Here is a 48,960-nt window from a genome sequence, read left to right on the forward strand (position 1 = left end):
GGCGCCGAGCCGGTCGGCGACCACCGCCACGCTCGCCCGCGCCCGGGACCGCAGCGCGGCGGCGACGGTTGTGGCGTCCGGCAGCTCGACCGCCACCACGACGGAGAGCGCCGCAGCGACCAGCGCCAGCGCGGTGATCGTCGAGAGCGCCACCGGCAACCCGGCGTGTGCCGCGAGGAAGCCGACGGCGGGCGGGCCGCCGAGCAGCCCGCTGTACCCGACGGTCGACGCCAGCGCGACGCCGCGCGCTCCACCGACGAGCCCGGCCCGCCCGATTACGAGCGGGAACACGTTCGCGAGACCGAGTCCCACCAGGACGAAGCCACCGATCGCGATCGCCGGTGTGGGCGTGTAGGCAGCCGCCGTCGCACCGATCGCAGCGAGGAGCGACCCGGCGACGAGTACCCGGGTGTCGCCGTACCGGACGACCCACCGCGCGCCGGCCAGCCGCCCGCACCCCATCGCGAGGCAGAACGCGGCGTACCCGCCTGCCGCCAGCACGGGGCCGGTGTGCAGCGTCTCGCGGAGGTGCAGCGCTCCCCAGTCGGACAGCGCGCCCTCGGCGAACGCGGTGCTGCCCGCGATCGCGCCGAGCAGGACGAGCAGCACGGCCGGTCCGCGCGACGTGACCGCGGCGCTTTCGCCGGACGGCTCGGGCTCGGCGGGCGGTTCGGATGCGCTCTGGGGTGCGTCGACGCTGACAAGGAGCGGCGCCAGCCGGACGACCAACGTGAGACCGGCGGCCGCGACCAGGACGAAGTGGACCGGCACCGACAGCACGGCGGACGCCAGCCCGCCCAGCAGTGCCCCGGCGAGCCCGCCGAAGCTGAATCCCGCGTGCAGCGCGGACATCACCGGGCGGCGCTGGGCCTGTCCCAGGTGGACCCCGAGACTGTTCGCGGCCACGTTCGCCGCGCCGGTGGCCGCACCGAACACGGTCAACGCGACGCAGAGCGTCAGCAGCGTGGTGGAGAGCCCCGGCAGCACCAGCGTGCACGCGGTGAGAGCCGCCGCGACGGCGCTCACCCGACCGGCGCCGTACCGGGCGCACCAGCCACCGGCCAGCCGCATGCTGACCAGCGCGCCGAGCGAGACGCAGAAGAGCGCGGAGCCCAGCGCGGCGTGGGTGGTGCCCACCTGGTCACTGACGTCCGGGATCCGGGCGGCCCAGGTGCCGAAGACGGCGCCGTCGAGGGCGAAGAGCGTACCCACGGCGGCGTACTGCCGACGTGGAGTCGGCGTGCGGAGTCGCGGCGTGGGCACGCGGAACCGCACTGCCTGCACGGCAGCGGTCACGGTCGGAACTACCTTTCGGACGTGGTGCGCCGCGCGGTGCTGAGCGGCGCGGGCCCCGGGCAGGGCGTCCGCGGTCCGGTGGAGGACGTCGGGCGGATCGCGCCGGCGCTCACCCGTCGGTGGCGGCTCGGCTCCCTGGCTCGGCGGGGCGGGTCAGTCGGACGTCTGCGTCCGGACTCTGGCAGGTGTCTGGCTTGCTTCTGACACGATCAAGACTGCGGTGGTAACCGGGAGCAGTCAAATCCCTGCGGTGTGTACTGAATCACGCATCGAAACGCTCAGATGTCGCGATCGCCCGACGCCTCGACGCCGGGCCCCGATGCAAGACGTAGACAGCCCGGCCCAGCCCGGCCGCCTGCTTGCCCCTAGTCAGCTGGCGCCCGGTTGTCGGCGGTAGCTGACGCCCGGCGCCCCGGCCACGCGGCAGTTGACGCGTGGCCGTCGGCGATTGCGGGGCACCGCTAGGTGGGTATCCGTCCAACGACATCGGTGGTGCTGCGAGCCCTCGGCTCACACGCTGTCGAACGGGGCTGGTTGTCGCCGATTCCGGGTGCCGCTGAGATGGTTGTCGCGCCTCGCGTGCCATGGTCCGGAATTCGCGACAACCACCGCGAGCGCCGCCCCGACGGCGCGACAACCACTGTGTGCACCGCCCGGAAGGCGCGACAACCACTGGGCGTGCTGCCCGGAAGGCGCGACAACCACTGGGCGTGCTGCCCGGAAGGCGCGACAACCACTGTGTGCACTGCCCGGAAGGCGCGACAACCACTGGGCGTGCCACCCGGACGGCGCGACAACCACGGCGTGCACCGCCCGGAATTGTGCCAACCTTCAGCGGCGCCACCCGACGACTACCTCTGCGTGGGCGCGGCCAGCGGCGCGGGTGGACGAGCGGCCACGCAGATAGGCGGGTGCGCGGCGCGGCGGGTGGGCGAGCGGCGCGGCCGGACACGCGAGCGGCGTGCGCGGGTAGGTGTGCGGCGTGCCCGGCGAGCTACGCCGCGCCGGCGCCGAGCGAACGGTGCCGATCGGGGTACGCCGCGTCCAGTTCGGCGCGGGTCGGGCAGGTCGCCGACCCGACCCTCCGCACCGAGAGCGCCGCCGCGTGTACGGCGTCCACCAGCACCGCGTCCACGAGCACGTCGTCCACCGGAATACGGGACACCAGGCCGGCGAGCAGCACCCCGGTGTGGGTGTCGCCCGCGCCGGTCGTGTCGACGGCCGACACGGCTGGCGCGGGAACCGCGACGACCCGGTCGCCGAGCAGCCCACCGGACGCCACACATCCGCGCGCACCCTCGCGGACGATCACCAGCGCGGCGGGCGCGATTGGACGGACGGCCGCCAACAGGTCCGCGCCACTCGCCTCGGTACCGCTGAGCAGCCGCGCCTCGCGCTGGTTCAGCGTGAGCACGTCGAGCCGGGTCAGCACGCGGGACAGCCGGTCGGACGGGATCTCGAGCACGAGCGGCCCCGGATCCAGCGCGACGAGTACTCCGGCGGGCAGCCCGACGAGCCACGAGACCAGGACCGGCCCGCTCCCGGGGTAGAGCAGGTCGTACCCGGACACCACGACCGCGTCGCCGGGCGCCGGGGCGATCGCAGCCAGATCGTCCGGCGTCACCGCGGCCTCGACCCCGGCGTTCGTGACGAACGTCCGCTCACCGTCCGGCTCGACCAGCGCGACGCAGAACCCGGAGTCGCCCGGCCGGGGCGCCGCCGTCCACTGGACGCCCTCGGCGGTCAGCGCCTCCCGGATGACCTCGCCGTACCGTCCGGCGCCGTGCGGTGCCGCGTAGACGCAGCGGACGCCCTGCCGCGCGATCGCGGCCGCGATGTTGAACCCACCCCCGGCGTTCGTCCGGCTCCCGGTGGCCAGCACGTCACCGCCCCGCGACGGTAGCTGCGGCACGTCGATCGCGACGTCGACCAGGATGCTTTCCAGCGAGTACACCGTGGGCACGCGGCCCAACCTACGCTGCCGCGCGCACCGGCCGGGCGCCGAGCCGGACGGGTACCCGCTCACCGGTACGGACGGCTTCGACCCCGGCCTCGCAGACCGCGACCGCGGCGTACCCGTCCCAGGTCCCCGGCCCGTCGATCGTGCCCTGTCGCGCGGCCTGCACCCAGCGATGCAGCTCGGTGTCGTAGGCCGCGGCGAACCGCTCGATGAACCCACGGGCCAGCAATCCGGTCCGGGCGCCGCCGGTGCGATGCACGACCATGTGCTGATCGAGCCCGATCATCGCGGTCCCGTGCTCGGCGACCAGCTCGGTGCGCACCTCGTACGCGACCCGGCTGCGGGCGAAGATCTCGACGTCGACCAGGCGTCCGGACTCGGTTTCCATCAGCACCAGCATCGGGTCGCTCACCCCGGCCGGCGCCTCCCGGGTGGGCTGCGGACGCTTCACCGTGACCGCGGTGATCTCCTCGCCGAGCAGGAACCGGGCGACGTCCGCCTCGTGCACCACCGAGTCGCGGATCATCATCTCGGAGTCGAACACCGTGGACTGCGCCGGATTGCGGTGGACGCAGTGCAGCAGCAGCGGCGCACCCAGCTCCCCGGACGTCACCAGCTCCCGCAGCGCCGCGTACTCGGGGTCGAACCGGCGCATGAAGCCCAGCTGCACCAACGGCGACTCCAGCTCGGCCTCCCGCTGCACGACCCGGTACGCGGTGTTGATGTCGGTGGTCAGCGGCTTTTCGCAGAGCACCGGGATCCGCCGGTCGAGGCAGGCCAGCACCTGCTCCTCGTGTGCGGGGCCCGGCGACGCGATCACGACCGCGTCCACGTCGTCGGCGCCGATCGCCGCGAACGGATCGGCCTCCACCCGGGCGTCCACGGTCTTCGCGACCCGCTCGGCGCGGGTCTGGTCCGCGTCGGTCACGACCGTCACCCGGGCGTGCGCGATCCGCGACGCCAACGCCTCGGCGTGGTAACTGCCCATCACTCCGACGCCGAGCACGGCGACGCGCAGCGCGTTCACGCGGGGGTCCCGAGGTGGATGGATGCTCCGCTGCACCCGGCCAGGTAGGTGTGGGTCCGGCGGGCGATCGGCAGCGGGCGCTCCGGCTCGCAGGGGTACATGTCCTGCTCGACGATCGCGTACAGGTCGCGGTCGAGCCTTCCGGCCGCGTCGAGCACCGCACCCAAATCGGGGACGCCGTTCGGCGGCTCGCACATCACACCGCGCCGTACCGCCTCCGGGAACACCAGGTCCTCGGCCTCCATCTGCTTGACGATCTCCGGGTCGACCTGTTTGAGGTGCAGGTAGCCGATCCGGTCCGGGTAGCGCCGGATCAGTTCCAGACTGTCGCCGCCGTAGTAGGCCACGTGGCCGGTGTCCAGGCAGAGGTTGACGTACCGGGGGTCGGTGTCGGCGAGGAACCGCTCGATGTCCCGCTGGTATCCGACGTGGCTGTCGGCGTGCGAGTGGAACTGGACGCGCAGGCCGTACTCCTCCAGGATCCGTCGACCGAGCTCGTTCGTGTCCCGGGTGAGCTTCGACCACTGCTCGTCGGTGAGCGTCGGGCTCTCCAGGTTCTCGCCGGTCTTGTGGTGCCGGTAGAGATCGGGGATGACGACGATGTGCTGGCCGCCGACCGCCCTGGTCAGCGACGCGACGTCGGTGACCTGCCGCCACACCGCGTCCCAGGAGTCGGGGCGGTGGAGCGCGGAGAACACGGTGCCGGCCGAGACCCGCAGCCCGTTGGCCGCCAGCGCTTCCTGCAGCGCGACCGGGTCCTTCGGCAGGTATCCGTACGGTCCTAACTCGATCCAGTCGTAGCCGGCGGCGCGCACCTCGGCGAGGAAGCGGTCGGCAGGGGTCTGCGCCGGGTCGTCGGCGAACCAGACGCCCCAGGAGTCAGGGGCGGAACCGATGGTGATCATGAGAGGTCCTTCGAGGGCCGCAGGTACGGGCGCTGAGTGGCCTTGTGTTCGACGTACGTGGCGTAGGCGGTACGGGTGGACTCCAGCTCGGAGACCTCGCTGACCGGCACGTCCCACCAGGCGCCGTTCTCCGGCGAACCCGCGAACGGGTCGGTCTCCACGTGGATCACGGTGCTGGTCGGGGACGCCTTCGCCGCGGTGATCGCCGCGGCCAGGCCGTCGGAGTCGGTGACGCGTACGACCGGCATCCCGAGGCTCTCCGCGTTGGCGGCGAGGTCGACCGGGAGCAGGTCGCCGTCGAGGCGGCCGGTCTTCGAGCGGTAGCGGTAGCGGGTGCCGAAGCGCTGGGAGCCCAGCGACTCCGAGAGCGCGCCGATCGACGCGAAACCGTGGTTCTGCACCAGGACGACGACGAGCTTCAGGCCCTCTTGGAGTGCGGTGACCAGTTCGGTCGCCATCATCAAGTAGGACCCGTCCCCGACGAGCACGAACACGTCCCGGTCCGGGCAGGCCAGCGCGACCCCCAGTCCGCCGGCGATCTCGTAGCCCATGCAGGAGTAGCCGTACTCGACGTGGTAGCCCTTCGGGTCCCGCACCTGCCACAGCTTGTGCAGGTCACCGGGCATCGAGCCGGCGGCGCACACCACGACGTCGCGGGGGTCGGACAGGTCGTTGACGGCGCCGAGCACCGCGCTCTGGGTGAGCTCGTCAGCGTCGTAGGCCCGGCGGACGCGCGCGTTCCACTCGGCGTCCAGCCGGACGTACTCCGCCCGGTACGCCGGGTCGACGGTGTACCCGTCGATCAGCGGTAACAGCGCGTCGAGCGTCTCCCGCGCGTCCGCGCGGACCGCGACGCCTGCGTGCTTCACCGCGTCGATCGGTGCGACGTTGACGTTCACGAATCGGACGCCGTCCGCGGCGAACGCGGTGCGGCTGGCCGTCGTGAAGTCGGAGTACCGGGTACCGATGCCGATCACCAGGTCGGCGTCGCGCGCCACGGCGTTGGCGGCGGTCGTGCCGGTGGATCCGATCGCGCCGAGGCACTGCGGATGGTCGAACGGCAGCGCGCCCTTCCCGGCCTGCGTCAGCCCGACCGGGACGCCGGTGGCCGCACAGAACCGGGCCAGCGCGTCGTGAGCCCCGGAGTACCCGACGCCACCGCCCGCGACGATCAGCGGACGCTCGGCGCTCGCGATCAGCGCGGCGACGTCGTCGAGGTCCGCGCGTTCGGGCAGTGGCCGGGCCACCCGCCACACGCGACGGGAGAACAGCTCGACCGGCCAGTCGTACGCCTGCGCCTGGACGTCCTGCGGGAAGCAGACCGTGACCGCGCCGGTCTCCGCCGGGTCGGTGAGCACGCGCATCGCCGACAGCAGCGCGGACGACAGCTGCTCCGGACGCTGTACCCGGTCGAAGTACTTCGAGACTGGGCGGAACGCGTCGTTGACCGTGACGTCGCCGGACCAGGGCACCTCCAGTTCCTGGAGCAGCGGCGCGGCGGCGCGGTCGGCGAACGTGTCGGCCGGGAGCAGCAGCACCGGCAGCCGGTTGACGGTCGCGAGCGCCGCGCCGGTGACCATGTTCGTCGCGCCCGGCCCGATGCTCGTCGTCACCGCGTAGGTCTGCAGCCGGTCCTTCATCCGGGCGTAGGCGACCGCGCTGTGCACCATCGCCTGCTCGTTGCGCCCGAGGACGTACGGCAGTTGCTCCGGGTCTTCCAGCTCGGCCTGGAGCAGCGCCTGCCCGAGTCCGGCGACGTTGCCGTGGCCGAAGATGCCGAAGCAGCCGGCGATCAGCCGTTGCTGGACGCCGTCGCGTTCGGAGTACTGGACGCTGAGGAACCGCACGGTCGCCTGGGCCACCGTGAGTCGAATCGTCTCCGTCATCGCCTGCCCTCCAGCCGGGGGTCGATGGTCTGGTCGGTCCAGGTGCCGCGCACCCAGGCGTGGTCCGGATGGTCGGAGATCAGCCAGGCCCGCTCGGCGCCGGGCCCGGCCATGACGTTGAGGTAGTACATGTCGAATCCGGGTGCCGCGATGCACGGGCCGTGCCAGCCGTACGGCACCAACGCCACGTCGCGGTCGCGGACCTCGGCCAGGACGTCGATCTCCCCGCGATCCGAACTGCTGGTGCGGTGGTAACCGAAGCCCGGTTCGCCCGCTGGCCCGGACCCGATCTCGAAGTAGTAGATCTCCTCGAGCTCGGACTCGGTCGGCGTCGCCTCGTCGTGCTTGTGCGCGGGGTAGCTCGACCAGTTGCCGGCCGGAGTGAGCACCTCGCAGGCGATCAGCGCGCCGGTCTCGAAGGCGTCGACCGTGCCGAAGTTGCGCACCAGGCGGCTGGCGGATCCGGCGCCGCGTAGCTCGACCGGCACGTCCTCGGCCGGTCCGTACCGGAACGGCAGCACCCGATCCGTCCGCGCCCCGCAGAGCGCGACCCGCACCGCGCCGACGCCCCCCGCTGGGGCGGCCCCGCTAGCGGCGGCCCCGTCTGCGGCGGCCCCGTCTGCGGCGGCGCGCGGCAGGGCGTCCGCCGAGAGGACGGCGGAGGTGCCGACGGGGAGGTAGGCGAAGTCGGTCGGGCCGGCGAAGACGGATTCGCGGCCGGAGAGCCGGAACGACTCGTCGCCGACCGTGACGGCGAGCCCGCCCTCGAGTGGGACGACGAGCATCTCTTCCGGTCCGGTCGCGATCGTGCGCGAGGTGCCCGGTGGCAGCGTGAGCACCCGCAGCGACGAGTAGCCCCAGCCGGCGTTCTCCGGCGTCACGACCACGTCGAACCCGTCGGCGGACGCCAACCCGGCCGGGCGGAACCAGGTACTCATGCGGCGGCCCGCACCAGCGAGACCGCGGTGTCGACCGCGGCGACCACGTCGTCGTCGGGCGGGTAGAGCAGCGCTCGCCCCACCACCAGCCCGCGCACGGACGGCAACGCCAGCGCCTTCGCCCACTCCGCGTACGTCTCGTCCGGGTGACCGGTCGGATCACCGCCGAGCAGCAGCGTCGGCAGCGTCGTGGCGGTCATCACCCGGGCCATGTCCTTGACCACCGGCAGCTTCATCCAGGTGTAGGCACTGGACGCGCCGAGGCCCTGAGCGATGTGGATCGCGCGGATCACGGCGTCGGGGGAGAGGTCGTTGACGACGGCGCCGTCGACCCGGCGGGCCAGGAACGGTTCGACCATCGCGAGCAGTCCGGCGCGGCTCAGCTCGGTGATCGCCCGAGCGCAGGCCTCCAGCGTGGCCACCGAGGCAGCGTCGTCCAGGTCGACGCGGAGCAGCATCTTCGCGCCGTTGAACCCGGCTTCGATCGTGCCGCGGACGTCGTAGGCGGTCATCCGGTCGTCGAGCTCGAACGAGCTGCCGGCCAGTCCGCCGCGGTTCATCGACGCGACGACGACCTTGTCCTCCAACGCACCCAGCAGCAGCAGGTCCTCCAGGACGTCGGCGGTGGCGAGCAACCCGTCGACGCCGGGCCGGTCGATCGCGGTGCGTAACCGGGCCAGCATGTCGCCGCGGTCGGCCATCGCGTCCGTCCGTCCACGTACCGCCAGCGCACCCCGCGCCGGATGGTCACAGGCCACCAGCATGAGCCTGCCGTCGGCGGGGAGCGTGGGGCGCTTGCGGCGAGCGGCCAGCAGGGCGGCGATCCGGCCCGGCTCGCGGGCGCGGATCTCGGTCACCTCGGCGAGGCTGTCGGCGAAAGCGCTTCGGGCCATGCTGCCTCCGTCGCGGGTCGGCGGCACCGCGCGGGAGCGGCACCGGTGCCGCTCGAAACGCTAGGCGGGGACCCTGAATCGCGTCAAGACTTTGTCAGGACATTAGGACGAGGTGCGAGGGCTCAGCGGTCGACCAGCGTCGACTCGAACGCGTAGCGGTCCGGCCGGTAGGCGTGGGTCCCGTACTCCACCGCCCGGCCTGCATCGTCGTACGTCGTCCGCTCCATCGTCAGCAGCGGCGCACCCTCCGACTCGGCGAGCATCCGCCCCTCGGCGGCGTCCGCCCGGCGGGCGCTGATCCGTTGCCGGGCGACCCGCATCACCACGCCGGCCCGGCGCATCGCCTCGTACAGGCCGGTCTCGCCGAGGTCGACGGCGCTCAGGTCGACGACGTCGATCGGCAGGTAGTTGGTCATGTGCGCGAGCGGGTCGGAGCCGACCGAGCGCAGCCGTTCCAGGTACCAGGCCTCGTCGCCCTCGGCGAGCCGCAGCTCGGCACGGACGTGCTCGTCCGGCTGGATTCTCGCGAGCTTCAGCACGACTGTCCTGGGCTTCTGCCCGGCCTTGGTCAGGTCGTCGAAGAGGCTGGTCAGACCGAGTGGCCGGTGTACGCGTCCGGCGACGACCTGGGTGCCGACGCCTCGTTTGCGGACGAGCAGTCCCTTGTCGACCAGGACCTGGATGGCCTGGCGCATGGTAGGACGGGACAGCCCGAGGTCGGCGGCGAGCGCGATCTCGTTGCCGATCCGCTCGCCGGCTCCGAGCGTGCCGGTGAGAATCGCCTGCTCGAGCTGCTCGGCGACCTGGAAGTAGAGCGGGACCGGGCTGCTTCGATCGAGCGTGATGTGCGTGTGCGGGTGCATCGCGCCTCTCCCGTACTCACCGGCCACACGACCGAGGGTAACCGCTTGTCAATATGTCCGGACAAAGTCTTGACACGGTCTGTGGTGTCTACCACACTCAGCCCACGATCGGCCCCTGCGCCCGCACGGGGGCCGCTGTAGCGCCAAAGAAGACACGCGCCCCCCGTCAGCGCCCCAGGAGAACTCAATGAAGAAGTTCGCCGTAGCCGGAGTGATCGTCGGCCTGTTCCTCGCCGTCACCGGGTGCAGTGGCACCGGTCAGGACGAGGGCCCCGACGAAGCGAGCGATTTAGATCTGACGTACGCGGTCGTCACCCACGGCGCCCCCGGCGACGCGTTCTGGGATCGGGTGAAATCCGGCGCCGAACGAGCCGGTAAGGACTACGGAGTGAAGGTCGAGTACTCCTCCGACGCCGACCCGGCCAAGCAGTCCCAGCTCGTCGACGGCGCGGTCGCGGACAAGGTCGACGGCATCATCGTCTCGATGGCCAATCCGGACGGGCTCGAGCAGTCGGTGAAGAACGCGGTCGCCGCCGGGATCCCGGTGGTCACGATCAACTCCGGCATCGACAAGTGGCAGGAATTCGGCGCGATGACCCACATCGGTCAGAGCGAGGAGATCGCCGGGAAGGCGGTCGGCACCCGCCTGAAGGCGGCCGGCTGGAAGAACGCGCTCTGCGTGATCCAGGAAGCCGGCAACGTCGGCCTGGAGGAGCGCTGTGCGGCGGTCACCTCCACGATGGGCGGCAAGGTCACGAACCTCCAGGTCGACGGCACCGACGACAACGCCGTCCAGGCGACGATCACGTCGAAGCTGCAGGCCGACAAGACCATCGATGGTGTCCTTACGCTGGGTGGCCAGTACGGGATCGACGCGGTCAGCGCGGTCGAGCAGGCGGGCAGCTCGGCGAAGGTCGCGACGTTCGATCTGTCGCAGGACGTCATCACGAACATCAAGTCCGGCAAGATCGAGTTCGCGGTCGACCAGCAGCCGTACGTGCAGGGCTACGCGGCGGTCACCGCGCTCTACCTGAAGAGCATCAACGGCAACGACTTCGGTGGCGGCCAGCCGGTCTACTCCGGTCCGGCGTTCATCACGAAGGAGAACGCCGACGCAGTGGGTGAGTACGCGGCCAAGGGAACTCGCTGACATGGCGACGGCCACAGCCACGGCCGCCGACGAACGGGTCAGCGGTAGTTCGGCGCTCGGCAAGGTCTTCAAACGGCCCGAGGTCGGCGCACTGGTCGCCGCGATCGCGGTGTTCGTGTTCTTCGCGGTCACCACGGACACGTTCGCGACCGCGAGCGGCGCCAGCACCTGGTTACGGTCCGCGTCGACGATCGGCATCATGGCGGTGGCCGTCGCGCTGCTGATGATCGGCGGTGAGTTCGACCTCTCCGCCGGGGCGATGACCGGCTTCACCGGGCTGGCGGTCGGCGTGATGACCACCGAGTGGGGCCTGAACATCTGGGCCGCGATGCTGGTCTCGCTCGTGCTCGCGCTGGGCATCGGTCTGCTCAACGGCGTCCTGGTGATGCGCACCGGGCTGCCGAGCTTCATCGTTACGCTCGGCACGTTCTTCGTCCTGCAGGGGATCAACCTGGCCGCGGTCAAGGCGATCATCGGCCAGGTCGCGATCCAGGGCATGACGAACGTGCCGTTCTACGACCAGCCGCACGCGCTGTTCGGCTCGAACGTGGAGATCGCCGGTGGGCGGGTCTACGCGTCGGTGTTCTGGTGGATCCTGGTCACCGCGGTGGCGACGTGGGTGCTGCTGAAGACCCGGGTCGGTAACTGGATCTTCGCGGTCGGCGGTGCGCAGATCTCGGCCCGCCAGGTCGGGGTGCCGGTCGCGAGGACGAAGATCGGGCTGTTCATGACCACCGCCGGTGCTGGCTGGCTGGTGGGCATGCTGCTGCTGTTCACCACCTCCACCGTGCAAAGCAACACCGGCGTCGGCCAGGAGTTCATCTACATCATCTGCGCGGTCGTGGGCGGGTGCCTGCTCACCGGCGGCTACGGCTCGGCGGTCGGCGCCGCCCTCGGCGCGCTGATCTACGGCATGACCAACCAGGGCATCGTGTACGCGGGCTGGGACAACAACTGGCTCAAAGCGTTCCTCGGCGTGATGCTGCTGGGCGCGGTGCTCCTCAACGAAGCGGTACGCCGACGAGCGGAGCGCAGCCGATGACGCAGGACGGCGAAACGACGATGAGTGACTCCGTGCCGGAACCGTCGGCGACGACCAGTACGGCGATTATCGAGACCGACGCGCTGGGCAAGCGCTACGGCAACATCATCGCGCTGGCCGACGTCACCACGTCGGTGCGCCCCGGCCAGGTGACCTGTGTGCTCGGCGACAACGGCGCGGGCAAGTCGACGTTCATCAAGATCCTCGCCGGTGCGCACGAGCACAGCGACGGACGGCTGACCGTGGACGGCGTCGAACGCCACTTCGCCAGCCCGCGGGAGGCGCTCGCGCTCGGCATCGCGACCGTCTACCAGGACTTGGCGGTCGTGCCGTTGATGCCGGTCTGGCGGAACTTCTTCCTCGGGTCCGAGCCGACCAAGGGCTGGGGACCCCTCCGCCGGATGGACGTCGACTTCATGCGGCGCACGACGAAGTCGGAGCTGGCCGCGATGGGCATCGACCTGCGCGACGTCGACCAGCCGATCGGCACGCTCTCGGGCGGAGAGCGGCAGTGCGTCGCGATCGCCCGTGCCGTCTACTTCGGAGCGCGCGTGCTGATCCTGGACGAGCCCACCGCGGCGCTCGGCGTCAAGCAGTCCGGGGTCGTGCTCCGCTACATCGCCCGGGCGCGCGACCGAGGGCTGGGCGTCGTCTTCATCACCCACAACCCGCACCACGCGTATCCGGTCGGTGACCGGTTCATGCTGCTGCGCCGCGGCCGCAGCATGGGCGACTTCCCGAAGAGCGAGATCTCGCTGCACGAGCTCACCGCCCGGATGGCCGGCGGCACCGAGCTGGAGGCACTCAGCCACGAGCTGGCTGCCGAGCTCGGCAGCGACTCCGAGGTCGCGAAGACGCTGGAGTCGGAGGTCAAGGAGCTCCGCACGTGACCACTGAGTCTCCCGGCAGACTTCGTGCTTCGTCGGGGCTGCGCGTCGCGGTGGTCGGCCTGGGCTGGATGGGGCAGGTGCACGCCCGGTCCTGGGCCCGGCTGCCGCAGCACTACCCGGACCTCGGCCTGCGGCCTCGGCTGGTCGCGGCCGCCGACCCGGTTCCGTCGCTGCGGTCGATCGCCGACGCCTACGGCTTCGAGACTTTTGTTGGCGACTGGCGCGCACTGGTCGCTCGGGACGACATCGACGTCGTCTCGGTGACCGGCCCCAACCACGTCCATCGGGACGTCGGGGTCGCGGTCGCACAGGCCGGTAAGCATCTCTGGATCGAGAAGCCCGCTGGGCGGAACGCGGGGGAGACCGCCCAGATCGCGGCGGCCGTGCAGGCCGCCGGAGTGTGCTCGGCGGCGGGCTTCAACTACCGGAACGCCCCTGCGGTGGGCCTGGCCCGGGACCTGGTCGCCGAGGGGCGGCTCGGGCGGCTGGAGCAGGTGGACGTCCGGTTCCTCGCGGACTACGCCGCCCACCCCGAGGGGGCGCTGTCCTGGCGGTTCGCGAACGCGACCGCGGGGAGCGGCGTTCTCGGCGACCTGGTGTGCCACGCCACCGACCTGGCTCGGTACGTGGCGGGGGAGATCGTCGAACTCGTCGTGGACGAGGGGCGATTCATCGCGTCGCGGCCGGAGCCGGCGGCGGCGGGGTCGCACTTCGCCCGTGGGGCGGGGCCGCTCGGGCCGGTGGAGAACGAGGACTACGTGGGGGCGCTGCTGCGGTTCTCCAGCGGCGCCCGGGGGACGCTGACCGCCTCGCGCGTGGCGGTCGGCGAGCAATGTGCGTACGAGATCGTCGTACACGGCGACCGCGGCGCACTCGCCTGGGACTTCCGGCGGATGGGCGAGCTGCGGACGTGCCTGGACCAGGACTACCAGGACGCGTCCTGGAGCACCGTGCTGGTCGGGCGCGACGCCGGGGAGCTGGCGCGGTTCCAGCCGGCGCCGGGCATCCCGCTGGGATACGACGACCTCAAGGTGATAGAGGCGTACCGGCTCGCGTCGTCGATCGTCGGCGTCGTCTCGACCGGCGCCACGATCGACGACGCCCTGACCGCGGCCCGCACCGTCGAGGCGATGGCGCTCTCGATCGCCGAGCGCCGCTGGGTGACGCTGTGACCGCGGCCCCTCCGCCCGTCGGTGGAAGCCGGCCGCGGGGCATCCAGAGCGGCGGTTCGGCACTGCGGGAGCCGGTCCGCATCGGGCTGATCGGCGCCGGACGGATCGGCTCCGCGCACGCCGGAACACTCGCGCGGCGGGTGCCGGGCGCGGAGCTGGTGGGGGTGGCCGACGCGGTGCCCGCAGCGGCGTCGCGGCTCGCGGGGCAGCTCGGAGTGACGGCGTTCGGATCACCCGACGAGCTGATCACCGCCGACGAGGTCGAGGCGGTGGTGATCGCGGCCTCCAGCGAGGCGCACTGCGCGCTGATCGTCGCCGCGGCCGCGGCCGGGAAAGCGATCTTCTGCGAGAAGCCGATGTCCCAGACGCTCGCCGAGGCCGACCGCGCGCTGGCCGCAGCCGCCGACGTCCCGCTGCAGGTCGGTTTCAACCGCCGGTTCGACGCCGGGTTCGCAGCCGCGCACGAGGTGGTGGCCTCCGGCGGGGTGGGCACGCCGCAGCTGCTGCGCTCGCTGACCCGCGATCCGGGACTGGCGAACCCGGGTGCGGTGCCGCCCTGGACGATCTTCACCCAGACCCTGATCCACGACTTCGACACGCTGCTCTGGCTCAACCCCGGCGCGAGCGTCGTGGAGGTGTACGCGACGGCGGACGCGCTGGTGGCGCCGGAGTACAAGCCGGCCGGTCTGCTCGACACCGCGGTCACCGTCCTGACGTTCGACAACGGCGCCCGGGCGATCGCGGAGGCCAGCTTCTCCGCGACCTACGGGTACGACGTCCGGGCGGAGGTGTTCGGGTCGGCGGGCATGGTGACCGTCGGTGACCAGGCCAGCAGCAGCCTGACCCACTACGGACCGGACGGGCGTCGAGTGACCACCGTCCGGGGCGACGTCGAGCTGTTCCGCGACGCCTACGCGGGCGAGTTCGCCGAGTTCGCCGACGCCGTCCGGGCCGGTCGGGAGCCCGCGGTCACCGGCCGGGACGCCCGGCGTGCGCTGGGGGTCGCGCTGGCATGCATCGAGTCGGTGACGACGAACCGCCCGGTGCCGCTGTGACGTTCACGCTCGCGGTCTGCGCCGAGATGGTCTTCCTCGACCGTCCGATCGTCGACCGGGCGGCGGAGTTGCACGCTCGCGGCTTCGCGGTGGAGATCTGGGACTGGACGACGAAGGATCTGGGTGCGCTGGCCGCCACCGGCGCGCGCTTCACGTCGATGACCGGGTACGTGCGGGGCGAGCTGGTCGACCCGGACGGCGCGGAGGAGCTGCTCCGGACCGCGCGGGAGTCGATCGACGCGAGCCGTCGCTTGGGTGCGCCCAACCTCAACCTGCACGGCACCGGGCTGGACCCGGACGGGTTGCCGGTGCGGCCGGTGGACGAACCGACCGGGCCCGACTGGGTGGCGGCGGTCGACACGTTGCGCCGGGTGGCCGACCTGGGCGCCGAGCACGACGTGGTGTTCACGCTGGAGAACCTGAACACGGCCGTCGACCATCCAGGGACGCCGTTCGCCAGGGCGGCGGACACGCTCGCGTTGGTGCGGGCCGTGGACAGTCCATGCCTGCGGCTGAACCTGGACCTGTACCACGCGCAGATCGGCGAGGGGAACCTCGTCGAGCTGACCAGGCGGTGCCTGCCGTGGGTGGGGGAGATCCAGGTCGCGGACGTGCCCGGGCGGCGCCAGCCGGGCACCGGGGAGATCCACTACCCGGCCGTCGCTCGCGCGCTCGCCGAGGCGGGGTACGACGGCGTCGTCGGCATGGAGGCGTTCGCTGCGGGCGACCCCGTCGCCGCCGTCGACGCTTTCCGGGCGGCGTTCACGGTCTGACGCGGCCCGGCCCGGCCCTCGGGTTCTCCGAGTGATTTGTGCTCAACTTATGGCACCGGGTGCCTTAATGGCCGTACGGTGTAGCGCATCACCCCGGCGTGCGCAGCGATGTCACGTCACCGAGTCGAGGGCCGAAGAGACATGGCGAGTACCAGGGATTGGTTCGAGACCGTCGCGGAAGCACAGCGACGGGCCAAGAAACGGCTGCCGAAGCCCGTCTACCTTGCGCTGTTAGGCGGATCCGAAGCCGGCGCGACGATGGACGACAACGTCAAGGCGTTCCGTGAGCTCGGCTTCCGCCCGCGCATCGCCGACCTGCCGGCCAGCCGCGAACTCTCCACCACGGTGATGGGCCAGGAGGTCGCGTTCCCGGTCCTCATCTCGCCGACCGGGGTCCAGGCCGTCGACCCGGACGGCGAGGTCGCGGTCGCCAAGGCGGCCAGCCAACTCGGCACCGCGATGGGCTTATCGTCCTTCGCGTCGAAGCCGATCGAGGACGTCATCAAGGAGAACGAGAAGCTCTTCTTCCAGTCCTACTGGTTGGGCGACCGCGACGCGATGCTCGCCCGCGCCGAGCGTGCCCGCTCCGCCGGCGCCAAGGGCCTGATCGTCACGCTCGACTGGATCTTCGACTCCCGCCGCGACTGGGGCAGCCCGTTCATCCCGGAGCGGATCAACGCCGAGGCCGTGCGGAAGTACGCGTTCCCGGTGGCTGCGAAGCCGGGTTACCTCTACCGGTGGATCAAGAGCGGCCACCTGCCCGACCTCGGCGTCCCGAACCTGGTCGCGCCGGGTGAGGACGTGCCGACGTTCTTCGGCGCCTACGGGCAGTGGATCCAGACCCCGTCGCCGACCTGGGAAGACCTCGCCTGGCTGCGGGAGCAGTGGGGCGGCCCGTTCATGATCAAGGGCATCACCCACCCGGACGACGCCCGCCGCGCCGTGGACATCGGCGCCACCGCGATCTCGGTCTCCAACCACGGCGGCAACAACCTCGACTCGACGCCGGCCACGATCCGGCTGCTGCCGGCCATCGTCGACGCGGTCGGCGACCAGGTCGAGGTGCTGCTCGACGGTGGTATCCGGCGGGGCAGCGACGTCGTGAAGGCGCTCGCGCTCGGTGCCCGGGCCGTGATGATCGGCCGTGCCTACCTCTGGGGCATGGGTGCGAACGGCGAGAAGGGCGTGAACAACGTCCTGGTGATCATCCGCGACGGGATCAGCGAGACGCTCTACGGCTTGGGCAAGAGCTCCATCCACCAGCTAACCCCCGACGACCTCCTGATCCCCGCCGACTTCGCCCGCAACGGCGCGAAGGCGTAAGACCGCCGGAGGCGTTGCACGTTTCCGTCCGCGCGAGCGGCCGCAAACGTGCAACGCATCGGCCGATCAGCGGGCGGCCACCAGTCCGTGGGGGTCGAGGACGTATTTGCGGGCTACGCCGCTGTCGAACTCGGCGTAGCCGCGTGGTGCCTCGGACAGCGGGATCACCGTCGCGTTGACTGCGTCCGCGATGTGGGCACGGTCGGCCAGGATCGCGCCCATCAGCCTCCGGTGGTACCGCATCACCGGGCACTGACCGGTCGTGAACGTGTGCGACTTCGCCCAGCCGAGCCCGATCCGGATCGACAGCGACCCCATCTTCGCCGCGTCGTCGACCGCGCCGGGATCACCGGTCACGTACAGGCCGGGGATGCCGAGCCGCCCGGCCGCCCTGGTCACCTCCATGACCGAGTTCAGCACGGTCGCCGGCGCCTCGGCGGCGTTCGCGCCGTGCCCGCGCGCCTCGAATCCGACCGCGTCGATGGCGGCGTCCACCTCGGGCTCGCCGAGGATCTGCTCGAGCCGCTCCGGCAGCGTGCCCTGCTCGGTGAGGTCAACCGTCTCGCAACCGAAGCTGCGGGCCTGCTCCAGTCGCTCGGCGACCATGTCCCCGACGACGACCACGGCGGCGCCCAGCAACAGTGAGGAGTAGGCCGCCGCGAGCCCGACCGGGCCGGCGCCGGCCACGTAGACCGTCGAGCCGGTGGTGACCCCGGCGGTGACCGCACCGTGGTACCCGGTCGGGAAGATGTCCGACAACATCGTCAGGTCGAGGATCTTCTCCATCGCCTGGTCCTTGTCGGGGAACCGGAGCAGGTTCCAGTCCGCGTACGGAACCATCACGTACTCCGCCTGGCCGCCGACCCAGCCGCCCATGTCCACGTACCCGTACGCCGAGCCCGGTCGTTCCGGGTTGACGTTGAGGCAGACGCCGGTATGGCCTTCCTTGCACATCCGGCAGCGGCCGCACGCGATGTTGAACGGAACCGAGCACAGGTCGCCGACCTTGATGTACTCGACGTCCCGGCCGGCCTCGACGACCTCGCCGGTGATCTCGTGACCGAGCACCAGGCCGGACGGTGCAGTGGTGCGACCGCGCACCATGTGCTGGTCGGAGCCGCAGATGTTGGTCGAGACCACTTTGAGGATCACGCCGTGGTCGCATTTCCGGCCGACGTTGGCGGGGTGGACGCCGGGGCCGTCTTTCAGAACGAGCTCGGGATAGTCGATGGTTTCGACCGTTACCTTTCCCGGTCCGAGATAGGCCACGGCCTGGTTACCAGCGTTGCCAGCCACGGTGCTGACTCCCTTCCTCCGGTGTTCCGGTGGCATACCGTCGCCGATCGTGTCGACAAGGTTGCCTTCCGCGATCATGCGCCTCGTGAGGCAGGGGCGGGCCATTCCCACACGAACCCGCATCGAGTTGCCCGAACGGGCACGAGACCCCGACTTTCCACACAGGACCGCTCACGTCGGTTGACCCGGCGTCCTATCCTGGTGACCCACGGTGATCAGGGAGGACTACCGTGACGACGAACGTCTCCGGCCCGCCGCCGGCTGACGATTCGGGTGGCCCCGAATCGGTCTCCTCCGATTCGGAAAGTTCTGCATCGAACACCCCCGCCGCGGGCGCGGGGCCCTCGCGCACCGACGCACCGGGCGCCGAGTGGTACTCGTACCTCCTGGCGTTCCTGCTCGCGGCCTGCGCGATCGGTGGGCCCGCAGCGGCGACCGATCGTCCGGACTCGGCCGTGGCGTGGCTGGTGCTCATCGCTACCGCGATGCTGGGCGGCGCAGCCGCGACCGGGGCCATGCACGAGGCGCTGCGCCAACTCGCCAAGCGGCTGGAGACCGGGGTAAAGCTCCCGAAGCTGCCGCAGCCGAACGTACTGAGGCCGTGGGTGTGGCAGATCGCCCTGCCGGCGCTCGGGGTCGTGATCGCGCTCGGCGTCGCGGTCTCGATCCCGTCGGTGCGGGCCTTCGTCGACTTCCAGCTGTACGGGTGCCGGCCACCACCGACGCTGCGGGCGCTGACCACGCCGGAGAGCCTGGAGGCGACGTCGGCACTGGCCACCGCGTACGAGCGGGCGAGTGCGGCGAAGCGGAGGGGCTGCCGGGCCGCGGACCTCTACGTCTACGCGGCCGACCCGGCGGCCGTCCGGAAGACTCTGCTGTCCGGCTGGAGCCTCGGCGACATCGGCGACCTCGGCCCGCGGCCGGACGTGTGGCTACCCGACTCCACGGTGGAGCCGGCCCGCGTCCAGGCGGAGGCGGAACGAACCGGCAGCGAGTCGCCGGTGGAGAGCATGTGGCGGATGGCGACCACACCGGTAGTGCTCGGCGTGCCGGCCGAGGTAGCCGAAGCCGCCGAGGACCAGACCTCCCGGTGGGTCGACCGGACCTGGGTCGACCTGCTGGCCGCGACCGAAGACGCGAAGTTGCCGATCGTCCGGCCGGACCCGACGCGCTCCGCGACCGGGGAGATCGCGACCGAACTGATCTACCGCAGCGTGGCGAAAGCGAAGACCGACCTCGACCTCGGGACGCTGGAGGGCCAGCTCGGCCGCGATCTGGACGAGGGCAGCTATCCACTCGGGGACGCGTCCGCGTTGCTCTGCCAGCGCCGCACCGCGCTACCGACCGATGACAGCGCGGTCATCGTCACCGAGCAGCAACTCGTCCGGTACAACCAGGGCATGCCGCTCGGTGACCGCTGCCCGACCGCGGCGAAGCCCGAGGACATCCAGAAGTTGGTGGCCGCCTACCCGAGTGACACGGCCGGGCTGGACCATCCGTTCGTGCCGCTCCGCTGGCCGGACGGCACCGACCGGCAGCGAGACGCCGTGCGGGCGTGGGGCGACTGGCTCGGTACGACCGAGGGCCGGGACGCACTGGCCGACCTGGGGTTGCGTCCGGAGTCCGGTGCGGACGGCCCGGTTCCGGTCGTCGAACCGTTGGTCACGGAGTGGGGTGCCAGGTCCGACGCGGTGTTCGTCCGCAAGAGCCCGCCGATCGGGCAGGTCGAGGACGCCCGGGCGAAGTACGCCCAGGCGAGCCGACCGGCCCGGACGCTGGTGCTGCTGGACGCGTCCGGGTCGATGGACACCCTGGACAGCACGGCGCGGTGGACGCGGTTCCAAGCGGCGTCGAACGCGCTGCCGATCGCGTTCGGGCAGGTGGCACAGCAGGACGAGGTCGGGCTCTGGACGTTCTCGTCGAATCGGAAGTCGCCCGAGCTGATACTGGACATCGCCCAGCCGGCACGAGGTACCACCGCGGTCGTCAAGAAAGGGCTGAAGGACATCCGTCCGGTCGGCGGCACGCCGCTCTACCGGGCCGTTGACGACGGCCTGACCGCGCTGGACACCTCGGGCTCGGAGCAACTGACCTCGCTGATCGTGATCACCGACGGCGAAGACACCGAGGGTGGACCCCCACCGAGCAGGCTGAAGACCCAGGCGGTCGCGTCGCACATCCGCGTCTCGGTGGTCGCGCTGGGCGACGCCGACTGCGCTGGGCCGGCGCTCCACACGCTGACGGACGAGACCGGCGGTCAGTGCGTCGACGCCGATCCGCAGACTCTCGCCCGGACGTTGGTCGGCCTGTTCGACGCGGTGGGGGGTGGCACCGATGGGAACTGAACCGCCTGACGAGTCCGGCCGACCCCCGGACCCGGGACGGCCGGCCGGGTTCGTGTCCCGGCGGACCGTGGTGGTCGTGATCACGATCGCCGCGCTGCTCGTCACCACCGGCCTGGTCGTGCTGGCGCAGCGGGGAGACCGATCGTGGGAGCCGGGACAGCTGGTCATCCTCAGCGGGCGCGACGACAGCGCCGGCGCGCAGCGCAAAGAACTCATCGAGGAGTGGAACGCGCTGCACCCGTCGAACCAGGCTCGGATCGAGGAGGTGCGGTCGATCGCCGACGCCGAACGCAGCGAAATGCTCGCCCGCGCCGCCGGCGACGGCGACGACGTCGACATCCTCAACCTGGACGTGGCCTACCTTCCCGAGTTCGCCGAAGCGGACCTCCTCCGGCCGCTCTCCGAGGACGAGGTCGACCGGGACGCGTTCCTGCCCGGTCCGCTGTCCACCTGCGAGTACGGCGGCACGCTCTGGGCGCTGCCGTTCAACACCGATGCCGCGCTGCTCTACCGCCACCTCGCGTTCGCCCCGGACGCACCGTCGTCGTGGGCCGACATGGAAGCCAAGATCACCCAGCATTTGGAGCCGAACCGCGAGAAGGCGGCGGGCCCGAAAGCCGGATTCGTGACGCAGCTCAGCAATTACGAGGCGCTGACGGTCAACGCGCTGGAGGCGGTCTGGGCCGCCGGTGGGGAGATCGTCGATGACGACGGAGAGGTCCGCGTCGACTCGCGCGCGGCCGCCGAAGGGCTGCGGAATCTGGTCGACGGACTGGTCAACGAGCACATCGACGGCGAGTCCCCCAGCTACACCGAGGACGCGAGCACGGCGGCGTTCCGGGGGGAGCGGGCCCTGTTCCTCCGGAACTGGCCGCTGGCCTACCGGTCGCTGATCGGATCCGCGGGGGACCGGCCGGCCCCGTTCGACATCCGGGTGTCGCGGCTGCCGTGGCCCAGCGTCCTGGGCGGGCAGAACCTGGCGATCGCCGAGCGCAGCGAACACCCCCGGGCGGCTCGCGCGCTGATCGACTTCCTCACCAACGCGCGCAGCCAGGAGATCCTGTTCGAGCGGGGCGGCTTCGCGGCGACCAGGAAGGCCGTCTACGCCGACAGCAAGGTCCCGTACGCCGACGTGCTCCTCGACGCGGTCCAGCGGGCTCAGCTCCGGCCGCGGTCACCGCATTACGCGCTGTTCAGCGAGGTGCTGCGGGAAGCGGTCCACACGATGCTGGTGACCCACGACCGGGAACAACCGCCCGAACTGGCCCACGATCTGCGCGCGGCCCTGCGCGGCCAACGCACGTAGGCCCGGCTGCGAGGCCCGGAGACGCGGCTGCACGGCGGAGAACCGGCTGCACGGCTCGGGCCGCTCGGCGCGGGAAACCGACCGTTCGGCGCCGAACCGGGATGAGCGGCGCCCGGACGGGGCAGTGTCGCCCAGCGAAACGAACGGGTGTTGCTTCCGCCACACCCCGCCTAGCATCGGCCACTCGCAGCCGCTGACCCTCGCTGAGGAGGGCGCCTTGCCTCTGTTCTCCGCACTCGACCGTCGGCATACGGTGGCGCCCCCGGGGTTCAGCCGCTGGCTGATCCCACCGGCCGCGCTCGCCGTCCACCTCTGTATCGGGCAGGCCTACGCCACCAGCGTCTACAAGAACTCGCTGATCGCACACTTCGACGTCAGCCAGACCGCGATCGGCATCATCTTCAGCATCGCGATCGTCATGCTCGGCCTCTCCGCCGCGATCGGCGGCACCTGGGTCGAGACGAACGGGCCGCGGAAGGCGATGTTCGTCTCGGCCTGTTTCTGGAGCACCGGCTTCCTGGTCGGCGCGCTCGGCATCGCGACCGAACAGCTCTGGCTGCTCTACCTGGGTTACGGCTTCCTCGGCGGGATCGGTCTCGGCATCGGCTACATCTCGCCGGTGTCGACGCTGATCAAGTGGTTCCCGGATCGGCCCGGCCTCGCCACCGGCCTGGCGATCATGGGCTTCGGCGGTGGGGCGCTGATCGCCAGCCCGCTCTCCCGCCAGCTGCTTTCGTTCTACGACCCCGGCTACGACCCGTCGGTCGCGTCGTCGATCGCCGACGGGCGCGCGCTGGTGCTGCTCTTCGTGACGCTCGGCATCGGCTACTTCGCGATCATGATGTTCGGGGTGTTCAACGTCCGGGTGCCCCCGGAGGGCTGGCGGCCGCACGGGTTCGACCCGGCGACGGTCGCCGCGAAGCCGCTGGTGACCACCGCGAGCGTGTCGGCCGCGAACGCGATCAAGACCCGGTCGTTCTGGCTGCTGTGGATCGTGCTGTTCTGCAACGTCACGGCCGGGATCGGCATCCTGGAGCAGGCCAGCCCGATGATCCAGGACTTCTTCCGGGACGGGGACACCTCCGCGGTCGGCGTCTCCGCGGCCGCTGGGTTCGTCGGCGTCCTGTCGCTCTTCAACATGGCGGGCCGCTTCGTCTGGTCGTCCACCTCCGACGTCGTCGGGCGCCGCAACATCTACCTGATGTACCTGGGCGTCGGCATGGTTCTGTACGCGTTGCTGGCGTCGGTCGGGGACAGCGCGACCTGGCTGTTCGTGCTGCTCGCCGGCCTCATTCTCTCGTTCTACGGCGGCGGCTTCGCGACCGTGCCCGCGTACCTGCGTGACTTGTTCGGCACCTACCAGGTGGGCGCGATCCACGGCCGGTTGCTCACCGCGTGGTCGGCGGCGGGCGTCGCCGGTCCGCTGATCGTCAACGGCTTCCTGGACGCCCAGGGCGAGCCGGGTTCGCTCACGTCGTCGGCGTACCGGCCGGCGCTGTTCACGATGGTGGCCGTCCTCGCCGTCGGCTTCGTCGCCAACCTGCTGATCCGGCCGGTGCCCGAGCGGTACCACGAGGAGGAAGCCCCGCCCGAGCCGACGGCGGAGGCCCGAACCGAACCGGCGACGAAGGAGGCCACCACATGAACAAGCAAACGCAGACGATCCGCCTGGTGATCTCCTGGGCGCTGGTGACCGTGCTGCTGGGCTACGGAGTCATTCAGACCCTCATCACCGCCGCGAAACTGTTCCAGTAGGGCACGCACAGAATCGGTCTCCTCCCGCGTCTTACTGGGGACACGGGAGGAGATGCGTGCCGATGCAATCCGACGGGGAGTCGTTCGACTCCTACGTGGCCGCCGACGGCGCCGCGCTGATGAGGTTCGCGTACGCCCTGACCGGCGACCATCACCTCGCCGAGGACCTGGTGCAGGAGGGGCTGGTCAAGGCGCATCGACGCTGGCCCCGCATCGACCAGCCGAGCGCCTACGTCCGCAAGGCGGTGCTGCGGCACTACCTGTCCTGGCGGCGGAGACGGTCGTCCAGCGAGGTCCCGGCGATGGACGCCGTCGGGCGGGAACCCGCGGCGGGCGACCACGCGGACGTGCTGGCCGACCGCCACGCGCTCGGCGCGCTGCTGGCGACGCTGCCCCGGCGGCAGCACGCCGTGCTGTTCCTCCGGTTCTACGAGGACCTGGACGACGCCGCGATCGGTGAGCTGCTCGGCTGCTCACCGGTCACCGTCCGCGGCCACGCGAGTCGCGGGCTGGCCCGGTTACGTGCCTCCGCCCAGGCGAACAACGTCCACACGGGGAGGCCGTCGTGAACGATCTGGACACCGCACTCCGCACGTTCTACGCCGACCGCGCCGCGGACGCACGGTCGCCGCAGGGCCTCCTCGACGCCGTACACCGCCGCGGCCGCGAGCTCCGCCGACGCCGAATGCTCACCGGTGTGGCCGCGGTGCTCGTGCTGGTGGTGCTCGGTGGGTCCTCCGCGGTCGCGCTGGTCGGCAGGGACGACGCGCCCCAGCGGCTGCAGGTCGCGACGCCGGCAGGCAGCAGCTCCACCGCACCGCCCTGCCCGATCGACGTCGGCTGGCTCCCGGAAGGCTTCCCGAAGTCGACGGTCCGGATGCTCGGTGCGGACGCCTGGGCGCTGGACACCCGGCGGGAGCAAGGGCTGGCCGCACTGCAGGTGCAGGTCATGGCCGCGCGCCCGCAGGAGCGCGACGGACCGGGCACGCTCTCCCAGGTCGACCTGAACGGCCGGTCCGGATCCCTGTACTGGGTGCCGGCCCACCCCGCGGGCGAGCCGAAGTGGGGCAACGAGCCGCCGGAGGCCGAGGGCCCGTACGCCGAGCTGATCTTCGAGCGGAAGGCCGGCCAGTGGATCCGAATCATCGTGCAGAACTCGGCCGGTGACGTGGACCTCGGCATCACCCAGCAGGACCTGAAGCGCATCGCCACCAGCCTGGTCGACCGTCCGCGGCTGGTGGCGGACGCGATCCGTCTCGGGCTGCTGCCCGGCGACGTCGTCTGGGGTCAGGTCGCCAACGACGAACACCGGACCATGGCCGGCTTCGTCGACGCCGACGCGCCCGCCCAGCCGGTCAGCCAGCAGGAGCAGCCCAACGGGCACAACGCATCCGCGGACACCCAGGTCGACGTGACCGTCTACTCCGCGGACGCTCCGGAGATCATGTTCTTCTACCGGCCGCGGACCCGCGAGGAGGGCCTCGAGTTCCGTCGGACCCACAAGGCCCCCCCGGTCCCCGTCGACGGGTGGGTGCTGCGCAACGAGGGCCGGACGAGCCTCGCCGTACCTCTCCGCGGCAACCCGAGATTCGTCGTGGTGGTCAGCGCCAAAGACGGTTTCGTCATGCCGGTCGACGAGATGCGAAAGGTAGCCGCCAGCGTCGAACTCGGCCCCGCCGCAGCGGTCCGCCCACCACCCTGACCGCCCGAGGAGGCGTTGCACGGAAATCGTCCCTGTGAGGGACGCCTCCGAGCAACGCCTCCTCGCGGGAGTCAGCCGCGGCGGGCCGCGCGGTAGCGGCGGATGAGCGCGTTCGTGGACGCGTCGTGGCTCAGCTCCGGCTCGGTGTCGGACTCCAGCTCCGGCACGATCCGCTGCGCCAGCGCCTTACCCAGCTCGACGCCCCACTGGTCGAACGAGTTGATCTGCCAGATCGCGCCCTGCACGAACACCTTGTGCTCGTAGAGCGCCACCAGCGCGCCGAGCGTCCGCGGCGTGAGCTTCTCGACCACCAGCGTCGTCGACGGGTGGTTGCCGGGGAACGTCCGGTGCGGGACGAGCTCGGCTCCGATGCCCTCGGCGGCCACCTGCTCGGCGGTCTTGCCGAACGCCAGCGCCTCGGCCTGCGCGAGCACGTTCGCGGTCAGCAGGTCGTGCTGGTTGCCGACCTCGTGCGCGGGGTGCAGGAACGCGATGAAGTCCACCGGGATCAGCGTCGTGCCCTGGTGGATCAGCTGGTAGTAGGCGTGCTGACCGTTCGTGCCCGGCGTCCCCCAGACCACCGGCCCGGTCTCGTACCCGACCGGGCTGCCGTCCCGGCGAACCCGCTTGCCGTTGGACTCCATGTCCAGCTGCTGCAGGTAGTCGGTGAAGCGGGACAGGTAGTGCGCGTACGGCAGCACCGCGTGGCTCTGCGCGTCGAAGAACTCGCGGTACCAGATGCCGAGCACCGCCAGGATTGCCGGCAGGTTCTGCTCCAGCGGGGCCGACGCGAAGTGCTCGTCGACCGCCCGCATGCCGGCCAGCAGCTCGCGGAATCCATCCGGCCCGATCGCGACCATCAGCGAGAGCCCGATCGCGGAGTCGAACGAGTACCGGCCGCCGACCCAGTCCCAGAACCCGAACGTGTTCGCCGGGTCGATGCCGAACTTCTCGACCTCGGAGAGGTTCGTCGAGACCGCGACGAAGTGCTTGGCGACGTCCGCCTCGTCGCCGAGCTGCCCGACCAGCCAGTCGCGGGCCGCGCGGGCGTTGGTCATCGTCTCCAGCGTCGTGAACGTCTTCGAGGCGACGATGAACAGCGTCTGCTCGGCGTCCAGGCCGACGAGGTTGGCGGCGAGGTCGTCGCCGTCGACGTTGGAGACGAACCGGCAGGCGATCTCCGGGTGGGAGTACGGCTTGAGCGCCTCGTACGCCATCCGCGGGCCGAGGTCGGAGCCGCCGATGCCGATGTTGACGACCGTCCGGATCCGCCGCCCGGTGGAGCCGACCCACTCGCCTCTGCGGACCCGGTCGGAGAAGCCCGCCATCCGGTCGAGGACCTCGTGCACCTGCGGGACGACGTTCTGTCCGTCCACGGTGATCTCGGCGTCGCGCGGAGCCCGGAGTGCGGTGTGCAGTACTGCGCGGTCCTCAGTGGTGTTGATCTTCTCGCCGCGCAGCATCGCGTCCCGGTGCCCTTCGACGTCCGCGGCCCGGGCGAGCGCGAAGAGCGACTCGAGCGCCGCAGCGTCGACGCGGTGCTTGGAATAATCGGCGACCAGCCCCGCGGCCTCGACGGTCAGCCGGTCCGCGCGGTCGGCCTCGGCGGCGAACAGGTCCCGCAGGTGGGTGTCGCGGAGCCGGTCGGCGTGCTCCCGGACCGCGGCCCACTCGGGCGTCGCATCGATCTCGACCGTCTTCGGGGACATGGCCCGTCCTCCCAGTATCAGCATCGTCCGGACTACGTCAGTGCCCGTTTGAACGTATCCGACACGGGTGGCCGGGCCGTGAACGCCTCACCGAACTCCGGTGTGCTGCTCGAACGTCACCGCGGAGCGGCGGGCCTGTGCGGCCAGCGCGGCGTGGATCAGCGCGGGCGCGTCCGGTCGTCCGTGCAGCCAGCCCTGATTCTCGTCGCAGCCGTGGCGCGCCAGGACGTCGGCCTGGTAGCGGTGCTCGACGCCCTCGGCGACGGTGGTCAGTCCGAGGGCGTGCGCCAGCCCAGTGATCGCCGCGATCAGCGGTGCGCCTGCGTCGTGCGGCCCGATCGAGGCGGTGAACGACCGGTCGATCTTCAGGATGTCCGCCGGGAGGTGGTGGAGCCGGCTCAGCGACGAGTAGCCGGTGCCGAAGTCGTCGATCGCGATCCGGACACCGTCCGCGCGGAGCCGCCGCAGGGCGTCCAGTGCGACCGGCGAGTCGGCCTCCATCGTGCTCTCGGTGACCTCCAGCACCAGGCGCTGGGGCGGCAGGCCGGTCCGGATCAGCACGTCGACGACCTGCTGGTAGTAGTCCGGCTGGTGCAGCTCGCGGCCGGAGACGTTCACCGTGACCTTCGCCGGAACGTTGCGTGGCCAGGTCGCCGCCTCCCGGCACGCGGTCTCCAGTACCCAGTGGTCCAGTGTGCTGATGAACCCGGTGCTCTCCGCGAGCGGAATGAACTCCACCGGTGAGACCGGCCCGCTGCCGGGCCGATTCCAGCGCAACAGCGCCTCCGCGCCGGTGACCGCGCCGGTGACGCTCTGGACGATCGGCTGGTAAGCGACCGTGAACTCACCGTTGGCCAGCGCAGAGCTCAGCATCAGCCAGCTCTCGCCGCTGGCGTCCCCGCTGCTGAACGTGCGGCCTCCGCCGCTGCACTTGGCTTCGTACAGCGCGATCTCGGCGCGGCTGCCCAGCAGCGACGGGGTGTCGCCGACCTGCCACGCCGCGACGCCTGCGGAGAACTCCGGCTGCGTCTCCCGGAACGCCTCCAACTGGGCGGTGAGTTCGCTGCAGGTCGTGCCGGGGCAGAGGAGCGCGAAGTCGTCCGAGCCGTGCCGGGCCATCACCGCGCCCGGACCGGCCTGCACCACCCAGTCGCGCGCGAACGTCCGCAGCCAGCGGTCACCCTCCGGCCGTCCCTGCCGCTCGTTGACCCGGGTGAACCCGTCGAGGTCGACGACCGCGACACTGAGCGGGCCGCCGGTGCGTTCCGCGTCGGTCAGCGCTTCCTGCAGCAGGTGGTCGAACCCGCGCCGGTTGGGGAGGCCGGTGAGCCCGTCGACGTCCGCCTCGGCGGCCGCCCGCACCAGCGAGCCGGTGATGAGGGCGATCAGGAGGTTCAGCCCGATCAGCACGACGACGACGCCCCAGGGCAGCGTGTCCCAGCCGAGCTTGGCCACAACGATCAGGCCCACGATGAGAGCCTCGGCGACGAGGCCGGCGGCCCAGTCGAAGAAGAAGAACGCGTACATCGAGACCGCGACCAGCAACGAGGCGATGGCGATCGCCTCGGGGTGGCCGCGCTGGAGCCAGACCTCGAACCCGATCAGCCCGATCGAGAGCAGGACGAGCCCGAAGAACGCGGAGCGCGGGAGCCGGCTGCCGAACAGTCCGACGCCGACCCCGGCGATCACCGCGCCCAGCGACACGACCGCGATCACCCGGAGCGTGGTGTCGTGCCGGATCTCGTCGACCGGCGAGACCAGCGCGACGAGGAAGCCGAGCACACCGCCGGTGACGTAACAGGCCGCGGCGGTGCGGGCCATCGCCGGGCCGGTCGCGATCACCGAGGAGCGGACGCCCTGCCGCGATCGGAAGGGGGTCCGGCGGTCAGCTCCGGCTCGGGACGGATCGGTCGCCATCGCCTCGCTCCTCTCCGTCGTCACTGCCGGGCCGCCGCCGGAACCGGAGGCGCGACGACCACCGGCGTCGAGCCGGGCGCCGCCGCGTGCAGGTTCACGGTGGAGGTCACCCGGTTCCGGCCGGCCTCCTTGGACGCGTAGAGCAGCCGGTCGGCGAGCCGCACGAGCTCGTCGCCGGAGTCCGCGTCCTCCGGCATCGTGGCCACCCCGATCGAGACGGTCACCGGCGCGGACCTCGTCGGGCTCACCGGCATCGGGGTGTCGCTCAGCGCGGATCGGACGCGCTCGGCGACCTCCCGGGCGATCGGCGGCACGGTGTTCGGGACCAGCACCGCGAACTCCTCGCCGCCGTAGCGGGCGATCAGTTCGCCGTCGCGCAGCGTCGCCTGGAGCCGGCGGGCGACCTCGCACAGCACGCGGTCGCCGCCGTGGTGTCCGTAGGTGTCGTTGACGGACTTGAAGTGGTCGATGTCGAGCAGCAGGACGGCGACACCGGCGCCGCGCAGCGCCCGCTCCGCCTCCACCGCCAGGCTGTGCTCGAAGTAGCGGCGGGTGTGCAGGCCGGTCAGCCCGTCGGTGATCGCGACCTCGCGCTGGGCGGCCACCAGCCCTACCATCCGCGCCAGCACCAACAGGTAGAGCACCCCGCAGGTCGCGCAGACCAGCGGCACGTAGAGCGGCGCGTCGCGGTGGTACTGGACGAGCAGCGTCGCCGGGGCGAGCAGCGACGCGATCGTGAGCAGCAGGAGGCGTCGGCGGCCCGCGTCCGGGCCCGCGGTCGGCGACCGTTCCTCGACCTGGCGCATGCTCGGATGCAGGCCCGCGACGCCGAGCGCGACGCTGGCGCACGTCACCAGCACCTCCGCCCAGGCCCAGCCGAGCGCAGGCCGTCCGGACAGCGTGGCGACGCTGAGCCCGGTGTCGGCCATCGTGAAGAGCACGAGGTAAGCGGCGAGCACTCTCAAGGCGGGCGGACGGAGTCCGGCACCGAGCATCAGCCGGGCTCCGAGCGCGAGCAACAGCAGGTCACCGAGCGGGAACGCGACGGCCGCGGTCCGCTCCGCGAGGCCGAGTTCCGCCCCGGACATGAGCGGATCGATCAGGTAGATCCAGGAGAGCAGCGAGGCCGAGACCGTCACGATCGCGGCGTCGATCAGGCCGGCGATGTCCCACGAGGGCGTGCGCCGCCGGACCAGCAGCAGGAGGCCGAGCGCGGTCAGGGGGTACTGGGCCACATAGATCAGCGTCAGCGGGCTGGGGTACGGCGGTTTCTCCATGCCGACCAGCGGCGCCAGGTAGGTCGGGACGTTCCCGCAGAAGAGCGCGAGGTGGCCCGCGCCGAGCAGAACCCACGCCACGTGAGCCGATGGGCGGTGGCGACGCACGCCGACCAGGACGGCGAGGCCCCCGGCCAGCTGCACCAGCAGGTAGACCGTGGCCCAGAGGACATCCACCTTCTCCACCCTTCCCGGCGGGGGGAGCGGTCAGGGTGCAGTTAAGGTGCAAAACGGTTGTTACGGGATGAGCGGCCCCGTCTCCCGGGTCAAGGCGAGTAGCCACTCGCGGGTCTCCGCCAGCTCGCCCGGCTCCAGATGCCCCTCGTAGAGCGACGCCGTCGCCGTGCCGTCCGCGGCCCGGATGACCAGCGTGCTGCGCTGGGGGTGCAGGCCGTCGGCGGCGAAGGCGGCCTTCCACCGCCGACCGTCCTCCTGCGCGCGGGCGAAGACCTGCGGCAAGTGGCCCAGCGCGGCCATCAACGTCGCGTGCTCGCGGGTGTTTTCGGCGCTGTCGGCGAGCTCCAGGTCGGCGAAGATCGCCCGGACGTACGCGCGAGCCAGGCGCCCTGGCCGGTCGTCGGCTGGGTCCAGGTGGGCGTCGACGGCGGCGGCGAACTGGTCGAGCAGATCGTCGACCAGCCCGGTGAAGAGCGCGTCTTTCGACGGGAAGTGGTGCAGCAACCCGCCCTTGGAGACGCCGGCCTCCCGTGCGACGACCTCGAGGCTGACCGCGGCGCCGTGGGCGAGGACGGCGCGAGCCGCGGCGTCCAGCAGCGTCCGGCGGGTTCGGGCTGCGTCGCGGGTGGGTCCGGCTGCCGCCATCGGGCTCCTTGTGATCGGGAAAACGTCGAACGCTGAGAATACCGGTGGGCTAACCGACCGTCTGGACGGTACGTTAAGCGCTATGACAACGACGCTGACACCGAAGTCGGAGCCGTTAGCCGGCCGCCGCGAGTGGGCCGCGCTGGCGGTGGTGACGCTTGCCGTGGTGGTCCTCGCGATCGACGCCACGGTGCTCTCGCTCGCGGTGCCCGCGCTCACCGCCGACCTCGCGCCCTCGGCGACGGCGTTGTTGTGGATCGGCGACGCGTACTCGTTCGCGCTGGCCGGGTTGCTGGTCACGATGGGCACGCTCGCCGACCGGATCGGCCGGAAGCGGCTGCTGCTGATCGGGGCGACCGGCTTCGCGCTCGCGTCGCTGCTCGCCGCGTTCGCGCCCGCTGCGGGGTGGCTGATCGCGGCCCGCGTCCTGCTCGGTGTCGCGGGTGCCACCCTCATGCCCTCGACGCTGTCGATCATCCGCACGCTCTTCGCGGACGCCCGGCAGCGCACCACCGCGATCGCGATCTGGTCGGCGGCGGCGGGCGGCGGTGCGGCGCTCGGACCGCTCGTCGGCGGTGTCCTGCTGGACCACTTCTGGTGGGGCTCGGTCTTCCTGATCAACGTCCCGGTGATGGTGCTGCTGGTCGGGTTCGGTGCGGTGCTGCTCCCCGAGTCGCGCGACCCGCGCCCGGGACCGTTCGACCTGCTCGGCGCCGGACTGTCGGTGGCGGCGATCGTGGCGCTGGTCTACGCGGTCAAGCACCTGGTGGCCGAAGGGGCGGACGGGGCATCGCTGCTGACCGCCGCCCTGGGCGTCGCCGCCGGAGTGGCGTTCGTGCGGCGTCAGCGCCGGGCGGCGTCCCCGCTCATCGACGTGCGGCTGTTCGCGCGTCCGGCGTTCGCGGGCGCGGTCGGGGCGAGTCTGCTGGCCGTGTTCGCGTTCAGCGGCCTGCTGTTCTTCTTCTCCCAGTACTTGCAGCTCGTCCGCGGGGACAGCCCCTCGATGGCGGGCGCCCGGGAGCTGCCGGCCACCGTGGCGTCGATCGCGGTCGTCGCGGTCGCCGGATGGCTGGTCGCCCGGTGGGGCCGCGGGCGGGTGATCGGCGGTGGGCTCCTGCTGGCCAGCGTCGGCTTCGGAGGGCTGGCGTTCGCGGAAGGGCTCGCGCAGTACCGGTGGCTCGCGCTGGCGCTGGTGCTGGTCGGTCTCGGCGTCGGGCTCGCGTTCACGCTCACCACCGACGCGGTGCTGGCGTCGGTGCCGGCCGACCGGTCGGGGTCGGCGTCGGCGGTGTCCGAAACCGCGTACGAGCTGGGCGTGGCGCTCGGGATCGCGGTGCTCGGCAGCGTCCAGACCGTGCTGTACCGGCGCGCGTTGCCGGCCGACGCGGGCGACGCGGCTCGGGAGTCGCTGGCCTCGGCCGCCGCGTCGAGCGAACCGATGGACGCGGCCCGGGAGGCGTTCGTCGAGGCGATGCAGGCGACGTCGGTGATCGCGGCGATCCTGCTGGCGTTCGCGGCCGTAGTGGCCTGGCGGGTCATCCCGTCCCATCGCACTCCGGTAGCCCACTGAGCCGACCGTTCCGTTGACCGCCTCCTGAGCAAGTGCTATGCATGCACTGTATGCATACGCGCTATGTATCGTTCGCCAGGAGGTCGTGTGCGCGAAGAACTGCTGGGCTTGCTGGCGAAGGAGCCCACCCACGGTTACGAGCTGAAACAGGCCGTGGAGACGGAGTTCGGTGAGCTGTGGCCCGCCGTGAACATCGGCCAGATCTACTCGACGCTGGGCCGGCTGGAGGCCGCGGGATTAGTGCGCTCGACGGCGGTCAGCCAGGACAGCCGCCCGGCGAAGAAGGTGTTCGAGCTGACCGCCGCGGGCCGCGAGGAGCTGCAGCAGTGGGTCGACGACGTGGTCCCCGTCGCGCGTGTCCGCGACCGATTCTTCGTCAAGCTCGTGCTGGCCGCACGGTTCCGCCTCGCCGATCCGATCACGCTGATCGACCGCCAGCGCCGGGCGTACCTGCGCCGGTTGCGCCAGCTCAACGAACTGGCCGAGCAAGCCCGTGGGCTGGCGGCGCGGTTGGCGGTCGAGGGTGCGGTGCTGCACCTGCAGGCCGACCTGACGTGGTTGGAGCGATGCGAAGAAGCGCTGTCACCCGGACCGACCGGAGGAAAACGATGACCACGCTGGTACAGACGTCCGGACTGGAGCGCTCGTACGGCGCCGGCGAGTCGCTGGTGCGTGCCGTCGATGGGATCGATCTGGCCGTGGGCGAGGGCGAGTTCGTCAGCGTCATGGGGCCCAGCGGCTGTGGCAAGTCGACGCTGCTGTACCTGCTGGCCGGGCTGCTGCCACCCAGCCGTGGCCAGATCACCCTCGGCGGCCAGCGGGTGGAGCGCCTGTCCCGCTCCGCCTGGGCGCGGCTCCGTCGGCGGCGCATCGGCTTCGTGTTCCAGAGCTACAACCTGGTCGACAACCTCACCGTGCTGGAGAACCTGCAGCTGCCGGGCATGCTCGGCGGCAGATCCGGCCGCGCGGCGCGGCGGCGTGCGCTGACGCTGCTCGACGAGCTCGGGGTGGCCGACAAGGCGCGAGCCACTCCCGGGGTGCTCTCCGGTGGCCAGCGGCAACGCGTCGCGGTGGCCAGGGCGTTGATGAACGAACCGGAGCTCCTCCTCGCCGACGAGCCGACCGGCAATCTGGACAGCGCCGCGACCACCGAGGTGCTCGGGTTACTGAGGCAGTCCCACCGGGACGGCCAGGCGATCGTGCTGGTCACTCACGACCCCCGGGTCGCCACCGCCGCGCAACGGCTGGTCACGATGCGGGACGGTCAGGTCGTCGACGAGACGATGCTCACCGCGGGCACCGGCCAGAAGCTGCACCTCTCCGACGTCGTGGACAACTCGTGAAAGAGATGTACTTACGGTTGGCACTGGCCCGGCTGCGCACGCGCCGGCTCCAGTTCGGCATGCTGTTCCTGGTCACCGTGCTGGGCTGCGCGCTCGCGCTGAGCGCGCTGGCACTGCGGAGTGCGGCGAGCGGCCCCTGGGAGCAGCTCTTCGCCGAGACCAACGGCGCACACGTCACGGTCGAGGCCACCTCGTCCGACGCGGTGACCGACGCCGCCCGGCGGCCCGAGGTCGCTGCCGGAACCGCGGTGACCGCGCGCCACCTCGCCGCGGTCGAGGTCGACGGGCGCGCACTGGGGATCGAACTGGTCCGCGCGCCACAGCGCGAGCGGATGAGCGTCGACCGGCCCGCCGTCCGGGATGGACGCTGGCTGGCCCGCGACGACGAGGCCGTGCTCGAGATGACGATGGCCGACACCCTCGGGGTGCGGGTGGGCGACCGGATCCGGGTCGGCGGGCGGGAACCGGTCACGCTGACCGTGGTCGGGACCGCGTCCACCGCGGGCCGAGGGGGGAACTACCCCGCGGTGAAGCCCGGGGTCGCCTGGGTCGGCGGGGCGACGTTCGACGGGCTGGAGCTGGCCCGGGACGGCGTGCCGATCCAGTTCACGATCGGCCTGCGCCTGCACGACCCGGACGGTGCGGACGCGCTGGCCGCCGCTCTCGAGGCCGACTCCCAATGGCCCGAGCGGAAGGCGTGGACCGCCGACACGGACAAGTTCGAGGCCACGATCGCCGCCGAGATCATGCGGGTGATCGTGCTCGGCTTCACCGTGCTGCTGCTCCTCGCGGCCGTGCTGCTGGTGTTCATCCTGCTCGGCTCCCGGGTGGCCGGCGAATCCCGGCAGGCTGCCCTGCTGCAGATCATCGGCGTCACACCGAGGCAGCTGTCGCTGGTGCTCGCGGTCGAGCACGGCATCATCGCGCTGGCCGGAGCCACGGTCGGTACGTTCGTCGCCCTGGCGGTCGCGCCGCTACTGGCCCGGACGGCCGCCTCCGGGCTGGGCACCGTGCCACCGACCCTCTCGCCGACGCAGATCGCGATCGTCGGCGGCGTCGCCGTGGTGGCCGCGGCGCTCGCCGGCGCGCTCGCGGCGATCCGGCTGGGGCGGGTGGGTCTCGCCGCCGTCGCCCGCGGAGCCACGGCGTCGCGGCGTTCCCGGCTGTCCGGCCTCGCGGCGACGCTGTCGCTGCCGGCCTGGTTCGTGCTGGGCGTCAAGGACGCGTTCACCCGGCGCGGCCGTGCGGTCCTGATCGTGCTGAGCCTCGCGCTCGCCCTGCTGACCACCGTGGTCGTCCTCACCGCGGGATCGAGCATCAACGCGGCGCAGGTCGTCGATACCGCGGTGACCAGGGACGGCACGCTGGCGACGCCGCCGGCCGAACTGCCTGCCATGCCGCCGGGTGCGGTGGCGTCGGCCGGCGTACTCGACCTGTTCCGCGTCCTGCAGGTGCTGCTGAGCTTCGTTGCGCTGGCCAACCTGCTCGCCGCCGCGCTGATGTCCGCGCGGGAGCGGGCCCGTGAGTTGGGAGTGCTGGAGGCGACGGGGTTCTCCTCCCGGCATCTGCTGGCCGCGGCCGCCACCAGCCACGGGCTACTGGCCGTGCCCGCCGCCGTCATCGGCCTTCCACTCGGGTTCGTGATGGTGGCCGGGATAACGGCGGACGTCGGTGGCACGGTCTACCCCGGCCCTGGACAGATAGCCCTGGTCGTGCTGGGCGGCGTGGCGGTCGCCGGACTCGTCGCCGCGCTGCCCGTGCTCGCCCAGCAGCGGCGGCCGCTGGCCCACGCGCTCCTCGTCGAGTAGCGGGCCGGGTCTGCGGCCGTCTGCGGCCGGTCTGCGCGGCAGCCGTCAGGCGGCGGCGCGGGCCGGTTCGCGGGCCCCGAGGTGCTCGGTGAGGTCGCGGGCCGCTTCCCGCCGGGCCCGCTCGGCGAGCGCGGCGACGTCGAGGAGCGCGAGCCGTCCGGCGGCGACCGGGTCGAGGTGCGGATCCGACGCGTGCCGGTCGTCGCCCTCGACCTCGGCCGAGGCCGCGCCGACCGCCGCCGGCGCCTCACCGGACGCGGGCGACGTCGTGCGGGTGGACGTCCGGCGGCGGGCGAGCAGGCGGGCGGCGAGCACGACGACGCCGGGCAGCGCCGCGACCAGCGCGAACAAGCCGTAGACGACCGCGATCGTCAGCCCTTCGCCGGCACCGAGTCCCATCGCGCCGAACGCCCAGGCGCAGAAGCCTTCCCGCGGCCCCCAACCGCCGACGCTCAGCGGCAGCACCATGGCCAGAAGCGCCAGCACCATCAGCGGCAGCAGCCGGGAGACCGGCGCGGTCGATCCGGCGGCCCGCGCCGCGAGCAGGAACGTCGCCAGGTGGGACGCGACCACGATCACCGATGAGAACCCGACCCAGATCCAGTTCCGCCGGGCCAGCAGCCCTTGCCGCACGTCGGTGCCGATCGCCGCGGCCTTGCGGCGCAGACCCGGACGGAGTCCGACGGCGACGACGAGCGCTGCCACCACCGCGAACACCACGACCAGCGCCGAACCCGGCACCCGCGCCCAGACGAAGAGCAGCAACGCGGGGTGGGCGAGCAGCACGATGGCGCCAACAGCGAACATCACCACCTGGCCGGCGAACCGCTCCAGCACCACGGCGCGGACCCCGCGTCCGACGTCGCCGTGCTCCCGCCCGTTGCTCACCGCACGGTGGACGTCGCCGAGCAGGCCGCCCGGCAACGTCGCGTTGAGGAAGAGCGCCTGGTAGTAGTCCGCGATCGCGGAGCGCAGCGGCAGGCGGATCCCGAGCCCTCGCGCGGCGAGGCACCAGCGCCAGGCGCTGGCCACGGTCGCCAGCAAGCCGATGCCGAGCGCCGCGAGCAGCATCCACACGTTGATCACGCGCAGACCGTCCAGGAAGGCACTGGAGCCCAGCCGCCAGAGCAGCACACCGAGGATGGCGACTCCGCCGAAGGTCCGGACCCACGCCCAGGTTCGTTGCTTCATGACGTTGCCTCGGTGGATCGGGCCGCCCCCGGAGGAAGGGCGAGCAGGTCGCTGTGGTGAACGGTGACGCGCAGGTCGCCCGCGGCCAGGGCGTCCAGGCGCCGGGTCAGGTAGTCGTCGGCGACCGAGCCGGCGGTGTCGGGACGCCGGGCCGCGGCGGGNCGGCGGCCGGCACCCAGCCGCGCAGCCACTCGGCGGTCAGCGCGGCGCGGCCGGGGCCGGCGACCGAGTCGGAGCCGAGCTGCCAGACGCTCGCGCGCTGCTCGACCGACGCGCCGCGCCGGGTGAACGCGTCCGCGGCGGCCGAGGCGGCGTCCACGCCGAGCAGCTGCCTGCCCTCGACGTGCGATCGCAGGTGGTCGGTGAAACCGTCGGAGAGGACGGCGTCCAGCGGGTCGGCGGGGGAGAAGTCCACTCCGCCGGTGACCGAGAGCGTGAGCAGCGTGGGGCAGGCGGCCTCCACGCAGGCGGCGGCGAGGCGCTCGATCTCGTCCCGGCTGAGCAGGTCGAGCAGGGCCGAGGCGGTGACCAGCGACGTGGAGAGCAGATCGCCGGCTTTGAGCTCGGTGAGGTCGGCGTGCCGGGTCATCACGGTGACCGGCGACCCGTCCGCAGCGGTGGTCGCCGCGTGGGTCACCGCGTAGTCGAGCAGGTCGGCGTCGTGGTCCTGCAGGATCCAGCGCTGCGGGCCGGGTAGCAGCGGCGCGAGCCAGCGCTGCATCGAGCCGGTGCCGCACCCGAGGTCCCGGATCAAGAACGGGGCGGACGCCCGGGTAGCGAGGTAGCGACGCAACGGACCGAGGAGGTCGGTGGCACGGGCGTCGGCGTCGGCGGGCTCGCGCAGCTCCAGCCAGGTCGGCGCATAGCGCGGTGCGTCAGTCAGGGTCACCCGGTCTCCGTTCACTGGCCTACCCCGACGAACGGTTCCGGGGCCGGAACGGTTCGAACCTCAGCGGCCTCACCGGTCACGGTAGCGCGCTGCCGGGCGTCGAGCTGGTGCAGGTAGCGCATGTCCCGCCCGAACGACCAGGTGAGCACCGCGAGCGCCAGACCGACCACCGCGGTGAGCGCGGGCGTCGGAACGACGCCGGTCGCCGCGACGATCAGCACGATTCCCTGCAGCGCGGCGACGGCGCTCCGCGACTGCCGCCGCGGCAGGTCGCCGCGCAGCCAGGGGAGGAGCCAGCCGGCCACCACGAACGCGTAGCGGTAGGCGCCGATCGCGACGACCCAGGGGCCGAGCGAACCCGCCACGTACACGCTGAGCACCAGGACGAGGATCGAGTCGACCTCGCCGTCGAAGCGGGCGCCCAGCCGGGTGGTCGTTCCGGTGCGGCGCGCCACCTGACCGTCCACGCCGTCCATCAGCCACGCCACCACGGCGAGCGTGACCAGCAGTGCCACCGGCGTGGAGCGGCCGGCGAGGGAGTCGGCCACCAGCGCGGCGACGCCGCCGACCAGCGTGGCCCTGGCGAGCGTCACCGCGTTGGCGGGTCCGAGGGACGTCGCGCCCGACCGGAGGAGCGCCCCGGTCAGCAGCGCCCAGGTGAACAGCGCGAAGGTCGAGCCGGCCAGCCACCCGGAGGCGCCGAGCCCGACACTCGCGGCCAGACCACCGAGCACCGCGGTCTGCAGCAGCACCCCGATGGCTGGACCGCAGAGCGGACTCGCTGTGCTGACTCGAACATCTACCGTCACTGATCCACCCGTTCCGGCCAGGCGCGACCTTGTGCCACGCGCCGGGAAACACGGGGGAACGGAGAGGAAGGTTCACCCCGCTACTGGCGAACTCAGTCAGACAAGCGACAAAACGTGCCCGAGTCCGCGTGGTCCCGTCGCGGCGGGCCTGGGCAGCAGGAAGACGTGCATCCCGACGGCGATCGCGCCGGAGTCGGTCAGCGGGTTGTCGCCGACGAACAGCGTCCGGTTCGGGTCGATGTCGAGTTGGTCGCACGCGGCCAGGAAGACCGGGACCGCCGGCTTGCACATGCCGTGCTGGAACGACATGACGACGGCGTCCACATAAGCCATGATGCCGAGCTGCTCCAGCGCGGGCCGCAGGTCGAAGCCGGTGTCGCTGACGATTCCGATCCGGACGCCGCGGTCGCGGAGCGTGCGGAGCGTCGGCACGGTGTCCGGGAACGCCTCCCAGGAGTCGGCGGCCACCGTCAGCGCGTACAGCTCCTCGCTCAGGCCGGGCGCGAGCTGTTCACACCCGGCCGTCGTGTAGAGAGCGGTCCACACGTCGTGGTGGAGATCGGTGGAGAGGTCGCGCCCCTTCGCCATTTCCTCGGCGGTGCTACTCCGATCGAGGACACGCTTCCAGACGTCGGCCACCTCACCCGGGTCGAGCGGATCGACGCCCAGATTCGCCGCCGCTCGGTGCAGCAGGGTCTCCCCGCTTCCGGCCAGGCGGATCAGGGTGTCCCCGGCGTCGAACAGAACTGCCTCGAACTCGCTCACGTCCGCGTCTCCTCCACTACGGCCCGTATCTCAGTGAATAGCACGCGAGCGGTGTCGTCCCAGTTCGGAAAGGATTCCGATCGGGTACTCGCGGCGGCGGCCATCCGCTCCCGGGCGGCGTCGTCGAAGGCGAGGGTGCGTAACGCCTCGGCGAGCGCTTCCCGGTCACCGGGTGGGACGGCGAAACCCTCGACTCCGTCGCGGGCCAGGTGGGGAAGGTTGCCGGCGTTCCAGCCCACGACCGGCAGGCCGGCCGCCATCGCCTCGCCGTAGACGGTCCCGTACGGCTCGCGCACGCTGGCCAGCGCGAACACGTCCGCCGCCCGGTAGAAGCCGACGACCTCGGCCGGCGTCTTCAGGCCGTGCACCACGACCCGCCCGTCGAGGTCGGGTTCTTTCAGGCGGACGCGGACCCGGGCGGCGTAGTCCGGATCGACGTCCGGATCACCGACCAGGTGCAGCGTGACCGCGTCCGGCGGCAGCACCGCCACCGCCTCCAGCAGGTCGAGCAGGCCCTTGCGCTCCACCCAGTTGCCCACCGAGAGCACCGCCGCTCTCCGGCCCCGGCGCAGATCGCCGTCGGGCGGGACCGGATCGTCGGCCGGGTTGCGACCGGGCGGGACGACCCGCAGCAGGTCGGCCGGCATCCCGGAGCGGCGCAGCGTCTCGGCGAGATCGTCGCTGGCGATCAGCAATCGGGACGCGAAGCGGTAGGCGCGCTGGTCGAGGAGCTTCTGGGCGTACCGGCGCAGCCCGTCGTAATCGATGCCACCGGGCGGCTGGTGGAGCATGCCGACGAGCGGCGGCAAGTTCTTGCGGGGCAGCCACGGGCCGACGAACGCGGCGGCGATGCTGTCCAGCAGGATCGCGTCCGGACGTTTCTCGGTGAGTTCTCGGAGCAGCCGTGGGCCGGCCGCCACCGGGAGCGGGAACGGCCAGGTCGGAACCGAGACGAAGTCGAGTCGCGCGTCGTTGGCTGCGGCCCGGTCGGCGACGCGCCGGTGGTAGAGGTACCCACCGGTCATCGTCGCCGGGTCGCCGAGCGTCAGCAGCGCGACGGAGAGCGGGCTCAGGCGAGCACGCCCGAGTAGCCGCCGAACTCGGTGGCGTTCTCGTAGACGCGCACCGAGAGCGTGGAGCCCGCGGAGCCGATCGCCGCGCCGATCTTTCCGTGCACCCAGTGTGCGAACGCCTCGACGGTGACGCCAGCGCTATCGGACCCTGTGGCGCCGATCTCCTTACCGACGATCTCGTCCAGGTCGGCGTTGTCCAGTCGTTTGGTCAGGTCTTCCAGCGCGCCGACGAGGACGTCGAGGTCGACGACCATGCCCTTCTCGTCGAGCTGCTCGCGGGAGACGACCAGCGATAACCGGTAGTCGTGCGAGTGCCGTTCGCCCTCCGGTGGGGGCATGTCGGGCATGACATGGAATGCGCGAACCTCGCGCTCGGTGCCTGTTTCGTACATTGCTTATTCCTATCGTTCGTAGCGCAGGGCCGCGTGCAGTACTCCCGGATCGCGTCGATCCAGGGCGGCGTAAGCTTCGGCGGCGTCGGCGAGGGCGAACTCGGTGGTGGCCAGGGCCTTCAGCGGCAGGACGTCGAGCAGGTCGCGGGCGGCGGCCCGGCGGCGGGCGTTCGTCCAGCGTCCTTGGGCGGCGTAGGGAATCGTCGAGACCTGGCTGCTGCGGATCGTCAGCCGGCGGCGGTGGAAGTGTTCACCGAGCGGTAGCGGCACCGGCTTGGTGCCGTACCAGGAGCCCACCAGCGCGGTGCCCTCGTGGGCCAGCAGGGCGAGGCCGTCGGCGAGCGCTGCTGGCGCCCCGGAGGTCTCCACCAGCAACGGAACGCCGCTGGGGGCGTCGCCGGGCGGCACGGCGCGGATCCCCAGCTCGGCCGCGCGTTCCCGGCGGGCCGGCTCCGGCTCGACGGCCACGACGCGGGCACCCGCTCGAGTCAGCAGCAGCGAGGTCAGTAGCCCGATCGCCCCGAGACCGGTGACGACGACGGTGTCCTCGAGCCCCGGCCCGGCGTCGAGGCTGAGCTGCAGGGCGGTCTCGACCAGCGGGAACAGGGTCGCTATCCGCGGATTGGTGTTCTCCGGCAGGACGACGACGTCGGACTCGGCGGCGACGAACCGGTCCTGGTGGGGGTGGAAGGCGAAGACCGTCTTGCCGAGCAAGGCCTGCGGTCCCTGCTCGACGGTGCCGACGCAGCTGTAGCCGTACTGGAACGGGTAGTCGAAGCCGCCGTCGGCGAGCGCGGTGAGCGTCTCGTCCCGTTCGGTGGACGGGTTGAGCTCGCCGCGGTAGGCGAGCAGTTCGGTACCCGCGCTGATGCCCGAGTAGAGCGTGCGGATCAGGAGGTCGCCGGGGTGCGGCTCCGGATCGGGGATCGGCCGGACCTCCACGGAACGCGGGGCGGTGAACCAGACGGCGTGCGCGGTCATCGGTCTCCGGGGTCGTAGGACTGTGTCAGCACAGTGTGCAACGGTGCCGACGGCCCGACCGGTTCAGTCGAAACGCACCTTCACCAGGCGTTGCGCTCCGGTGTCAGCCTGGAAGTACGTCAGGTACTGGACGCGACCGTTCTCCTCGGCGAACTCGGGATGCCCGAAGCCGGCGTAGTTGATGCCCTTGCCCCGCGTTTTCAGCAGCCGGATCTCCTTCGACCAGGGCCCGTACGGCGAACCCCCGACCTGCGCCCGCAGCACGTTGTCGCCGTACGGCAGGTAGACGTTGAGCCAGCCGCGCAGCGCCGGGACGTAGAACACCGTGTTCCCCGCGGCGCCGGCGATCACGGTGTCGGCGGCCCGCGAGGCGTCCGACGACCAGCGTGCCGCACCGGAGTCGTCGCGTCCCGTGTAGAACGTCCAGCGGGAGCGGTCGGTGATCCGGTCGAGCGGGACGCGGGCGAGGTGACACCCGACGCCGCAGTCGCCGTAGACCCAGGCCTCCCCGCCCACGACCAGCGCCGCGGTGTTGTAACTGTCCCCTGGCGGGAAGAACATCGTCGGGTCGGTGCCCTCCACGCTGGTCACCGGCTCGACGCGCGCCGCGGTGAGCCGGGTGACCCGGTGCGTGCGCATGTCCACGGCGGCGATCCCGGTGCCGAGCGGCCGGCCGTAGGGGCCGGAGCAGGGCGTCCCCTCGGCTCCGGAGCGGCAGAGCTTGACGTAGAACACGAGCACGCGGCCGCGCCGGGGATCGGCGATGACCGGGCCGGGCCAGTAGGCGAACGCGGCGCCGCAGTAGACGTCGGTGGCGGGGGTGCAGCCGGTCGACTCGGCGTGCTTCAGCTGGAACGCGGTCTCCGGCGGCGTCTGGCTGATCAGGGCCGGGACTGCCTTCGCGTCGCTGCCGAAGACGTCGGTGGAGGGAAGGCTGATGCCGTTGGCCGCCCGGAGATCGGCGGTGGAGGCTCCGCTGTTGTTCAGGAAGCCCTCGGGGGAGCGGAGCACGGTGTCGCCGAACACCCAGACCGACCGGTCGCCGTAGCGGGTGCTCTGACCGTTGTCGCGGGCGGCGACCCGTCCGTGCTCGCGGACCGCTCCGAGCTCGGTGGCGCGGAACGCGGGGATCGTCGGCACCTCGTTCCGGAGGTCGCCGGCGGGCTCCGGATCCCGGTGGCCGGCGGCTATCCCGGCGAGGGCGGCGACCGCGACCAGCGCGACGACGACCAGCGCGACGATCAACGTCCCCCGATCGGGCCCGTCGTCGACCGGAAGCGGGCGCTCCGGCGCGCGTCGTCGGAGAGCCACCACGGATCCGACGCTACCGGCCGCGGGCGACGGCCGTCGCTACTCGCCTCCTACTCGCCGCGGGCGACGACCGTGCGGAGCAGGACCAGGCCGAGCACCGAGCAGAACGCCGCGGCTGCGAACGCGGTCCGGTAACCGCCGACCGCCGCAGCCTGCCCGACGACCAGCCCACCGATGCCGGTGGCGACGTCGAAGAACATCGTGAACGTGGACACCGCGGCCGGCCGCTCGGACTCCTCGACCCGGCCCACGGTCAGGGCCATCAGGCCGGGGTACTGGAACGCGATCCCCGCACCGAGCGGCAGGATGCCGACGTAGATCCAGAGCGACGACGGCGCGGCCGCGATGATCACCAACCCGACGACGATGCAGATCGTCGCGATCGTGCCAGCCCGGATCGCCCCGATCCGGTCGGGCAGACCACCCGCGAGGATCCGGGCGGCGACCACCACCACCGAGTACGCGAGGAACATCCACGCCGGGTTGCTGCCGTTCAGTTCGTCGACGTAGAGCGGGATGTAGGCGTTGAACGCGACGACGCCGATGATCCCGAGCGCGAGCACCGCGCCCGGCCAGACCGCCGCCGAGTGGAAGCGCGGTGCGCGCTCACCGGGCGAGGTGTGGTTCGCGACCAGCAGCATCGGCAGCGTGCCCACCAGCGCGAGCGCGCCGGCCAGCAGGAACGTCGGGCCGAAACCGAACGCGTCGTAACACGGCTGGCCGATCACCGGCCCGAGGCCCAGGCCCAGGTATGGCGAGATCGAGAAGTAACCGGCGGCCGCCGCCCGCTGTTCGACCGGAGCGGTCGCCATGACCCGCGCGATGCACGCGACGAACAGCAGCGCCAGCGCGGCGCCGCCCACCAGCCGCAGTGCGAGGAGGACGGCGAACGAGTCGGCGAACGCGAACCCGGCCGTCGCGATCGCCCCGGCGACACCACCGAGCAGGACCAGCCGCTGGAATCCCCAGTCCTGGATCGCGGGCGCGGTGAACGGCCGGACGACGACCGCGGAGACCGCCGAGGCGCCGACGACGATCCCGATCGCGAGGTCACCGCCGCCCAGCGACTGGACGAAGTAGGGCAGCACCGGCAACGTGATGCCGAGCGCGAGGAACGCCCCCAGCGCAGCGGCGAGCAGCGCGGCGAACTCTCCGGTGATCAGCCGTGCCGAGGGCCGATCGCGCAGCGTCGCCATGCCGCCCTCTCCGCCGTCGGAATTCGGTCTCCCAGGATGGGACCTACCCGAATTCCTAACCCGCGGAGAGGGCGAGGGCGGGCGCTCTGTGGCGCGAGTCACCGGTTCAGCGGAGCGGCTCCTTCGACCAGGTCGACGGATCGGAGAGGTCGCCGCTCAATTGGACGCCGGCGGCGACGGCCCGGACCTGAGCCCGCACCGGATCGACCGCCGACGCGGAGGTGCTCGCGGCGCGGTCCTTCACCTCCAGCAGTACGTCGTCGGCGAGCTCGACACGGATCGAATACCAGACGCCGGTTTGCTGCTCATCGGCCGGACGCGCGCCGAGAACCGTGTCGGGCGTGAACGTGACGCTCCTCCGCGGCAGGACCATCACCGAGAGCATCGAGACGTCGCTTCGCGCCCGCGCGAACTCGAGCCACGTGGTGTACGGCCCGCTACCGTTCTCGACGATCCCGACCGTCACCACCGTCGTTCCGTCCGGCCGGGCCATCGTGAACGGCAACGCGACGGGTCGCTCGCGATCGGCGCGCACCGACCGGGCGATCCGCGTGGCCACGTCCCGCGCGTCGGTGCGGCCGTACACCTCGACCACTGCCAGGGCGCCGGGTGCCCATTCCCAGTGGAGCCAGCCGCCCCCCTGTGCGTCACCCGGGTACCAGCGGGACGGCGCCCCGTTGACCTCCGGACCGAGCACGGGCTCGCCGATCGGCACGCCGGGCACGTTCTCCGACTCAGCCGTCGGCACGAAGCCCTTGGCGGTGAGTTGGATGTTCACTCCCGCGCTGGACGCCGACGGTGCGGCCAGCAGCGATTCCACGTCGGCGGTGATGCTGCGCGCGCGGTATCGCATGCCCTCCGGGAGCCAGCCGACGTCGAGACGAGTACGGGTCGGGTCGAACTTCGTCGGTGCGACGGCCGGCGGCGTCGCGGTGGGCGCCGGGTCCTGAGGCTCCGGCCGCAGGATCGTGACGAGGCCGACGGTGAGGATCAGGACGGTGGCCGCGGCGGCAGCGACCACCCAGCGCGTCCGCTGCCGTTGTCGGCGGGCGGTGGCGATGGCGCCGTCGATGTCGGTGCGGGTCGGCGGTGCCGGCTCGGCCGCCATCCGGCCCAGCAGCGCCCGGGTGTCGAGTTCGTTCATCGTCCGGCTCCTCGGCGGGTGGGGGAGGGCGCTTCGTCAGGGAGGGCGCGACGTAACGAGGCCATCGCCTTCGCGGTCTGGCTCTTCACGGTTCCGGCGGAGCACCCCAGAGCGTCCGCGGTCTGGTCGACCGAGAGGTCGGAGTAGTAGCGCAGCACGAGAACGGCGCGCTGCCGCGGGGGGAGGTCCGCGAGCGCCGACCGCACGGCCATCGCCGACGCCGGGTCGGGATCGGCGACGGCGGCGTCGTCCGGGGCGGCGTCGACCAGCACGACGCGGCGCGACCAGCCGGTCCGGCGCTCGCTGAGGTAGACGCGGACGAGCATCGCCCGGACGTACGCGTCCCGGTCGGTGGCGGCGACGACCCGTTCCCACCGCAGGTACATCTTGACCAGGGCGCCCTGGACCAGGTCGTCGGCGCGGTGCCAGTCCTGGCACAGCAGGTAGGCGAGGCGCCGTAGCGTCGGTAGGCGATCCGCGGCGTACTCGCGGTACGCCTGGTCCGGTTGGTCGGTCACCCGTTGCCCTTCGTCGGTCGGAAAGAGCTCCTACCCGGGGAGAGGGCGGCGGGGTCCGGTTCGGTTGTCCGCCGTTACGGATTCACCGGGACGCCGGGACCGGGGCCGATTCTGTCGTCCTTGGCGGCGCTGCGGTCGGGGCCTCTGCCGTCGGGGGGCGGGTCGCCGAACGCGGGCCGTGGCAGACGTGGGCGATCGCGAGCCCGGCGAGCGCGGCCAGCACCCCGCCGACCACGTCGAGGACCCAGTGGTGGCCGGTGACCAGGACGTCCATGCTGGTGAGCAGCGCGTGCAACCAGGCCACCGTGCGCAGCCACCAGCGGGCGGTGAGCGCGGCGACCGCGAGCGCGGTCCAGACCGCCCAGCCGACGTGCATGCTCGGGAACGCCGCGTAGGGGTTCTCCGCGCCCGAGATGACCGGGGCGTCGGTGAAGCCCTCGACGAGACGGGGCGGCGCGGTCGGCCAGGTCCAGGACACCGCGACGCCGAGCAGGCTCGCGGCCACGAACGCCGTGCGGAAGCGGCGGTAGTCGGCCGGACGGCACAGGACTAGCAGACCGAAGACGACGATCGGGACCGCGAAGTGCGCGGCCACGTAGTAGAAGTTGGCCACGAGCGCCCGGGTGGCGTCCGCGGCCCACCAGGTGGCGAGGGACCGCTCGACGTCGAGCCCGAGCGCGGCTTCGACGGCGAGCAGGGTCCGGGCGTTGCCGGCGGCGACGTCGGCCCGGTCGGCGGCGCCGGCGGAGACCGCGAGGTAGGTACCGGCACCGAGCGCGATCAGGGCGAGCTCGGTGGCGATGATCCGGATCCAGACCCGCAGCGGCGTCGCCACCGCGGTCGAGACCGTTGATGCAGCTGCTGTGGAAAAGATCGCCACCTACGTTCCTCCCCGTCCCGGAGGTGGCGATATCCCCCCTCAACCGACGCATTACACGTGGGCGGCCCGCTGAGAGCGACGGATGACAGGCGAGCGCGCCTCCTTATGACGGCCCCCTGAACGTCACGGCGTCGGCGCGCTCGACTNTTTGCGGCTGCGCCGCCACCCCGCGGCGGTGGTCGCGTGGGTGACGGCGCAGGCGTGGGGGCGCGGGGGCCGGGCCCTCCCGCCCGGCCCCCGCACGGTCGAGCGCTCAGGCGGTGGCGGGGACGCGAGGAGTGCCGGGGGCCGCTCCGGGCTTGACACCCAGTTCGGCGGTCGGCACGTGCACGGTCTCGCGCGCGGTGGCCGCCGCGGCCGCCGAGATGACGCAGAGCACCGCGAGCATGATCGCGACCGGCAACCAGCCGTCGCGCCCATCGCCGGCCACCGCCGCGCCGATCGTCGGCGCGAACCCGCCGATCGCGAACCCGATCTGGGTGCCGATCGCCATGCCCGACAGTCGGACCTTCGTCGTGAACATCTCGCCGTAGAACGCCGGCCAGGTCGAGTTGGGCGCGCTGTAGATCACGCCGGACAGCAGGATGCCGACCGCGAAGATCACCAGGTAGTTGCCGTGCCCGATCGCGGACAGGTACGCGAACATCAGCGCCGCCGACGCGAGCGTGCCGCCGATCATCACCGGCTTCCGCCCGATCCGGTCCGACAGCATGGCCCAGAGCGGAATGGCCCCCAACGCGACGACGTTCGCCAGCACGCCGACCCAGAGCAGCGTCGAGCGCTCCAGCCCAGCGGTGTCGGTGCCGAAGGACAGCGCGAAGACGCCGAAGATCGTGCTCACCGAGGCGACCATCGACACCAGGATCACCCGGATCACCGAGACCCAGTGATCCCGGAACAGGACCGCCATCGGCAGCTTCGCGACCTCGTCGTTCGCGACCTCCTGCGCGAACACCGGCGTCTCCTCCATCCGGCGGCGGATCAGGTACCCGACCGCCATCACGAAGACGCTGAGCAGGAACGGGATCCGCCAGCCCCAGCTGAGCAGCGCCGACTCCGGCAGCGCCGCCACCGGCAGGAACGCCGCGGTGGCGAGGATCTGGCCCATCTGCGTGCCGTTGAGCGTGAAGCTGGTGAAGAAGCCGCGGCGGTCCTCCGGCGCGTGCTCCAGCGTCATCGAGTTGGCGCTGGCCTGCTCACCGGCGGCGGAGAAGCCCTGCGCCAGGCGCAGCAGCACCAGCAGGGTCGGGGCGAGGACGCCGACCTGCTCGTAGGTGGGCAGACAGCCGACCAGGAACGTCGAGACGCCCATCAGCATCAGCGTGAAGACCAGCACGCGCTTGCGGCCGAACTTGTCGCCGACGTGGCCGAGAATGAACGCGCCGATGGGCCGGGCGGCGTAACCGACGCCGAACGTCGCGAGCGCGAGCAGCGTGCCGGTCGCCGGGTCGGAGTCCGGGAAGAACACCTTGTTGAAGACGAGCGCGGCGGCCGTGCCGTAGATGAAGAAGTCGTAGTACTCGAGCGCGCTGCCGATCCAGGCGGCCAAGGCGGCTTTGCGTGGCTGGGCCACGGGTGTGAGCGGGGAGGGCTGAGACACGGGGGGCTCCCTGGAGTGATGCGGCGGTGCAGACACAGCGGGGCGGGGTCAGCCCGGGGGTCGCGCTAATGTACCGGGCAGTTACGTACCACACAGTGAGTTAGCACTCGCGGCGCTGTCAAGGCCCTACCCGCGCGTAAACGATTCAGTGCCCGCCGCCCGCTGCCCCGCTCCCGCGCCGAGCCCTC

At 71.8% G+C, this 48,960-nt stretch carries 43 protein-coding genes; 17 read left to right on the forward strand and 26 right to left on the reverse strand.

The features are described 5' to 3' along the window. From ABEB28_RS40120 to ABEB28_RS40155, 8 genes are all read right to left on the reverse strand, one after another. A partial coding sequence (locus ABEB28_RS40120) for an MFS transporter (RefSeq protein ID WP_345733553.1) occupies positions 1-1,296 on the reverse strand: 1,296 nt, incomplete at its 3' end. A 994-nt stretch (positions 1,297-2,290) separates the two neighbouring features. Continuing rightward, positions 2,291-3,259, reverse strand: a complete 969-nt coding sequence (locus ABEB28_RS40125; protein ID WP_345733554.1) for a PfkB family carbohydrate kinase — start codon at positions 3,257-3,259, stop codon at positions 2,291-2,293. Between the two features lie 10 nt (positions 3,260-3,269). Continuing rightward, the gene (locus ABEB28_RS40130) at positions 3,270-4,283 is read right to left on the reverse strand and encodes a Gfo/Idh/MocA family protein (protein WP_345733555.1); all 1,014 of its coding nucleotides are present in this window, start codon (positions 4,281-4,283) and stop codon (positions 3,270-3,272) included. Beyond that, a complete protein-coding gene (locus ABEB28_RS40135; RefSeq protein WP_345733556.1) occupies positions 4,280-5,188 on the reverse strand; it encodes a sugar phosphate isomerase/epimerase family protein in 909 nt (302 codons plus the stop codon). The genes ABEB28_RS40130 and ABEB28_RS40135 overlap by 4 nt, the downstream gene beginning before the upstream one ends. Further along, a complete protein-coding gene (iolD, locus tag ABEB28_RS40140) occupies positions 5,185-7,074 on the reverse strand; it encodes a 3D-(3,5/4)-trihydroxycyclohexane-1,2-dione acylhydrolase (decyclizing) (protein ID WP_345733557.1) in 1,890 nt (629 codons plus the stop codon). The genes ABEB28_RS40135 and iolD overlap by 4 nt, the downstream gene beginning before the upstream one ends. Next, positions 7,071-8,012 (reverse strand): 5-deoxy-glucuronate isomerase, encoded by a 942-nt coding sequence (locus ABEB28_RS40145; RefSeq protein ID WP_345733558.1) that lies wholly within the window; start codon positions 8,010-8,012, stop codon positions 7,071-7,073. Before ABEB28_RS40145 ends, iolD begins: the two co-directional genes overlap by 4 nt. Beyond that, positions 8,009-8,905: a Cgl0159 family (beta/alpha)8-fold protein gene (locus ABEB28_RS40150; protein ID WP_345733559.1), complete on the reverse strand. Its 897-nt coding sequence runs from the start codon at positions 8,903-8,905 to the stop codon at positions 8,009-8,011. The genes ABEB28_RS40145 and ABEB28_RS40150 overlap by 4 nt, the downstream gene beginning before the upstream one ends. Before the next feature lie 122 nt (positions 8,906-9,027). Next, positions 9,028-9,768 (reverse strand): GntR family transcriptional regulator, encoded by a 741-nt coding sequence (locus tag ABEB28_RS40155; protein ID WP_345733589.1) that lies wholly within the window; start codon positions 9,766-9,768, stop codon positions 9,028-9,030. A 187-nt stretch (positions 9,769-9,955) separates the two neighbouring features. Here ABEB28_RS40155 and ABEB28_RS40160 point away from each other — a divergent pair, with 187 nt between their 5' ends. The 7 genes from ABEB28_RS40160 (at position 9,956) to mftD (ending at position 17,173) form a co-directional block, all read left to right on the forward strand. Further along, a complete protein-coding gene (locus ABEB28_RS40160; RefSeq protein ID WP_345733560.1) occupies positions 9,956-10,918 on the forward strand; it encodes a sugar ABC transporter substrate-binding protein in 963 nt (320 codons plus the stop codon). A 1-nt stretch (position 10,919) separates the two neighbouring features. Beyond that, complete coding sequence (locus tag ABEB28_RS40165; RefSeq protein WP_345733561.1) at positions 10,920-11,960, forward strand: ABC transporter permease; 1,041 nt, start codon at positions 10,920-10,922, stop codon at positions 11,958-11,960. Next, positions 11,957-12,850, forward strand: coding sequence for an ATP-binding cassette domain-containing protein (locus ABEB28_RS40170; RefSeq protein ID WP_376981804.1), 894 nt, complete (start codon positions 11,957-11,959; stop codon positions 12,848-12,850). Before ABEB28_RS40165 ends, ABEB28_RS40170 begins: the two co-directional genes overlap by 4 nt. Next, positions 12,847-14,022 carry a Gfo/Idh/MocA family protein gene (locus tag ABEB28_RS40175; protein ID WP_345733562.1) on the forward strand — a complete coding sequence of 392 codons (1,176 nt, stop codon included), beginning with the start codon at positions 12,847-12,849 and terminating at the stop codon, positions 14,020-14,022. Before ABEB28_RS40170 ends, ABEB28_RS40175 begins: the two co-directional genes overlap by 4 nt. A 62-nt stretch (positions 14,023-14,084) precedes the next feature. Beyond that, positions 14,085-15,077 (forward strand): Gfo/Idh/MocA family oxidoreductase, encoded by a 993-nt coding sequence (locus tag ABEB28_RS40180; RefSeq protein ID WP_345733591.1) that lies wholly within the window; start codon positions 14,085-14,087, stop codon positions 15,075-15,077. After that, positions 15,035-15,850: a TIM barrel protein gene (locus ABEB28_RS40185; protein WP_345733563.1), complete on the forward strand. Its 816-nt coding sequence runs from the start codon at positions 15,035-15,037 to the stop codon at positions 15,848-15,850. Before ABEB28_RS40180 ends, ABEB28_RS40185 begins: the two co-directional genes overlap by 43 nt. A gap of 141 nt (positions 15,851-15,991) precedes the next feature. Then, on the forward strand, positions 15,992-17,173 hold the full coding sequence (gene mftD / locus ABEB28_RS40190; RefSeq protein ID WP_345733564.1) for a pre-mycofactocin synthase MftD: 1,182 nt from the start codon (positions 15,992-15,994) through the stop codon (positions 17,171-17,173). Between the two features lie 66 nt (positions 17,174-17,239). On the opposite strand, the gene fdhA is transcribed toward mftD, so the two are convergent. Beyond that, complete coding sequence (fdhA, locus tag ABEB28_RS40195; RefSeq protein WP_345733565.1) at positions 17,240-18,469, reverse strand: formaldehyde dehydrogenase, glutathione-independent; 1,230 nt, start codon at positions 18,467-18,469, stop codon at positions 17,240-17,242. A 230-nt stretch (positions 18,470-18,699) separates the two neighbouring features. On the opposite strand from fdhA, the gene ABEB28_RS40200 reads away from it, so the two are divergent. The 6 genes from ABEB28_RS40200 to ABEB28_RS40220 all read left to right on the forward strand — a co-directional run bounded on the left by ABEB28_RS40200 (position 18,700) and on the right by ABEB28_RS40220 (position 25,577). Next, positions 18,700-20,814, forward strand: coding sequence for a vWA domain-containing protein (locus tag ABEB28_RS40200; RefSeq protein ID WP_345733566.1), 2,115 nt, complete (start codon positions 18,700-18,702; stop codon positions 20,812-20,814). Beyond that, positions 20,804-22,120: an extracellular solute-binding protein gene (locus ABEB28_RS40205; RefSeq protein ID WP_345733567.1), complete on the forward strand. Its 1,317-nt coding sequence runs from the start codon at positions 20,804-20,806 to the stop codon at positions 22,118-22,120. Before ABEB28_RS40200 ends, ABEB28_RS40205 begins: the two co-directional genes overlap by 11 nt. A gap of 223 nt (positions 22,121-22,343) precedes the next feature. Next, complete coding sequence (locus ABEB28_RS40210; RefSeq protein WP_345733592.1) at positions 22,344-23,765, forward strand: OFA family MFS transporter; 1,422 nt, start codon at positions 22,344-22,346, stop codon at positions 23,763-23,765. Further along, positions 23,762-23,875, forward strand: coding sequence for an MFS transporter small subunit (locus ABEB28_RS43310; protein ID WP_425559058.1), 114 nt, complete (start codon positions 23,762-23,764; stop codon positions 23,873-23,875). Before ABEB28_RS40210 ends, ABEB28_RS43310 begins: the two co-directional genes overlap by 4 nt. Positions 23,876-23,937: 62 nt before the next feature. Then, entirely contained in the window at positions 23,938-24,444 is a 507-nt protein-coding gene (locus ABEB28_RS40215; protein ID WP_345733568.1) for a SigE family RNA polymerase sigma factor, read from the forward strand. Further along, positions 24,441-25,577: a hypothetical protein gene (locus ABEB28_RS40220; protein WP_345733569.1), complete on the forward strand. Its 1,137-nt coding sequence runs from the start codon at positions 24,441-24,443 to the stop codon at positions 25,575-25,577. Before ABEB28_RS40215 ends, ABEB28_RS40220 begins: the two co-directional genes overlap by 4 nt. 71 nt (positions 25,578-25,648) lie before the next feature. On the opposite strand, the gene pgi is transcribed toward ABEB28_RS40220, so the two are convergent. The 4 genes from pgi to ABEB28_RS40240 form a co-directional block, all read right to left on the reverse strand. Further along, entirely contained in the window at positions 25,649-27,286 is a 1,638-nt protein-coding gene (gene pgi, locus ABEB28_RS40225; protein WP_345733570.1) for a glucose-6-phosphate isomerase, read from the reverse strand. Between the two features lie 87 nt (positions 27,287-27,373). Continuing rightward, entirely contained in the window at positions 27,374-29,203 is a 1,830-nt protein-coding gene (locus tag ABEB28_RS40230) for a putative bifunctional diguanylate cyclase/phosphodiesterase (RefSeq protein ID WP_345733571.1), read from the reverse strand. Positions 29,204-29,223: 20 nt separating this feature from the next. After that, positions 29,224-30,657, reverse strand: a complete 1,434-nt coding sequence (locus tag ABEB28_RS40235; protein ID WP_345733572.1) for a GGDEF domain-containing protein — start codon at positions 30,655-30,657, stop codon at positions 29,224-29,226. Between the two features lie 60 nt (positions 30,658-30,717). Beyond that, positions 30,718-31,302, reverse strand: coding sequence for a TetR/AcrR family transcriptional regulator (locus ABEB28_RS40240; RefSeq protein ID WP_345733573.1), 585 nt, complete (start codon positions 31,300-31,302; stop codon positions 30,718-30,720). A gap of 82 nt (positions 31,303-31,384) precedes the next feature. Here ABEB28_RS40240 and ABEB28_RS40245 point away from each other — a divergent pair, with 82 nt between their 5' ends. The 4 genes from ABEB28_RS40245 to ABEB28_RS40260 all read left to right on the forward strand — a co-directional run bounded on the left by ABEB28_RS40245 (position 31,385) and on the right by ABEB28_RS40260 (position 36,023). After that, entirely contained in the window at positions 31,385-32,872 is a 1,488-nt protein-coding gene (locus tag ABEB28_RS40245) for an MFS transporter (RefSeq protein ID WP_345733574.1), read from the forward strand. Positions 32,873-32,959: 87 nt separating this feature from the next. Then, a complete protein-coding gene (locus tag ABEB28_RS40250) occupies positions 32,960-33,484 on the forward strand; it encodes a helix-turn-helix transcriptional regulator (protein ID WP_345733575.1) in 525 nt (174 codons plus the stop codon). Further along, positions 33,481-34,215 (forward strand): ABC transporter ATP-binding protein, encoded by a 735-nt coding sequence (locus ABEB28_RS40255; RefSeq protein WP_345733576.1) that lies wholly within the window; start codon positions 33,481-33,483, stop codon positions 34,213-34,215. Before ABEB28_RS40250 ends, ABEB28_RS40255 begins: the two co-directional genes overlap by 4 nt. 5 nt (positions 34,216-34,220) lie before the next feature. Then, complete coding sequence (locus ABEB28_RS40260) at positions 34,221-36,023, forward strand: FtsX-like permease family protein (protein WP_345733593.1); 1,803 nt, start codon at positions 34,221-34,223, stop codon at positions 36,021-36,023. 45 nt (positions 36,024-36,068) lie between these two features. Here the strand turns inward: ABEB28_RS40260 and ABEB28_RS40265 are convergent, their stop codons facing one another. The 13 genes from ABEB28_RS40265 to ABEB28_RS40325 form a co-directional block, all read right to left on the reverse strand. Beyond that, positions 36,069-37,214: a lysylphosphatidylglycerol synthase transmembrane domain-containing protein gene (locus ABEB28_RS40265; RefSeq protein ID WP_345733577.1), complete on the reverse strand. Its 1,146-nt coding sequence runs from the start codon at positions 37,212-37,214 to the stop codon at positions 36,069-36,071. 106 nt (positions 37,215-37,320) lie between these two features. Then, complete coding sequence (locus ABEB28_RS40270; RefSeq protein ID WP_425559059.1) at positions 37,321-37,935, reverse strand: hypothetical protein; 615 nt, start codon at positions 37,933-37,935, stop codon at positions 37,321-37,323. Between the two features lie 179 nt (positions 37,936-38,114). After that, positions 38,115-38,855, reverse strand: coding sequence for a CDP-alcohol phosphatidyltransferase family protein (locus ABEB28_RS40275; RefSeq protein WP_345733579.1), 741 nt, complete (start codon positions 38,853-38,855; stop codon positions 38,115-38,117). A 153-nt stretch (positions 38,856-39,008) separates the two neighbouring features. Further along, positions 39,009-39,677, reverse strand: a complete 669-nt coding sequence (locus ABEB28_RS40280) for an HAD family hydrolase (RefSeq protein ID WP_345733580.1) — start codon at positions 39,675-39,677, stop codon at positions 39,009-39,011. Next, entirely contained in the window at positions 39,674-40,858 is a 1,185-nt protein-coding gene (locus ABEB28_RS40285; protein ID WP_345733594.1) for a glycosyltransferase, read from the reverse strand. Before ABEB28_RS40285 ends, ABEB28_RS40280 begins: the two co-directional genes overlap by 4 nt. Continuing rightward, positions 40,747-41,142, reverse strand: coding sequence for a 6-pyruvoyl trahydropterin synthase family protein (locus tag ABEB28_RS40290; RefSeq protein WP_345733581.1), 396 nt, complete (start codon positions 41,140-41,142; stop codon positions 40,747-40,749). Before ABEB28_RS40290 ends, ABEB28_RS40285 begins: the two co-directional genes overlap by 112 nt. 9 nt (positions 41,143-41,151) lie before the next feature. Further along, positions 41,152-42,123, reverse strand: a complete 972-nt coding sequence (locus ABEB28_RS40295; RefSeq protein ID WP_345733582.1) for a zinc-dependent alcohol dehydrogenase — start codon at positions 42,121-42,123, stop codon at positions 41,152-41,154. Positions 42,124-42,186: 63 nt separating this feature from the next. Further along, positions 42,187-43,437: a DUF4185 domain-containing protein gene (locus ABEB28_RS40300; protein ID WP_345733583.1), complete on the reverse strand. Its 1,251-nt coding sequence runs from the start codon at positions 43,435-43,437 to the stop codon at positions 42,187-42,189. Between the two features lie 47 nt (positions 43,438-43,484). Further along, complete coding sequence (locus tag ABEB28_RS40305) at positions 43,485-44,630, reverse strand: MFS transporter (RefSeq protein ID WP_345733584.1); 1,146 nt, start codon at positions 44,628-44,630, stop codon at positions 43,485-43,487. A 106-nt stretch (positions 44,631-44,736) separates the two neighbouring features. Further along, entirely contained in the window at positions 44,737-45,774 is a 1,038-nt protein-coding gene (locus ABEB28_RS40310) for a hypothetical protein (protein WP_345733585.1), read from the reverse strand. Further along, entirely contained in the window at positions 45,771-46,292 is a 522-nt protein-coding gene (locus tag ABEB28_RS40315) for a SigE family RNA polymerase sigma factor (protein ID WP_345733586.1), read from the reverse strand. Before ABEB28_RS40315 ends, ABEB28_RS40310 begins: the two co-directional genes overlap by 4 nt. Positions 46,293-46,374: 82 nt before the next feature. Beyond that, on the reverse strand, positions 46,375-47,172 hold the full coding sequence (locus ABEB28_RS40320; protein ID WP_345733587.1) for a phosphatase PAP2 family protein: 798 nt from the start codon (positions 47,170-47,172) through the stop codon (positions 46,375-46,377). 253 nt (positions 47,173-47,425) lie between these two features. After that, positions 47,426-48,772 carry an MFS transporter gene (locus tag ABEB28_RS40325; protein WP_345733588.1) on the reverse strand — a complete coding sequence of 449 codons (1,347 nt, stop codon included), beginning with the start codon at positions 48,770-48,772 and terminating at the stop codon, positions 47,426-47,428. Between the last annotated feature and the right edge of the window lie 188 nt (positions 48,773-48,960).

It is taken from the genome of Cryptosporangium minutisporangium (assembly GCF_039536245.1).
Taxonomy (GTDB): domain Bacteria; phylum Actinomycetota; class Actinomycetes; order Mycobacteriales; family Cryptosporangiaceae; genus Cryptosporangium; species Cryptosporangium minutisporangium.

What these genes read in the sequence shown, in the direction of transcription:
- ABEB28_RS40135 (WP_345733556.1), bottom strand. Translation starts at nt 5,188, where the DNA reads ATGATCACCATCGGTTCCGCCCCTGACTCCTGGGGCGTCTGGTTCGCC.
- iolD (WP_345733557.1), bottom strand. Translation starts at nt 7,074, where the DNA reads ATGACGGAGACGATTCGACTCACGGTGGCCCAGGCGACCGTGCGGTTC.
- ABEB28_RS40145 (WP_345733558.1), bottom strand. Translation starts at nt 8,012, where the DNA reads ATGAGTACCTGGTTCCGCCCGGCCGGGTTGGCGTCCGCCGACGGGTTC.
- ABEB28_RS40150 (WP_345733559.1), bottom strand. Translation starts at nt 8,905, where the DNA reads ATGGCCCGAAGCGCTTTCGCCGACAGCCTCGCCGAGGTGACCGAGATC.
- ABEB28_RS40155 (WP_345733589.1), bottom strand. Translation starts at nt 9,768, where the DNA reads ATGCACCCGCACACGCACATCACGCTCGATCGAAGCAGCCCGGTCCCG.
- ABEB28_RS40160 (WP_345733560.1), top strand. Translation starts at nt 9,956, where the DNA reads ATGAAGAAGTTCGCCGTAGCCGGAGTGATCGTCGGCCTGTTCCTCGCC.
- ABEB28_RS40165 (WP_345733561.1), top strand. Translation starts at nt 10,920, where the DNA reads ATGGCGACGGCCACAGCCACGGCCGCCGACGAACGGGTCAGCGGTAGT.
- ABEB28_RS40170 (WP_376981804.1), top strand. Translation starts at nt 11,957, where the DNA reads ATGACGCAGGACGGCGAAACGACGATGAGTGACTCCGTGCCGGAACCG.
- ABEB28_RS40185 (WP_345733563.1), top strand. Translation starts at nt 15,035, where the DNA reads ATGCATCGAGTCGGTGACGACGAACCGCCCGGTGCCGCTGTGACGTTC.
- mftD (WP_345733564.1), top strand. Translation starts at nt 15,992, where the DNA reads ATGGCGAGTACCAGGGATTGGTTCGAGACCGTCGCGGAAGCACAGCGA.
- ABEB28_RS40205 (WP_345733567.1), top strand. Translation starts at nt 20,804, where the DNA reads ATGGGAACTGAACCGCCTGACGAGTCCGGCCGACCCCCGGACCCGGGA.
- ABEB28_RS43310 (WP_425559058.1), top strand. Translation starts at nt 23,762, where the DNA reads ATGAACAAGCAAACGCAGACGATCCGCCTGGTGATCTCCTGGGCGCTG.
- ABEB28_RS40215 (WP_345733568.1), top strand. Translation starts at nt 23,938, where the DNA reads ATGCAATCCGACGGGGAGTCGTTCGACTCCTACGTGGCCGCCGACGGC.
- pgi (WP_345733570.1), bottom strand. Translation starts at nt 27,286, where the DNA reads ATGTCCCCGAAGACGGTCGAGATCGATGCGACGCCCGAGTGGGCCGCG.
- ABEB28_RS40230 (WP_345733571.1), bottom strand. Translation starts at nt 29,203, where the DNA reads ATGGCGACCGATCCGTCCCGAGCCGGAGCTGACCGCCGGACCCCCTTC.
- ABEB28_RS40240 (WP_345733573.1), bottom strand. Translation starts at nt 31,302, where the DNA reads ATGGCGGCAGCCGGACCCACCCGCGACGCAGCCCGAACCCGCCGGACG.
- ABEB28_RS40245 (WP_345733574.1), top strand. Translation starts at nt 31,385, where the DNA reads ATGACAACGACGCTGACACCGAAGTCGGAGCCGTTAGCCGGCCGCCGC.
- ABEB28_RS40255 (WP_345733576.1), top strand. Translation starts at nt 33,481, where the DNA reads ATGACCACGCTGGTACAGACGTCCGGACTGGAGCGCTCGTACGGCGCC.
- ABEB28_RS40260 (WP_345733593.1), top strand. Translation starts at nt 34,221, where the DNA reads ATGTACTTACGGTTGGCACTGGCCCGGCTGCGCACGCGCCGGCTCCAG.
- ABEB28_RS40265 (WP_345733577.1), bottom strand. Translation starts at nt 37,214, where the DNA reads ATGAAGCAACGAACCTGGGCGTGGGTCCGGACCTTCGGCGGAGTCGCC.
- ABEB28_RS40290 (WP_345733581.1), bottom strand. Translation starts at nt 41,142, where the DNA reads ATGTACGAAACAGGCACCGAGCGCGAGGTTCGCGCATTCCATGTCATG.
- ABEB28_RS40295 (WP_345733582.1), bottom strand. Translation starts at nt 42,123, where the DNA reads ATGACCGCGCACGCCGTCTGGTTCACCGCCCCGCGTTCCGTGGAGGTC.
- ABEB28_RS40305 (WP_345733584.1), bottom strand. Translation starts at nt 44,630, where the DNA reads ATGGCGACGCTGCGCGATCGGCCCTCGGCACGGCTGATCACCGGAGAG.
- ABEB28_RS40310 (WP_345733585.1), bottom strand. Translation starts at nt 45,774, where the DNA reads ATGAACGAACTCGACACCCGGGCGCTGCTGGGCCGGATGGCGGCCGAG.